Genomic DNA, 43,142 nt, shown 5'->3' on the forward strand with positions numbered 1-43,142 from the left:
CTATACCCGGCGCCACAAAAGACGCAGACTGTTGGCCGTCACCAACACGAGTGCTCCATTGTCCGCCAGCACTGCGGTCCAAAGCCCCGTGTAACCCATGAGGGTGGTGAGGAGGAAAAGCCCCTTGAGCCCCACCGCCACGGCCACGTTCTGGCGGACCACGCCCAGGGTCAGGCGGCTTAGCCGGAAGGCCCGGGGCAAGGCGGCAAGGCTCAGAAGCCCCACGTCTGCACTCTGCAGGGCCGCTTCCGTGCCCTCGGCCACGGCAAGCCCTACCGTGGCCTTGGCCAGGGCTGGGGCGTCGTTCACCCCATCCCCCACCATGGCCACGCCACCCCTACCTGCCAACTCCTCCACCAGGCGGAGCTTGTCCACGGGAGAAAGGCCAGCCCGGATTTCCTCAGGAAAAAGCCCTATGGCCGTGCCCAAAGCCAAAGCAGAGGTCTCCCGGTCGCCGGTAAGCAGGAGGGGCTTAAGGCCCAGTCGGCGCAGTTCGGCCAAGGCTTCCCGGGCCTCGGGGCGGGGGGTATCCTGGAAGGCCAAGAGGGCCAAGGGAACCCCCTCCCTAACCAAGAGGGAAAGGCTGAAGCCTTCCTCCGTCAAGGCCTTCACCTGGGCCTCTACTTCCGGGGACAGGTCCCAGGCCTCGGGCCGCACCAAACCCACCTCCTTCCCCTCCACCCGAGCGAAGGCCCCGAGGCCCGGCACCGCCCGATGCTCCTCCGAGGGCAAGGCCTTGGGGCCCAAAGCCTCCCGCACCGCCCGGGCTAAGGGGTGGGAGGAACCCTCCGCCACCCCCTTCGCCAGGGCCAAGGCCTCCTCCGCCGAAACCCCAAAGGTAACCACCCGCACCAGCGTGGGCTTTCCCAGGGTCAGGGTTCCCGTCTTGTCCAAAGCCACGTAGCGAACCCCAGCCAAGCGCTCCAGGGCCGCCCCGCTCTTAAAGAGCACCCCCGCCCTGGCTCCCCGGGCCACCCCTGCGGCGATGGCCGCAGGCACCGACACCACCAGAGCGCAGGGACAGGCGATGAGGAGAAGGCCCAAGGCCTTGTAGACATGCCCCAGGAAATCCCCCCGGAAAAGGGGAAGGACCAGGGCCACGAAGCCTGCCAGGGCCAGGACCGCCGGGGTGTAGCGGCGGCTAAAGGCATCCACCACCCGCTCCGCCTGGCTCTTCTTAAGCAAGGCCCCCTCCGCCAGGCGTTCCATCTCCGCCAGGAAGCCCTCCTCGGGAAGGCGCTCCACCTTTACCACCAAGCTCCCCTCCTGCACCAGACTGCCCCCGTAAACCCGGTCCCCTATCCCCTTGGGCCTAGGCAAGGGCTCCCCGGTGAAGGCGGCCTCCTCCACGGAAGCCTGTCCAGACACCACCACCCCGTCGGCCGGTACCCGCTCCCCCGGGGGCACCCTCACCAGGTCCCCCACCCTCAAGGCCTTAAGGGGCACCTCCTCCACCCCACCCTCCTTCAGGCGGTAGGCCCGCCTGGGAAGAAGCTCGGAAAGGGCGTAAAGGGACCTGCGGGCCTGGGCCACGCTATAAGCCTCCAGCACCTCCCCCACCAGGAAGAGGAAGACCACCACCGCCGCCTCGGCCTCCGCCCCGATGGCCAAGGCCCCAAGGGTGGCCAGCGTGACCAGACTCTGCATGCTAAAGGGGTTTTGCCGGAACGCAGCCACCGCACGACGAGCCAGGGGGAAAACCCCCACCAAGGCCGCCAGCCGATAGCCCCAAGGGGCTAGGCCGGGGAGGAAGAGCGAAGCCAAAAAGGCCGCCAGGAGAAGCCCTCCGGAAGCCAAGGCCCAGCGCCAGGGTCCCAAAACACCCCTGGTCGTGTCCCCTTCAGGCTTCAAACGGTAGCCCAGGGCGGAAACCACCCTTTCCGCCTCCTTCTCCGCCCCGGGAACCTCGAGGTGCAGATACGCCTTACCGCTGGCAAAGCTGACCTGGGCCTGCACCACTCCAGGCACCCCGGAAAGGGCTTTCTCCACCTTTAAGGCGCAGTCGGCGCAGTCCAAACCCTCCACCCGGAACACGCGAACCCTGTGAGCATCCATGTTCCCAGGGTAGCATCATTTGAGTAGCTAGTCAAGTGTTCTCTTCCGCGTGCTCCAAAGCCTCCTCAAGAAGCCGTTCCACGTGCTCGTCCGCCAAGCGGTAGTAGACCCGCTTTCCCTCTCTCCGGAAGGCCACCAGCCTTGCCTGGCGCAGAAGCCTGAGCTGATGGCTCACCGCAGAAACCGAAACCCCAGCGAGGAGGGCTAGATCGCACACGCAAAGCTCCCCCGCCGTCTTCAAAGCCAGAAGAAGGCGCATCCGGGTGGGGTCGGCCAAAGCCTTAAGGAGGAGGGCGGCTTCCCCCAGCACCGCCTCCTCGGGCAAGGCCGCGCGCGCCTTCTCCACCTGCTCAGGGTGGATCTCGTAAACCCCGCAGACCGCCCGCGACGCCATCTCACCAGCCCCGTTTGGCCAGGCGCTCCTCTTCCTTAAGCTGGTCCAGGTTGATGCCCACCATGGGCTCCCCCAGGTCCTCGGAAACCTCGGCCAGCACCTCAGGATCGTTGTAGTGGGTCACCGCCCGCACGATGGCCCGGGCCCGCTTCTTGGGGTCCCCGGACTTGAAGATGCCGCTACCTACGAAAACCCCGTCCATGCCCAGGTGCATCATGAGGGCCGCGTCCGCTGGGGTAGCGATGCCCCCGGCGGCGAAGTTCACCACGGGAAGGCGGCCGTGGTGGTGGACCCACCGGACCAGCTCCAAGGGGGCCCCGATCTCCTTGGCGTAGGCCACGAGCTCGTCCTCCCTTAGGGACTGGACGTAGCGGATCTGCTTCCACATGGTGCGGGCGTGGCGGACCGCCTCCACCACGTTGCCCGTGCCCGCCTCCCCCTTGGTGCGGATCATGGCCGCTCCCTCAGCGATGCGCCTTAAGGCCTCCCCCAGGTCCCGGGCCCCGTTCACGAAGGGCACCTTGAACTTCCACTTGTCGATGTGGTGCTCCTCATCCGCAGGGGTGAGGACCTCGGACTCGTCGATGAAGTCCACCCCCAGGGCCTCGAGGATCATGGCCTCCACGAAGTGGCCGATCCGCACCTTGGCCATCACGGGAATGGAAACCGCGGCCATGATCTCCTTGATGACCTTGGGGTCGGACATGCGGGCCACCCCACCCTGGGCCCGGATGTCGGCGGGGACCCTCTCCAGGGCCATCACCGCCACTGCCCCCGCCTCCTCGGCGATCACCGCCTGCTCGGGGGTGGTCACATCCATGATCACCCCACCCTTGAACATCTCGGCGAAGCCCGTCTTGATCTGAAAGGTTCCCTTCTCCATCCCGTCCTCCATCCTCCAGCTTACCGCCCACCGGGTCAAGCCAAAAGAAGCCGGGGGCCCAAAGGCCCCCGGGGGGCACTAAAACTTACTCAAGGCAAATAGGCCAAGGGGTTACGGACCACCCCACCCACCCTCACCTCAAAGTGCAGGTGGGGCCCGGTGGACCAGCCGGTGGAGCCCACGTAGCCGATCACCTGCCCGGCCTCCACCCACTGGCCGGCCCGCACAGCGATGCGCGACATGTGGGCGTAAAGGGTTTCCACCCCGCCCCCGTGGTCCAACACCACATGGAAGCCATAGCCCACGGAGCTCCAACCCGCCACCTCCACCTGCCCCGCCTTGGCCGCCACGATGGGGGTGCCGTACGCTGCAGCTAGGTCAATCCCCGTGTGGAAGCGCTGAAAGACTCCCCGTTGGCCGAAATAGGTGGTGATGCGAAAGCCCGAAAGAGGCCAGCGCATGGCCCCTTCCTGGTAGCTCACCCGGCGCACCTGGGGCCGCTGGGTCTGGGCCTGCTGCACCTGCCGGGTACGTTGCTGGGCCAAGGCCTGCTGCCTCCTCCTCTCCTCCGCCAGGCGCCTAAGCTCCTCCTGGCGCCGGCGCTCCGCCTCGAGGCGGGCCCTGCGCTCCTCCTCCTGTTTGGCGAGAAGCCGCTCATAGGTGGTCTTGGCCTGGATACCGGGGAGGAGGACCAGGTCCCCGGGCCTGAGCTCCGCGGGGTCCTGGATGCCGTTGGCCCGGGCCACCGCCACTGGGGAGAGGCCGAAACGAGCCGCCAGGTCCACCAGGGTCTGCCCCTCGGGCAGGGATACCACCAAGCCCTTAGCTTTTCTTGGAATGTACAGGACGCTCCCCGCCACCAGCCGGTCCAAGCTCTCTAAGGAAGGGTTGGCGGAAACCAGTTCCAGAACGCTTACCCCATAACGGCTCGCCACTCCCTGCAGGGTATCCCCCGGGCGCACACGGTACACCTCCACCCCCGGGGGTACCCGGGGGGAACGGTCCTCCACGGCCACCAAGGGGATAAGAAGCCTTTGCCCCACCTGCAAGCGATCGCCTTGCAGGTTGCTGGACCACATGATGTGCCGGGGATCCACCCCGTAACGAGCGGCAATCCCCGCCAGGGTATCCCCGGGCTTCACCTCATAGACCACCCATCCCTTTTTGACCGCCTGGCCCACCTCCACCGTGTTCGCGGGAAGAGGAAGGGGGCTAAGAGCAGGCAGCTTGGCGAAGGCCAAAGAGGAAACCAAGAGCCATAAACTTCCCCATACTCCCCGCAATGCTCACCTCCCAAACCCCACCAAAACCTCGCGGGGATTATACCAGGACCAAGCGGGGAAAAGGCAAGGGGCAAAAGGCCTTGGGGGGCGGGCTTTCCGCCCCCCAAGGGAAAATCCCGCCTAACGGGCGGCCAAGGACGCCAGAAACTCCTTGTTGTTCTTGGTGCGCCCCAGGCGGGCAAGGAGCATCTCCATGGCCTCCGCCGGGTCCATATCCGCCAGGACCTTCCTGAGAAGCCACATCTTGTGCACCACCTCCTCGCCCAAGAGGAGCTCCTCCCGACGGGTCCCGGACTTCAGGATGTCGATGGCCGGGAAGATGCGGCGCTCCTCGAGGCGGCGGGAAAGGTGGAGTTCCATGTTGCCCGTCCCCTTGAACTCCTCAAAGATCACGTCGTCCATGCGGCTTCCCGTTTCCACCAGGGCCGTGGCCAGGATGGTGAGGCTACCCCCACCCCGGATGTTGCGGGCCGCTCCCAGGAAGCGCTTGGGGAAGTAGAGGGCAGCGGAGTCCAAACCACCCGACAGGGTACGGCCCGTGGGCGGGGTTACCAGGTTGTTGGCCCGGGCCAGGCGGGTGATGGAGTCCAGGAGGATCATCACGTGCCCCCCCTCCTCCACGATGCGCTTGGCCCTCTCATGGACGAACTCCGCCACCCGGATATGGTTCTGGGGAGGTTCGTCAAAGGTGCTGGCGATGACCTCAGCTCCCTGGACGCTTTCCCGGAAGTCCGTGACCTCCTCGGGGCGCTCGTCTATGAGCAAAACGATCACCTTGATGTCGGGTTCATTCTTCAGGACCGCATTGGCGATCTTCTTGAGGAGGGTGGTCTTGCCCGCCTTGGGCGGGGCCACGATGAGCCCCCGCTGCCCCCGGCCGATGGGGGCCAGCAGGTCGATCACCCGGGTGGAAAGCTCATCGGGGGTGGTTTCCAGCTTGATCTGCCGGTCGGGGAACTGGGGGATGAGCTCGTCAAAGCGGGGCCGGTTCTTGGCGGCCTCGGGATCCAGGTCGTTGACCGCCTCCACCTTGAGGAGGGTTCCGTAGCGCTCGTTCTCCCGCGGAGGCCGCACCCGGCCCACGATGTAGTCCCCGCTCCTCAAGGCATACTGCCGGATGAGACCCGCAGAGACGATGGCCACCCTGGATTCCAGGTTGTACAGGTTCTCGGTGATGAACCCGTACCCATCCGGGCTGATCTCCAGGTACCCCTTGACCAGCTGCAGGCCCTCCCCTTGGGTCTGCCGCTCCAGGAGGGCCATGATGAGCTGGTCCTTCTTCATGCGCTTGTAGTTCTCGATCCCCGCCTCCTGGGCCAGCAGGTGGAGCTCCGGAAGGATCTTGGCCGAAAGCTCCTGGTAGGTGAGGGGCGCTTCTTGTTGGGTATCCGCTTTTCTCCTCATGGCTTGACCTTCTCCCAGTCCTCCATAAAGCGTCTAAGGCCTATGTCCGTCAAAGGATGCTTAAGAAGCTGCTTGAAGACCGCATAGGGCATGGTGGCGATGTCCGCCCCCAGAAGGGCAGCCTCCGTCACATGGCGGGGGTGGCGGATGGAAGCAGCGATGACCTTGACCGACAGGTTCTGGACCTGGATCAGCTCCACGATCTCCCGCAAAAGCTCTCCCCCATCCCAGGAGATATCGTCCACCCGGCCCAGGAAGGGGGAAACATAGGCTGCCCCTGCCCGGGCTGCCAGAAGAGCCTGGTTGGCGGAAAAGATCAAGGTCATGTTCACCTTCACCCCCTGGGTGGAAAGGCGCTTGCAGGCCTTCAGGCCCTCCTCGGTGGTGGGCAGCTTGACCACAATGTGGGGGTGGATGGCGGCAAGCCGCAGGCCCTCCTCCACCATGGCCTCTGCCGCCAGCGCGGTCACCTCCGCCGACACAGGTCCCTTCGCCACCTCACATATGGCCCGTAGGTGAGCGAACAGAACCTCCTCGGTCAGCTTTGCTCCTCGGCCCGCATACTCCTTAGCCACCAAGGTGGGGTTGGTGGTCACCCCGGAGAGCACCCCCCAGGCAGCGATCTCCCGTATCTCCTCCAAGTTGGCGGTATCCAGGTACAGCTCCATGAGCACTCCTTTTGTCGGGAAGTGGACCGGCTTAGCTCGATTCTAGCAGACCCAGCCCAGGCGTTGTCAAGGAAGGGGAGGGCTGCTAGCATGGGCTTAGCCGCCAACGGGGGATTTTACCCCAGGGGGCATGAGCTGTAAAGGCGAGGATGGGGAGAGTACCCCTTTCCAATAGCCTAGAGCGAGCCGGGGAGGGTGGAAGCCCGGTGGTGAGGAAAGGCGGGAAGATCACCCCGGAGCCGCGGGAGGAAAGGGGCTAAGGGCCTCGAGTAATGCCCGCCGGGTGCGCCCGTGATCGCGCGGAAATGAGGGCCTGGAGGCTATCTCCAGGAAGCGCGGTGGTACCGCGGAAGCCCTTGCGCTTTCGTCCGCGCCCCAAGGGCGCGGGCGTTTCTTTAAGGAGGAGTGTATGTTCAAGGAGGTCAGCGAACCCAACTTTCCCAGGCTGGAAGAGGAGGTTCTGGAGTTCTGGAAGCGGGAGAGAATCTTTGAGAAAAGCGTGGAAAACCGTAAAGGGAGGCCCCGCTACACCATTTACGAAGGCCCTCCCACCGCCAACGGCATGCCCCACGTGGGCCATGCCCAGGCCCGAAGCTACAAGGACCTTTTCCCCCGGTACAAGACCATGCGGGGCTATTACGTACCCCGCCGGGCCGGCTGGGACACCCACGGCCTCCCCGTGGAACTGGAGGTGGAGAAGAAGCTGGGGCTAAAGAGCAAACGGGAGATCGAGGCCTACGGCATCGAGCGTTTCAACCAGGCCTGCCGGGAGTCGGTGTTCACCTACGAGAAGGAGTGGGAGGCCTTCACCGAGCGCATCGCCTACTGGGTGGATCTCAAGAACGCCTACGCCACCCTGCACCCCACCTATGTGGAAAGCATCTGGTGGAGCCTGAAGAACCTCTTCGACCGGGGGCTCCTCTACCGGGACCACAAGGTGGTGCCCTACTGTCCCCGGTGCGGCACGCCCCTTTCCTCCCACGAGCTCTCCTTGGGGTACAAGGAGATCACCGATCCCTCGGTTTATGTACGCCTTCCCCTTAAGGAACCGGAAAAACTGGGCCTGAAGCAGGCTAGCCTCCTCATCTGGACCACCACCCCCTGGACCCTCCCCGGGAACGTGGCCGCGGCGGTGCACCCCGAGTACACCTATGGGGCCTTTGCCGTGGGGGAGGAGGTGGTGATCCTCGAGGAAACCCTGGGCCGCAGGCTTCTCGGCGAGGAAACCCCCATTCTCAGGACCTTTTTCGGGAAGGAACTGGAGGGCCTGGCCTACGACCCCCCCTACCCCCAGGCGCTGGAGAAGGGGTACCTCGTGGTCCTGGCCGAGTACGTGAGCCGGGAGGACGGCACGGGCATCGTCCACCAGGCCCCCGCCTTCGGGGCCGAGGACCTGGACACGGCCAGGGCCTACGGCCTTCCCCTCCTCAAGACGGTGGACGAGGAGGGGAGACTCCTGGTGGAGCCCTTTAAGGGCCTCTTCTTCCGCGAGGCCAACCGGGCCATCCTGAAAGACCTACGTTCCCGGGGGCTTCTTTTCAAGGAGGAAAGCTACCTCCACAGCTACCCCCACTGCTGGCGGTGCTCCACCCCCCTCATGTACTACGCCACGGAAACCTGGTTCATCAAAAACACCCTCTTCAAAGAGGAACTCATCCGCAAAAACCAGGAGATCAACTGGGTCCCGCCCCACATCAAGGAGGGACGCTACGGGGAGTGGCTCCGGAACCTGGTGGACTGGGCCCTAAGCCGCAACCGCTACTGGGGCACGCCCCTTCCCATCTGGGTCTGCGGCTCTTGTGGAAAGGAAGAGGCCATCGGCAGCTTCCAGGAGCTGAAGGAAAGGGCCATTCAACCCCTTCCCGAACCCTTTGATCCCCATCGTCCCTACGTGGACGGGGTGGAACTCCAGTGCACCTGCGGGGGCACCATGCGCCGGGTTCCCTACGTGATCGATGTCTGGTACGACTCCGGGGCCATGCCCTTTGCCTCCTTGCACTACCCCTTCGAGAACGGGGAGGAGTTTAAGCAGGCCTTCCCCGCGGACTTCATTGCGGAAGGCATCGACCAGACCCGGGGCTGGTTCAACTCCCTGCACCAGCTTGGGGTGATGCTCTTCGGCTCCATCGCCTTCAAAAACGTCATCTGCCACGGCCTCATCCTGGACGAAAAGGGCCAGAAGATGAGCAAGTCCAAGGGGAACGTGGTGGACCCCTGGGACATCATCCGGGAGTTTGGCGCGGATGCCCTCAGGTGGTACATCTACATCTCCGCTCCCCCGGAGGCGGACCGCCGCTTCGGGCCCAACCTGGTGCGGGAGACGGTGCGGGACTACTTCCTCACCCTCTGGAACGTGTATAGCTTCTTCGTCACCTACGCCAACCTGGACCGGCCGGACCTTAAGAACCCGCCTCCCGTGGAGAAGCGGCCCGAGCTGGACCGCTGGCTTCTTGCCCGGCTCCAGGATCTGATTCAAAGGGTGACGGAGGCCCTCGAGGCCTACGACCCCACCCAAAGCAGCCGGGCCCTGCGGGACTTCGTGGTGGAGGACCTCTCCCAGTGGTACGTGCGCCGGGGCCGCAGGCGCTACTGGAAAAACGAGGATCCCCTGGACCGGGAGTCCGCCTACGCCACCTTGTACCAGGCCCTGGTCACCATCAGCCAGCTCTCCGCCCCCTTCACCCCCTTCTTAGCCGAGGTCCTTTGGCAGAACCTGGTGCGCTCGGTAAGCCCCGAGGCCCCCCTTTCCGTGCACCTTTCCGACTGGCCCGAGGTGGACCCCCATCTGGTGGACCAGGAGCTGGTGGCCAAGATGCGGGCGGTGCTCAAGGTGGTAGACCTGGCCCGCTCCGCCCGGGCTAGAAGCGGGATCAAGACCCGCATCCCCCTTCCCCTTCTCCTCATCACTGCTCCCACCGCCCTCGAGCGGGAGGGCCTGAGGCACTTCGCCCCCGAGATCGCCGAGGAGCTCAACGTGAAGGAAGTGCGGGTCTTGGAACCAGGGGAAGAGGTGCTCCGCTACCGGGTCCTGCCCAACCTGAAGCTCCTCGGCAAGAAGTACGGCAAGCTGCTTCCCAGCATCCGCGAGGCCCTGGAAAGGGAGGCCTCGAGGGTGGCTGGCCTGGTCCTGAAGGGGGAAAGGGTGCCCCTGCGTTTGGAGGACCAGGAGGTGGTCCTGGAGCCGGAGGAAGTGCTCCTCGAGGCCCAGGCCCCCGAGGGGTACCAGGCCCTGGAAAAGGAGGGGTACGTGGCCGCCCTGGAGGTGCGGGTCACGGAGGAGCTGAGGCTTGAGGGCCTGGCCCGGGACCTGATCCGCCACCTGCAACAGACCCGCAAGGAGATGGGCCTCAAGGTTTCCGACCGCATCCGGGTGGGCTACGAGGCGGAAGGCGCCTACCTGGAAGCCCTGAAACGGCACGGCAGCTGGATCGCCGAGGAGGTCCTGGCCTTAGAGTTTGCTGAAGGCCTCTTCCCCGGCCACACCACCCTCCTGGAGGACGAGGAAGGCCGGGTGCGCTTCAGCTTGGCCAAGCTAGAATAGAGCCATGGGCCAGCCCGCCCGAAAGGCCCTCAGCCTCGAGGCCTACCTCCAGCTGGAGGAGAAAAGCCCCATCCGCCATCACCTGGTGGAGGGAACCCTTTGGGCCATGGCGGGGGCAGGGCGGGCCCATAACCAGATCCTGACCCGGCTTCTCCTAAAGGTGGGCCCCAAGGCCTTGGAGGAAGGATGTGAGGCCTATGCGGTGGACCGCAGGCTGAAGGTTTCGGAGGATACCGTCTTCTACCCCGACCTCATGGTGGTGTGTACCCCTTCCCCTTCCCTATACGAGGAAGCCCCCTGCCTCTTGGTGGAAATCCTCTCGGAAAGCACGGAGGACCTGGACCGGGGGAAAAAGCTGTGGCACTACCTCCGGCTGCCCTCGCTCCGGGCGTACCTCCTGGTGGATAGCCGCCGGGCAAGCCTCGAGGCCTACCTGCGGGAGGAAAACCAGTGGACCTACCTCCGCCTGGGGCCGGGGGAGAAGCTTCCTCTCCCCTGCCCCACCCTGGAGTTGGCCGTGGACGACCTCTACCGGGGCGTGAACCTAGAAGAGGGTTAACGGGTGGTATAGTAGGCCCCGTGCTGGACCCGAAGACCCTCCTCGAGCCCCTAGGGCTGGACGCCCTTTACGTGACCCGTCCCGAGAACGTGCGCTACCTATCGGGCTTTCCTCACCCCGAAGACGCCCAGGTCCTCGTTACCCACGAAGGAGCCTTCCTCCTCACGGATCCCCGCTACCCCGAGGCGGAGCAGGAAAGCCGCATCCCCGCCAGGGTGCTGAAGCGGGAGGAAAAAGAGGAGGTCTTCAAGGGCTTGAAGGGCCGGGTGGGCTTTGAGGCGGAACACCTCCCCTACGCCGCCCTGGAACGCCTGCGGGAGCTTGCCCCCGCGGAGTGGGTGCCCACCAAGGGGGTTATCGAGCGTCTCCGGCTCAAAAAGACACCGGAGGAAGTGGAAAGGATCCGCAAGGCCCAGGCCCTGGCGGAGGAAGCCCTGGCCCACGCCCTTACCCTGCTCAAGCCAGGGGTGTTGGAACGGGATGTCGCCTTGGAAATAGAGTTCTTCCTGAAACGGCGGGGGGCCGAGGTGGCCTTCCCCCCCATCGTGGCCTCGGGGGTGCGGGGAGCCTTGCCCCACGCCAGGGCCTCGGAAAAAGCCCTCGAGGCAGGGGAGCTCGTTACCCTGGACCTGGGGGCCAGGGTGGAGGGGTACCACTCGGACATGACCCGCACCGTGGCCTTGGGAAGGGTGGACGGGGAACTCAAACGGGCCTTTGAGGCCACCCTGGCCGCCCTGGAACGGGTTCTTGAAGTTCTGGGCCCAGGGAAGAGCACCAAGGAGATGGACGCCCTGGCCCGGGAGGAACTTAAGCGCTTTGACCTGGACCGCTACTTCGTCCACTCCCTGGGGCACGGGGTGGGGCTTGCGGTGCACGAGGGGCCGGGGCTTTCCCCCTACACGGAGGAAACCCTCGAGGCGGGCATGGTGGTCACCGTGGAACCCGGGGTCTACCTGCCGGGTATAGGCGGAGTGCGGATTGAGGAGCTCGTCCTCATCCAGGACACAGGGATTGAGCTTCTCTCCCGCTTCCCCCGGGGCTGGCAGGAGGTTTAGGTGCGCACCCTCATCCTGGCCCTTTTCCTCTCCGGCGCCCTGGCCCAGACCTACACGGTAAAGAAGGGGGATACTCTCTTCCGCATCGCCAAAGCCCACGGCATGAGCGTGAGGGAACTGAAGGAGCTCAACGGCCTCACCTCGGACCTGATCCATCCCGGCCAGGTCCTGAGGCTTACGGAAAAGGAGCTCCCAGCCAAAACCCGCTTCCTGCAGGAGGGGCTTGCGGTCTGGTATGGCCCCGGCTTCCACGGCAGGCGCACGGCCAGCGGGGAGCGCTACGACATGCACGCCCTCACCGCCGCCCATCCCTCCCTGCCCTTCGGCACCCGGGTGCGGGTCACCAACCTAAAAAACGGCAAAAGCGTGGTGGTGCGCATCAACGACCGAGGGCCCTTTGGGGGAAGGTATATCATCGACCTCTCCTACGCCGCGGCCAAAACCATCGGGGCCCTTTCCGCCACCCGGGTACGGGTGGAGGTTGTGGAGGAGGAGTAGCATGGCGCGCTACGGCTTCCACCTCTCCATCGCCGGAAAAAAGGGGGTGGCCGGGGCCGTGGAGGAAGCCCAGGCCCTGGGTCTTTCCGCCTTCCAGATCTTCGCCAAAAGCCCGAGAAGCTGGAAAACCCGAGCCCTCTCCCCAAGCGAGGTGGAAACGTTTCGCGCCCTGCGGGAGATGGCCGGGGAGCTTCCCGGGGTTATCCATGCCTCCTACTTGGTAAACCTGGGAGCGGAAGGGGAGCTTTGGGAAAAGAGCGTGATGAGCCTGGCGGACGACCTAGAAAAAGCCCGCCTACTGGGCCTGGAGTACGTGGTGGTCCATCCGGGCTCTGGAGACCCCAAGCGGGTCAAGGAAGGTCTCCTGAAGGCCCTGCACCTGGCCAGGGTCAGGGAGCGCCCCACCCTCCTGGTGGAGAACACCGCTGGTGGCGGGGAAAAGGTGGGGGCTCGCTTTGAGGAGTTGGCCTGGCTCATAGAGGACACGCCCTTAGGGGTCTGCCTGGACACCTGCCACGCCTATGCCGCCGGGTACGACGTGAAGGGGGATCCAAAGGGGGTTTTGAGCGAGCTGGACCGCCTCGTGGGGCTCGAGCGGGTGCCTGTGGTACACCTGAACGATTCCGTGGGGGGCTTGGCTAGCCGCATCGACCACCACGCCCACCTCCTCCAGGGCCAGATCGGGGAGGGGCTTAAGGGCGTGCTCCTTGACCCCCGGCTGAGGGGCCGGGTCTTCATCTTGGAAACCCCAAGGAGCCCGGAGGAGGACGCCTGGAACCTGAGGATCCTGCGCACCTGGCTAGAGGAAGCCTCCCCCTAGGAAAAGGCGCAAGGCGGAAACCACCATCAGCAGAAGCCCGAGCTTAAAGGCCCGCTCCTCTCCCGAAAGCAGGCCGAGCCCTGCGGCCAGAAGGGCCAGGGGCAGGACCACCCAGTTGAGCCAGCCCAAAAGGGGCAGGAGGGCGGGGAGGAGGAGCAGGAGGGCCACCACGGCCAGCACCAGGCTCAGGGTGCGCATGACCCCAGTCTAGCCGAAGAAAAAGCCAAAGAACACCCGCCGGGCCAAGCGCAACACCTCCTGGATAGGCCCCCGCAACACGGTAAGGATCAGAAGAAAGGAAAGCCAGGCGTACTGCTCCAACCGCCACAAAAGGGGTTGCCAAGAAAGGGGAAGAAGGCTCTGCAGGATCTTGGAACCATCCAAGGGGGGGATGGGCAGGAGGTTGAAGACCGCCAGGACCAGGTTAATGGAACTGGCGAAAAAGGCCGCCAGGGCCAGCAGGCCGAGCTCAGTCTGCCCCTCCCCCCGCAGGGTCATCACCACTCCCACGGGATCCAGGGTAAATAGCCCCCGAACCAGGAGGGCAAAGAGCACGGCCAAAACCAGGTTGATGACGATCCCGGCAATGGAAACCACGAAAAGCCCTAGGCGGTAGTGGCGGAAGGCCGGGGGGTAGATGGGCACGGGTTTGGCCCAGCCGAAGCCCACCAGGAGGAGAAGCACCGTCCCCAGGGGATCCAGGTGCCGCAAGGGGTTAAGGGTAAGCCTCCCTTGTCGCTTGGCGGTGGCGTCCCCGAAAAGGTAGGCCGCGTAGGCGTGGCCCAGCTCGTGAAGGACCAGGCTGAACACCAAGATGGCAAAGGTCAAAAGAAAGGCCAGGGGATCCCGCTGCAAAAGAGCGATCATAGCCCGATGACCCGGTATAGCGTGGCCAAGAAGCCCGCAAGCCCTTGGACCACCGCCCCGGTAACCCCGGTATAGGAGAGCACCAGAAAGATCAGGATGAAACCCAGGGGTCCGTAGGCCGCAAGCTGCTCCAGAAAGCGCCGGGCCTCATACCCGCCCACGGCGTAGAGGGCCTTGGCCCCATCCAAGGGAGGCACGGGGAAAAGGTAGATGGCGGCGTGAAGGAGCATGAGCCTTTGGGCCAGCAGAAGTCCTTCGCCAAAGGGATAGGGCAGAAAGCGGGCGAGAAGGCCATAGAGGAAGGCAGCCACAAAAAACCCCAAAGGCCCCATGAGGGCCACCATGGCCCCCTTCCTCCCGGGAAGGTTCGTGGGCACGGTTCTCGGCCATCCGAAACCCAAAAGGAGCAAAAAGACCAGGCCTAAGGGTTCCAGGTGGACCTTTAGGTCCAAGGAGAGGAAACCGAAGCGGCGGGGAGCCGTATCCCCATACCGGTCCGCCAGGTAGGCCTGGAACAGGTTGTGGACCACGAGGCCAAAAACAGCAAAGGCGAAGGCCACCAGGAAGACCGGGGGGTCATTGAGGTACGGAAAAAGACCCATCGCCTATCAGTCTACGGGCTAAGGCCAGTTCCTCCTCGAAGGTCCTTACCTCCCCCCGGGCCCGCGCCTCGGCCACCTGGCGCAGGATCTCCCCCACCCTGGGACCCGGCTTCAGGCCCAGCTGCAAGAGATCCCGCCCCATGAGGACCCGCCTTTTTTCCGTAAGCCAGCCCTCTTTCCCGGGGAAGAGGGCCAGAAAAACCCCGCGCAAGGGCTCCTTCCCCAAAGCCTCCTTGTCCACCTCCTCCCAGGAGCCTTTGAGAAGCAGGGCCAAGGCCTCCTGCAACCGCTTGGGAAGCCCCAGGGCCAAGGCCTTTTCCAGGGGGTTTTCCTGGAAGTAGAGGAGAAGGAGGAGGCGAGCTTCCACCCTAGCCCGCCCAGGCGGAAACCCCTCGTCTTCCAGAGGCCCCCACCTAAGCCGTACAAAGGGGTCCCTGGGTGGAAGCTTTAGCCCGTAGAGGGGACCCAAGGCCCCAAGCTCCTCCAAAAGGGAAAGGGCCTCGAGGAAGGTGTCCTCCTCCAGGGTCAAGAAGAGCTCGTCGCGCAGGCGGCTCTTGCTGGCACCCTTGAGCACCTCGGGAAGGAGGGCTGGGGGCAAGGCCTTTAAGGCCTCCTCGGAAAAACGGAAGGCCAACCGGGCAGCCAGGCGCGCCCCCCGGACGATGCGGCTCGGGTCCTCCACGAAGGAAAGGGGATGCAGGGGACGGAGGAGGCGGTTCCTTAGATCCTCGAGGCCCCCATAGGGATCCAAAAGCTCTAAGGTGGCCAAGGACAGAGCCATGGCGTTCACCGTGTAATCCCGCCTCTCCAGGTCCTTGGCGATGGGGGCTGGACGCACCTGGGGCAAGGCGCCGGGATAGGGGTAGACCTCCTCCCGGCTTTCCGCCAGGTCCACGGTAAGGCCAAAACTCACGCGCACCCGGGCGGTGCCAAAGGCATAGTGGAGGCCAAAGCTGCCCCCGAAGCGCTCCACCAGAAAGCGGGCCACCTCCCCCACCCTGACCCCTGGTTCCAGAACCAGGTCCAGGTCGGGGCCCGACCGGTCCAAAAGGGCATCCCGCACCGCCCCCCCCACCAGGTAGATCCCTTGCGGAAACGCCTTCCTAAGGGCCAGGACCACCCGCCTGGCCCCTTCGGGTAAGGCTTCCAGGATCCGCTCCCCCAGAGGCTTCTCCAAAGCGGGCTTCTTGCGGTAGAGGTCGGTACGGGTGAAGATCCCAAGAAGCTTAACGCCCTCCCCCAACCTCTCCCCCACCAGAACCCTTCCCCCTCCCGCCTTCAAGTGGGGCTCCACCTCGGAAAGGGGGGTCTCCGGGGGAAGGACAAGGGCCCGGGCCAAAAAGCCGTCCACGGGATACTCCGCCAGGCCAAGTCTTTCCGCCTTCCTAAGATCCCTTCTCCGGGCCAGGCCCAAGACCCGCACCCTTCCTCCCTCCAGGGGCTCCACCACCGGCATGGCCCCGTACCCCCGCTCCTCCAGGATCCGCAGGGCTTCCCGCACGGTGGTGGGGCGCAGGGTTTCCACAGGCGCGGACATGACCTCGGCTAGGGTGGACTCGGGCTCCAGGTACTGGGGAAGGCTTTCCAGAAGGCGCCGCACCGCATTGCGTACCCCCCGCACCCGGGCAAAGGCCGCCCGGGGGTGCCCCCCACCTCCCACCTGGGAAAGCCAGCGGCCCACATCCAACCGCTCCCGGCTCCGGGCGATGAGGAGGACCTCCCGGGCAAGCCGAAGCACCAGCAACACCCCATGGGCCTCGTGCAGGTCCAAAAGAGCATGGGCGAGGGGGGCCAAGGCCGGCACATAGCCCTCCTCCTGAGCCCGGGCGAGGAGGAGCCGGAACCCCTGCCGTTCCACCACCTTGGCGGTGCGGATAAGGCTCTTCAGGACCTCCCGGGCCTCCTCCCCCAGCTGGGGCCGTACCCACTCCCGCACCCGGGGGATCTCCGCTCCTTGCTGGGCTAAAAAGTAAGCGGCCTCGAGGTCCTGGGGCGTGGTGGAGGGAAAGCTGAACCCCCCGGTATCCTCCCAGATCCCCGCATAGGCCAAGGTGGCCTCCAAGGGGGTGAGGGTCAGGCCCCGCTCCCGGATCAGGGGAACCAGGAGGCTCACCGTGGCCCCCACCTGGGCCACCCTCCCCCCCACCGCAGGCACATCCCCCGGTGCCCGGGGGTGGTGGTCGAAGACCAAAAAGGGCACCCGCCCCACCAGGGCTTTAAAGGGACCGATGCGCTCAGGCCGGGCATTGTCCACCAGGACCACTTCGGTCACCCTTTCCACGGGGATCTCCGCAGCCGGAACCAGATCCAGGCGATCCTCCAAAAGGGGGGCGATCTCCTTCAAGGGCCCCTCGAGGCCCCCAATCAAGGCCAGACCGCTTCCCGGGAAGAGCCTTCCCGCCAGGACCATGGAACCCAGGGCGTCAAAGTCCAGGTTCTCGTGGGCCACCACCACCCGCACACCTTCAGCTTACTTGACGATAAAAACGGGCCTTGTTAAACTCAGGCTTGGCACTTGGAGAGGTGCCCGAGTGGCTGAAGGGACACGACTGGAAATCGTGTAGGCGGGCTTAAACCTGCCTCGCGGGTTCGAATCCCGCCCTCTCCGCCAAACGCCCCCGGCCTCAGGGCCGGGGGCTTTCCACTGCCACCACCCTGCCCGTCCGCCTGGCCTCCTCCGCCAAGAAGGTGAGCCGGTGGGCGTACACCGCCTCGGCAAAAGGCTCCAGCAACCCCTCCTCCCCCAGGGCCACCGCCCGCAAAAAGGCCTCCACCAGCCCCCCGTCCCCGCCCCCGTGCCCCCCACGCACCGAGGCCTCCCCAAACCGTCCTACCTCCACCACCCGCTCCCCCCGCAGGAAGTGGTGCACCCAGATGCGCTCCCCGTCCCCAAAGAGCTCCCCCTCCGTGCCAAACACCCGGGTCTCCCGAAAGCGCATGCGCGACAGGCCCTCCACGTGTAGGCTGGCCGTCTGTCCCTCCCGGTATTCCAGCACCACCACCTGGTGGTCCGCCACGTCGTTTTTCCCCAGGTACACGCACTCCCCGTAGGGGCCCCCCCGCAGGGCCTCCACCAGTCCCTCCCACGTCACGGGGTAGGCCACCACGTCCAGGGGCCAGCCCCTCTCCCCCTTCTCGTAGGCTTCCAGGTAGATGCGCCTGGCGGAGAAGGGGCAGTTCCTCTCCACCTGCTCCGGGCATTCCAGGCATCGGGAGGCCGCCTTATTAGGTCGGTTCTCCGGGCGGAAGTGGAAAAGCCCCCCGAAGGAAGCCACCCGGTTTACCTCCCCCGGCATCACGAAAAGCAGCCAGTCCAGGTCGTGCACGCTCTTGGCCAGGAGAAAGGGGCTGGACTCCTCTTCCTTCCGCCAGTTTCCCCGCACAAAGCTGTGGGCGTAGTGCCAGTGGCCCACGGGTTCCAGGTGCTGGACCGACACCACCTCCCCCACGGCCCCTTCCCTTAAGAGCCCCTTCAGGGCCTGGGCGTAAGGGGTGTAGCGGAGCACGTGGGCCACGGCCACCAGGCGTCCAGCGCGTTCCTTGGCCTGGGCCACCCGTTCCACCTCGGCCCAGGTAGGGGCGATGGGCTTCTCCAGGAGGAGGTGGTAACCCTTCTCCATCAGGGCCACCGCCGCCTCCGCGTGGAGCCGGTCGGGCAGGGCGATGACCGCCGCCTCCCCCAGAAGGGGAGCCTCCAGAACCTCCCGCCAGTCGGCAAAGGTCCGCTCCACGGAGAAGGCTTCCCGGAAGGCCTGGAAGCGTTCGGGGCGGGGGTCCGCCACCCCGGCGATGCGGGCGCCCAGGGCGTGGGCGTGGTGGGCATAGGCCATGCCGCGGTTGCCCGCTCCCAGGAACACTAGGCTGGGGGCCATGGCTCCATCCTGGCATGGCCCGCCCCCTTTGGAAAAGGCTCGAAGAGCGATTCCAAGGCCCTTTCACCCAACAGCCGCCCGATCACGCCTGAAGGCCCAAACCCGAGGGCGCCAGCCTGCCGGGGATACGAGCCAAAAACTAACCCAATCCATAGGCAGTAGATAAGCAGTAAAAACCACCCCCCGGCCATGCTACCGGGGGGTAAAGCTTTGTGTCCTGGAGCTGGTGGAGCGGAGGGGATTTGAACCCCTGACCTCCCGCTTGCAAGGCGGGTGCTCTCCCTCTGAGCTACCGCCCCAAGTCTAGGGGAGTATAGCCCAAAAGGGGGGGTTACGCAAAGCCCCTTTTCCCCCTATAATCGGGAAGGTGTGCCGGGCCAGCCCGTAGGCAGGGGAAGGTCCTGCGGGAAAGAGGACGGCACACAGGAAACGCCAAGCCCAACCTTCCCCGAATGGGAGGAATATGCCTGTAAACATCAGCATCAAGGAGCTTTTGGAAGCAGGGGTACACTTTGGCCACGAGCGCAAGCGCTGGAACCCCAAGTTCAGCCGCTTCATCTATGCGGAGCGCAACGGCATCCACATCATTGACCTGCAGAAGACCATGGTGGAGCTGGAGCGCACCTTCCGCTTCCTCGAGGACCTGGCCATGCGGGGAGGCACCATCCTCTTCGTGGGCACCAAGAAGCAGGCCCAGGACATCATCCGCATGGAAGCAGAGCGGGCGGGGATGCCCTACGTGAACCAGCGCTGGCTGGGTGGCATGCTCACCAACTTCAAGACCATCTCCCAGCGGGTGAACCGCCTGGAGGAGCTGGAGAACCTCTTCGCCTCCCCGGAGATCCAGGACCGGCCCAAGAAGGAGCAGGTGCGCTTGAAGCACGAGCTGGACCGCCTGCAGAAATACCTTTCGGGCTTCCGCCGTCTGAAGCGCCTTCCTGACGCCATCTTCGTGGTGGACCCCACCAAGGAGGCCATCGCCGTGCGGGAGGCCCGCAAGCTCTTCATCCCCGTGGTGGCCCTGGCGGACACCGACTCCGACCCCGAACTGGTGGACTACATCATCCCCGGCAACGACGACGCCATCCGCTCCATCCAGCTCATCGTCTCCCGGGCCGTGGACCTCATCATCCAGGCCCGGGGCGGGGTGGTGGAGCCCTCTCCCTCCTACGCCCTGGTGGAGGAGGCCGAGAAGGCGGAAGCCCAGGTCCAGGGGGAATCCGACTTCGGCGAGGACGAGGTGGAAGCATGAGCCAGATGGAACTCATCAAGAAACTGCGCGAGGCCACGGGGGCCGGCATGATGGATGTGAAGAAGGCCCTCGAGGACGCCGGCTGGAACGAGGAAAAGGCCGTCCAGCTCCTCCGGGAGCGGGGGGCCATGAAGGCGGCCAAGAAGGCGGAGCGAGAGGCTCGGGAAGGGGTCATCGGCCACTACATCCACCACAACCAGCGGGTAGGGGTTCTGGTGGAGCTCAACTGCGAGACCGACTTCGTAGCCAGGAACGAGATCTTCCAGAACCTGGCCCGGGACCTGGCCATGCACATCGCCATGATGAACCCCCGCTACGTCTCCGCCGAGGAGATCCCCGCTGAGGAGCTGGAGAAGGAGCGGCAGATCTACATCCAGGCCGCCCTCAACGAGGGCAAACCCGCCCAGATTGCGGAGAAGATCGCCGAGGGCCGCCTGAAGAAGTACCTGGAGGAGGTAGCCCTTCTGGAACAGCCCTTCGTCAAGGACGACAAGATCCGGGTGAAGGAGCTGATCCAGGAGGCCATCGCCAAGACCGGGGAGAACATCGTGGTACGGCGCTTCTGCCGCTTTGAGCTGGGGGCATAGACCATGCGGCAAACCGGGGCCCTTACCCAAAGGGGCCCCGGTTTTGTTAAATCAGGTTGTGGGGCCAGATAAGCCATGAAGTACAAAAGGGTTCTCCTTAAACTCTCCGGCGAGTTTCTGACCGCAAATGGCTTCGGCATTGAACCCGAGGCCACCAAGGCCCTGGCCAAGGAGATCAAGGCCGCCTACGACACGGGAGTCCAGCTGGCCATCGTGATCGGGGCGGGGAACCTCTGGCGGGGAGCAAGGCAGGGGGTGGGTATGGACCGGGCCACCGCCGACTATATCGGCATGCTGGCCACCATCATGAACGCCCTAGCCCTGCAAGACGCCCTGGAGTCCCTGGGGATCCCCACCCGGGTCCAGACCGCCCTCACCATCACCCAGGTGGCCGAGCCCTACATCCGCAGGCGGGCCCTGCGCCACCTGGAGAAGGAACGCATCGTCATCTTCGGCGGGGGGACGGGCAACCCCTTCTTCTCCACGGACACCGCCGCCGCCCTAAGGGCCCTGGAGGTGGGGGCCGAGGTGGTCCTCATGGCCAAGAACAAGGTGGACGGGGTTTATTCCGATGACCCCCGGAAGAATCCCAACGCGGTACGCTTTGACGAGCTCACCTACCTGGAGGTCTTGAACCGGGGCCTGCAGGTCATGGACACCACCGCCATCACCCTGTGCATGGAAGCGGGGCTTCCCATCGTGGTCTTTGACATCTTCAAACCCGGCGCCCTGGTGGGTATTATCCAGGGGGAAAAGGTGGGTACCCTGATCCACACCTGAAGGAGGTGCCATGAGCCTGAAAGAGCTTTACGCGGAAACAAGGGCGCACATGCAAAAGAGCCTCGAGGCCCTGGAGCACAACCTGGCGGGCCTTCGTACCGGGCGGGCCAACCCCGCCCTTCTCCTCCACCTCAAGGTGGAGTATTACGGCACCCATGTGCCCCTGAACCAGATCGCCACCGTAACCGCCCCCGACGCCAAGACCCTGGTGGTGCAGTCCTGGGACCAAAACGCCCTGAAGGCCATAGAGAAGGCCATCCGCGACTCGGACCTGGGCCTGAACCCTGCCAACAAGGGGGATGCCCTGTACATCAACATTCCCCCCCTCACCGAGGAGCGGCGCAAGGAGCTGGTGAAAACCGCCCGCCACTACGCCGAGGAGGGGCGGATCGCCATCCGCAACATCCGGCGCGAGGCCCTGGAAAAACTCAAGAAGCTTTCCAAGGAACTCCACCTCTCGGAGGACGATACCAAGCGGGCGGAGGCCGAAATCCAGAAGATCACCGACGAGTTCATCGCCAAAGCCGACGAGCTTCTGGAGAAGAAGGAGCAGGAGATCCTAGGCTAGGAAGCCCCTTAGGACCCACCTTTTGTCTGCTGTGGACGGCTTGCCCAAATCTTATGGGCCCCTTACCCGGGGGCCCACGGGAAAGGAGGAGTGATGGAGGGCAGGGACGACCTGCCCACCCGGGTCCTCTCCGCCCTGGTAGGGGTTCTTTTGCTCCTATGGGTGCTGTGGGGGGGACTCGCCCTAATTCTGCCCACCTTGGTTTTCGTCCTGTGGCTGGGGAGCCTGGAGCTTAGGGACATGCTGGCCAAAAGGGGCATCCGCTTGAACCTGCCCTTCCTGGTGGGCGGGGGGGTACTCCTCTTCCTCTTCTCCTTGCCCCAGCTCTACTGGCACTTCCCCCAGGTACCCTGGCGGGAGGTGGCCCTGGGGCTTTTCCTATTGGGAAGTTTCAGCTATGAGCTGCTCAGGGGAGCCGACCTCACCCGCTTCGCCTTCACCCTCATGGCCTTTTTGTACCTGCCCTGGAGCCTGGGGTATGTCCTCCTCCTGAGGGAGATCCCGGACAGCACCCTGGGCCTTTGGACCCTTTCCCTGCCCCTGGTGGCCAGCTTCGCCACCGACATCGGCGCCTACTTCGTGGGCCGGACCCTGGGCCGGCAAAAGCTGGCCCCGGAAATCTCCCCTGGCAAGACGGTGGAGGGCTCCTTGGGGGGGATTGCGGTAAGCTTCCTGGCCCTGGCCCTCTACACCGGGCTGGTGCGGGAGGTCTTCCCCTTCGGCCTATTGGAACTTTGGCTTTTCAGCCTCCTCCTTTCCCTGGCCGCCCAGCTTGGGGACCTGGTGGAGTCCATGCTGAAGCGGTACTGTGGGGTGAAGGACTCGGGGCACTTCCTTCCCGGCCACGGCGGCCTTCTGGATAGGATCGACAGCCTTCTCTTCACCTTCCCCCTCACCTACTTTTTGGTGGTGCTCTTCACATGAAACGGGTGGTGATCCTAGGCTCCACGGGTTCCATAGGGCGGCAGGCCCTCGAGGTGTGCCGCTGGCGGGGCTACCGGGTGGTGGGGCTTGCCGCCGGGCAAAACCTGGAGGAGCTCTCCCGCCAGATCCAGGAGTGGAGGCCCCTCCTGGTGGCCGCCCACGAAAGCCTCCACGAGGAGCTAAAGGCTCGCTTCCCCGGGCTAAGGCTTGGCACCCCGGAGGAGGTGGCCTCCTTGGAAGCGGAGGTGGCCGTGGCCGCCATTCCGGGCCTTGCGGGGCTTGCTCCCACCTGGGCTGCGGCCAGAACAGGAAAGCGCCTGGCCCTGGCCAACAAGGAGGCCATGGTGGCGGCAGGGCCCCTCCTCTGGCAGGAGGTGGAAGCCCAGGGAGCTGAGATCCTCCCCGTGGACTCCGAGCACTCGGCGCTTTTCCAGGCCCTCCTGGGGGAAAGGCGCGAGGATGTGGCCGAGCTCATCCTCACGGCAAGCGGAGGACCTTTCCTTTGGGAGCCCGAGGATCTCTCCCAGGTTACCCCAGCCATGGCCTTAAACCATCCCCGCTGGCGCATGGGCCCCAAGGTGACGATAGACTCCGCCACCCTCTTCAACAAGGGCCTCGAGGTCCTCGAGGCCAAGGAGCTTTTCCGCTTTCCCCTGGAGAAGATCAAGGTCCTGGTTCACCCCCAGGCCTATGTCCACGGCCTGGTCCGCTTCGTGGACGGTAGCCTCAAGGCCCAACTGGGCCCCACGGACATGCGCCTTCCCATCCAGTACGCCCTCACCTACCCCGAAAGGGCGGAAACCCCTTTGCAGAACCTCCCCTTCCCTGGGGTGCTGGAGTTCTTCGAGCCGGACCTCAACCGCTTCCCCGCCCTGGCGGTGGCCTACGAGGCGGGAAGGCGGGGCGGGGTGGCCCAGGTGGCGGTTTCCGCCGCCGATGAGGTGGCGGTGGAGGCCTTTCTTTCCGGAAAGATTCCGTTTACCGAAATTCCAAAGATCCTGGCCCGGGTCCTGGAAAACACCCCTTCCCTTCCCCTAACATGGGAGAACCTCTTCGCCGTGGATGCCTGGGCCCGGGAAGAGGCCAAGAGGTGGGCATGAGCCTGTTCTGGTTTTTGATCATCATCGGCGTGAGCATCTTCGTGCACGAGCTGGGGCACTACCTGGCAGCACGGGTTCAAGGGGTGCGGGTCAAGGCCTTCAGCCTGGGCTTCGGCCCCGTCCTTCTCAGGCGGCAGGCCTGGGGAACGGAGTGGCGGCTTTCCGCCATTCCCCTGGGGGGGTACGCGGACATCGAAGGCCTCCTCCCGGAGGAGCGGGGCCGGGGATACGATGCCCTTCCCTTCCCGGGGAAGCTTTTGGTCCTGGTGGCCGGGGTCGTCATGAACGTCCTCCTGGCCTGGGGACTCCTTGCCTACCTCTTCAGCGCCCAAGGGGTGCCGGAGGCCACGGGAAGGGCGGTGATCCTGGAAGTCCTCCCGGGGAGCGTGGCGGAAGAAGCGGGGCTACGGGCCGGCGACATCCTGGTGGCCGTGGACGGGACACCCCTCGCCCAAGCCCAGGGGATTGAACGGGTGAAGACTCCAGGCAACCACACCCTCACCGTGCGCCGTCAAGGCCAGGAGCTCACCCTCTCCCTCACCTGGCAGGAAGGCATGGAGCGGCTTGGGGTGGTGTACCAGCCCGAGGTAGCCTTCCGCCGGGTGGGGTTCTCGGAAGGACTGGGGCTAGCCGTGGGCCGTACCCTGGCCTTCGGACCCCAGATGGTGAAGGCATTGGTGGGAGGGCTTTTGAGCGTGCTGGCGGGAAATCCCGACAACGGGGTCATGGGACCGGTGGGGATCGTGGCGGAAACAGGCCGGGCAGCCCAGGAAGGCCTTTTCCGGTTGCTGGAGCTTACCGTGGCCATCAACCTCTCCCTGGCCCTCTTCAACCTTTTACCCATTCCTGCCCTGGATGGCGGGCGTATTCTCCTCCTCTTCCTCTCCCGTTTCCTCCGCATCCGCCCCGAGCAAGAGGCCATGGTCCACTACCTGGGCTTCGTCTTTCTCATCCTCCTGGTCATCCTGGTCACCTTCCAGGACCTAAGGCGGCTTCTCGGGGGCTAAATGGAGGCCACGGTCCTCATCCCTGCCTACAACGAGGAGGCCTCCATCGCAGGGGTGGTGCGGGTGGCCAAGGAGGCAGGTTTCCCCGTGGTGGTGGCCGATGACGGCTCAGAGGACCGCACCGCCCAGGAGGCCGCCAGGGCTGGAGCCCAGGTGGTGCGCCTGCCCCACAACCGGGGTAAGGGCGGGGCCATCGCCGAGGGGCTCAAACGGGTGAACACCCCCTTGGTCCTCCTCCTGGATGCGGATCTTCTGGGTCTTGCCCCGCACCATCTGGAGTCCCTGCTGGACCCTGTGGCAAAGGGGAAGGCGGAGATGACGGTGGGCGTCTTCCAAGGGGGAAGGCTTTCCACGGATCTCGCCATGCGCCTTACCCCCTTTCTCTCCGGACAGCGGGCCCTGAAGACGGAGGATTTGCGAAGGGTGCCGGGCCTCGAGAACGCCCGATACGACTTGGAGCTCCTCCTCACCCGCTACGCTAAAAAGGCGGGCTGGCGGGTCCTCTACCTGCCCCTTCCTGGGGTGAGCCAGGTGATGAAGGAGGAAAAGCGGGGGCTTCTACCGGGATTGTTCCACCGCCTGCGCATGTACCGGGAAATCCTGCGCTACTACCTCAAGGCCAAGGCTTAAGGCCCCTGCCTGGGCGTAAGGGCCTGTGGGAGCCTTAAAAGCTCCACCCAGTCCTCCCCGGTGCGGTAGGCCACCACCCCGAGGCCCGGAACCAGGAAGATCTCCTTTAGGTCCGTGCCTCCCTTTTCCGTGGTGTAGGCCACCCGCACCCGGTAGGCGTTGAAGGCCCCGGCCTTTACCCTTACCCCTTCGATTCCCTCCACCCGGGCGGAAAGGGCCACCCGCTGCCCGCGAAACCGGGCGCTTCCCCCCCAGGAAAGCCCCAGGTCCAGCCTCGAGGGATAGAGAAGAAGGGGGGGCGTAAAGGGAAAGTACCCCTCGGGCAGGCCCACCCCCAGGAGAAAAAGCCCCTCGGCACCCCCTTTGAGCCGGTCCTCCCGGAACACGCGCCCCTCCTTCCAGTAGCGGAGGCGATACCCCTCCTGGGTGGGAAGAAGCTCCTGCTGGGTGCCATCGGAGTACAGGTACCGTCCCCCTCCCTGGGGAAAGACCTGGCCCAGGGCCAGGGAAAGGAAAACCGACACCGCCCAGAGGAACCGCCAAAGCCCCCTGCCCTTAGCGCTTTCCATACCCTTACTCCGCCTCTCCCAGCTCGTGCCCGCGCCGGGTGGCGGCCTCCACCGCCTCGTAGAAGGCAGCTCTCAAGGAGCGGGCCTCGAGGGCATGGAGGCCGTGGATGGTGGTTCCCCCGGGGCTGGCCACCTCGTCCTTGAGCTGGGCGGGATGGCGGCTTTTCAAGAGCTCCCCCGTGGCCGCCAGGGCCTCCGCCGCCAGGCGCAGGGCCAGGGCCCGGGGCATACCCATCTTCACCCCAGCATCGGCCAAAGCCTCCGCCACCACCGCCAGATAGGCGGGGGCGGAGGCGGACATGGCGGTGAAGGGGTCAAAGAGGTGCTCGGGGATCTCGTACACATCCCCCACGGTGGCGAAAAGGGACCGGGCAAACTCCAGGTCCCCTGCCTCCCGGGCCTCCCTCAAGGCGGTAAGGGCGGTGGAGCTCTCCCCGATCACCGCCGCCAGGTTGGGCATGGCCCGCACCACCCGCCGGGTGTCCAGCCTGCGGGAAAGCACCGCCGTGGATACCCCGGCCATGATGGAGATGTATCCCACCCCGGGGTGGGCGATCTCCGGGGCCAGATGGGGAAAATCCCGGGGCTGGACCGCCAAAAGCACCCGCTCCGCCTGGGCGAGTTCCTTAAGGGCCAAAGGACGAAGCCCAAAGGCCTCGGCCAGCTCCCGGGTGCGCTCCGGGGTGCGGCCCACCACCCCCACCTCCCCGGGCCTGAGGAAACCCCGGTCCAAGGCTCCCTTCAGGATGCTTTTCCCCATCTTGCCCAGGCCCACAAACACCAGCTTCATGATCTAGAGTTTACCTTCCGCAGGCGCAGGTAATAAAACCCATCTAGGCCTCCCTCCGGGGCCACATAGACACCCAGGCCCGACCGAAGCGCGGGAAAGGGGCAGGCTATGGGCTCCGGCACAAACTCCGGGTGCCGGGCAAGAAAGGCCCGGGCCACCCCCTCCCCTTCCTCCTCCGTCAGGGTGCAGACGCTATACACCAGCACCCCCCCTTCCTCCGTAGCCCGGGCAGCGGTCTCCAGAAGCTTAAGCTGCAACTCCGCCATGCGCCTCGGATCTTCTGGAGCCAGGCGGTAGCGGAGCTCGGGATGGCTCCGGAAAGTCCCGGTTCCGGTGCAAGGAGCATCCAGAAGAACCTTTTTGGCCTTCTCGGAAAGAGGTTCCCTCAGGTCCTGGGTGAGGTAGATGACCCTCAGGCCCAGCTTCCTCGCCGTCTTCTCCCCTGCCTCCTGGCGTCTGGGGTTCAGGTCGTAGGACACCACCTCCGCCCCCTTGGCGGCCAGGTAAAAGGCCTTAAGCCCCGCACCCCCGCACAGGTCCAGCACCTTTTCCCCGGGGACAGGGCTAAGAAGCCGGGCGGCAAAGAGGGAAGCGGGGTTTTGGGGCTGGAGGCCTAAAGCAGAAAAGTCGGTTTTCCCTCCCTCCCAGAGGTAGCTATCAGGGATGGGCCCTGGCTTCAATCCCTCCACGGAGCGGTACGCGGTGACGAAGAGGGGAGCGGGCTCGTTGAACCCCTCGGCGAAGGCCACCTGGCCGAAGAATCCTTGCCAGGCTTGGCAAAGCCAGTCGGGCAGGCTGAGGCGTACGCACTCCGGGGCCTCCCGCAGGCTCAAACGACGGAGCACGGCGTTGACCAGGCCGGCGAGGCGCGGGGAAACCTTCTTGGCCTCCTCCACCCAGGGGCTCACCCGGGCATGGTCCGCCTTGCCCGCAAGCCACTCCCAGGCCCCCAGGCGCAGGATGCAGCGCACCTGGGGAGGAAGCCTCTCCGGCTTCCTGAGGTGGGGCTCCAAGAGAAAGTCCAAATACCTCAGGCGGCGCAGGACCCCGTACACCAGGTGGGTGGCGTAGGCCCTGTCCCGCTCGGGCCAGGACAGGCGGTCCAGAGCCCGGTCCAAAAGCAGCTGGGTCCTGCCGCCCCGCTCCACCTCGAGGAGGATGCGAACGGCCAGGGCCCTGGGGCTTCCCGGCCTCAAGACTCCAGGGGATGGGCCTTGATGCTGAACTTAAGGGCGGTCCGCTCCTCGTTCTCCAGGTCCAGCTTGACGAAGGCCGGCTTGACCACCAGGTCCAGGTTGTCTGGGGCGATGTACCCCCGGGCGATGGCGATGGCCTTCACCGCCTGGTTCACCGCCTGGGGCCCGATGGCCTGCACCTCCACCTCCCCCTTGGTGCGCAAGAGCGCCGCAATGGCGCCGGCCACGGAGTTGGGGCGGGACTTGGAAGACACGCGCAACGTTTCCACTTTGACCTCCTGAAAGCTCTTGGGCCACCCCGCTTTGGAAGGACATGGGCGGCTTCAGGCCCATGGTAGAGCAAAAGGGCCCCATGTGCAACTAGGAAGCCAGAACCCGTTCCTCCAGGCCCTTAAGAAGGCTTTCTATGTTCTCCTGCATGAGCTTTTGCACCAGCTTCTGCAAAAGCCCCCCGAAGATGGGGATGGTGAGCTCATAGGTCAGGCTCAGGACCACCCGGGTCCCCTCCCCCTCCGGCAGGAAGACCCAGGTGCCCTCGTACCGGTCAAAATCCCCTTCCGGGGAGTAAAAGCGGTTCCTTAGGTTCTGGTCGTCCCACTCCTCCTCCTCCAGCCAGCGCACCTTCTTGCCCATGGCCACCGCCACCCATTCGCTTCGGGTGCGGTTTCCCTCCTGGGAGTGCACCTTGAGGCTTTCCACCTCCTTGAGGTAGGGCTTCAAGCCCTCCAGGTCCTTGGCCAGGGCATACACCTTTTCCGCTGGCGCCTTGATCAAGCGTTCCGCGCGCACCTCGGGCATGGGCTCTTTTTACCCGCTTTCCTCCTCCTTGACAAGCCGGTAGGCCTCTAGGGCCACGGAAAGGGGGAAACCCCGGCCCCGAAGGAAGCGCACCGCCTTGGCCTTGTCCTGGCGGCGGGGGTAGCGGCGGAGGACCTTAAGCGCCGCCTCCAGGCTCTCCTCCTCCCCATAGGCGGCAAGGACTTCCTCCACCACCTCCTCCGGCACCCCCTGGGCTTTCAGGAGAAACCGGAGCTTATGGGGGCCGTACTTCCGCCTGCTGGCCACGAAGGCTTCCGCAAAGGCCCGGTCGTCCAGATAGCCCAGCTCCTCGAGGCGGGCCAGGGCTCCTTCCACCTCCCCCTCGGGAAAGCGGCCGAGAAGCTTCTCCCGCAGGCGGGCCCGGCTCATGGCCCTTTGGGAGAGGAGCCTTAAGGCATAGGCCAGGGCCTCAGCCTTTTCCATACCCATAGGGTACGCTAAAGCCCATGCGGGTCTTCGCCATCGCCGACCCCCACCTCTCCCGCCTGCACTCCAAGCCCATGACCATCTTCGGCCCCAACTGGCAGGGCCACCCGGAGGCCTTCTTCCGGGGCTGGCGGGAGGTGGTGGCGGAGGGGGACCTGGTGATTGTGCCTGGAGACATCTCCTGGGCCATGCGCCTGGGGGAGGCCCTGCCGGACCTCCTGGACCTGGCCGCCTTGCCCGGCAAAAAGGTGCTCCTGAAGGGGAACCACGACTACTGGTGGCCCTCCATAACCCGCCTGAGGGCCGTTTTGCCCGAGGGCATGTACGCCCTGCAAAACGACGCCCTGGTCTTGGATGGGGTGGCGGTGGCGGGAAGTAGGGGCTGGCAGTATCCCCCCGCCACCCCAGAGGACGAGCGGATCTTCGCCCGGGAGGTGGAGCGGCTCAAGCTCTCCCTACAGGACCTCAAGGGCAAACCCTACCGCCACCTGGTGGTGGCCTTCCACTTTCCCCCCTTCGGCCCCAAGGGGGAAGCCACCTCCCTTCTGGAGCTGGCCGCGGAGGCCAAGCCCCAGGCCATCGTCTACGGCCACCTGCACGGGGCCGACCCGGAAAAGCTTCCCAAAGAGTACCGGGGCATTCCCCTCCACCTGGTGGCCGCCGACGCCCTGGCCTTCCGGCCCAAGCTGATCCTGGAGGTAGGATAAAGGGGTGATCACCGCCTTCGTACTCATCCGTGCCCGCGGGGACCGGATCGCCACCCTGGGCGAGGCCATCGCCGAACTCCCCCAGGTGGCCGAGGTCTACTCGGTTACAGGCCCCTTTGACCTGGTGGCCCTTTTGCGCCTGAAGGACCTCGAGGAACTGGACGATGCTGTCACCCAGGGGATCCTGGCCCTGGAAGGAGTGGAGCGCACGGAAACCCTCCTGGCCTTCCGCGCTTACCCCAAGAAGCTCCTGGACCAGGGCTTCGCCCTGGGCGGGGAGTAGGTTGGTTCCTCCACCCCTGGGCTTCCTCCTGGCCCTCCAAGGGGGGCTACTCCTCCTTGGGGCTTCGGGCATGCTCCTCTTGGGCCTTCCCTTCGGCCAGGCGGGTCCCAAGGAGCTCTTCTATGCCCTGGGCCTCTTCCTGGCCTTGGCCGCTTTGGAGGAAGCCTTCCGGCACCTTTTCCCCGCTTCCTTCCAGGAGGCGGAAAACCTCCACCGGGCCTTGGGAGAAGCCCTGCGCCGGGCTGGGGTAGGACCCGCGGTCCTCCTTCTCCTCGCCCTCCTTTCGGGGGTGGCCGAGGAAGTCTTCTTCCGGGGCCTTCTGCAAAGCCTCCTCATGGCCTGGCTGGGGCCCTCGGGGCTCTTCCTCCAGGCCCTGGCCTTCGCCCTCCTTCACCCCGCCCCTAGGCGGGCCCTCGCCTACCCCGTATACACCGGGCTTGCCGGGCTCCTTTTCGGGCTCACCTACCTTCTCACCGGAAGCCTTCTCCCCGGCATCCTGGCCCACTTCCTCCACAACGCCCGGGGGTTCTACGAGATCTCAAGAAGCTAGGAAAGCTTAGCGCAAATCCCCTTCCCCGGCTAGAACCAGGGCCACATTCGCCGCCCAGAACCTGCTACAATAAAGGCAAAGCTATCAAAACCCGTCCCTGGCCGGTATGAAGGAGGGCGTCCATGAACGAACTGGAGCGCATCCGTCGCCGTCAAGACCTCGAGGCCTACCGGGCCCTGAGCTGGGAAGGCTCCTTCGCCGACTATCTAGGCCTTCTCAAGAAGGACCCCAGGCCCTTGAGGACCAGCTTCCAGCGGGTCCACGACATGATTATCTCCTACGGGGTGGAGGAGTATACCCTCTTCAGGGAAAAGCTCCTCCATTACCGCTTCTTCGAGGACCCCTTCGAAGGGGGAAAGGACGCCATCTTCGGCCTGGACAAGCCCCTCATGCGCCTGGTGGCCACCTTAAAGGCCGCCGCCCACCGCCTGGGGCCCGAACGGCGGATCCTCCTCCTCCACGGTCCTGTGGGCTCGGCCAAGAGCACCATCGCCCGGCTTCTCAAGAAGGGCCTCGAGGCCTACAGCCGCACGGAAGAGGGAAAGCTCTTCACCTTCTATTGGAAGACCAAGGAAGGCCCCCTTCCCTGCCCCATGCAGGAGGAGCCCCTCCTCCTCCTGCCCAAGGAGATCCGAAACGAGTTTCTCGAGGAGCTTAGGCACCTCCATCCCGAGTACCCCTACCCCCTCGAGCTGGAGGGGGATCTCTGCCCGGTATGCCGCTTCCAGATGCGGGAGGCCTTGGCCCGCCACGGGGGGGATCTGGCCAAGGTGCTGGAGGAGGAGATCGTGGTGAAGCGCCTGGTCCTTTCGGAAAAGGACCGCATCGGCATCGGCACCTTCCAGCCCAAGGACGAAAAGAACCAGGACTCCACCGAGCTCACCGGGGACATCAACTACCGCAAGGTGGCCATCTACGGCTCCGACTCCGACCCCAGGGCCTTTAACTTCGACGGGGAACTCAACATCGCCAACCGGGGCCTGGTGGAGTTCATCGAGATCCTCAAGCTGGACGTGGCCTTCCTCTACGACCTCTTAACCGCCAGCCAGGAGCACAAGATCAAGTCCAAGAAGTTCGCCCAGACGGACATAGACGAGATCATCCTGGGCCACAGCGTGGCGGGCTGGACCCCTATCCTCTACCGGCACCGGGGTAAGCCGGGCTGGACCACGCTGGAGGGGCTTTACGAGCACTTCGGCGAGCGGCCCAAAGGGCTCGAGGTGTTGGCCTACGACCCTGAACGCAAGGAGGCTCGCTGGACCCGGGTCTTGGGCCTCTACCGGCACCCCTTCTTCGGGGAGCTTCTCACCTCTGCCCAGAAATGGGGCGTGGTGGAGACCACGCCCAACCACTCCCTTTACGACCGGGAAGGCCGGGTCTTCTACCCCGAGGAGGGGCGGGAGATGCTGGGCCTCCGTAAACTGCCACCCCTCGCCCCCCCGCCCCAGACGGTGAACGTGGTGGGGGGCGTACCGGGCTTCGCCATGGAAGAGGAACTGGCCCCAGCCATCGCCGCCCGGCGCCTCACCCGCCCTGCCCCACCGGGGTTTGCGCGGCTCGCCCTGCCCCGCCACGCCACCCTCCTCAAGGCCCTCTACCGCCTGCCCCAGGAAGAAGAGGACCTAAAGGCCCTCCTCACCGTCCTCATCTGGTACGCCACGGAGGGGCACGGAAACGCCCGCAACGGGGGCATCGTCATCTCCTCGGCCAACCGGGAGGAGCTGGAGCGGGTCAAGGCCGCCTATGAGCGGATCTCCGACGGCAAGGGCTATATCCACGTGGGCTCCAAGCGGGACTCTGCCTGGCGGCTTTACCTGGGGGCCGAGGCCGTCCGGGTTCTGGCCGAGCACCACTGCGGCAAAGGCGCGGCGCAAAAGCGCCTCCCCGACTTCCTCTTCACCCTTCCCCGCCCCTACCTGGAGTACGCTTGGGAAGAGCTCCTCAAGACCGACGGGTCCCGGCGGCTGAGCCGAGAGCAGGCCAAAGGCTCCGAGGCCTACCAGCGGCTTTATGGGGAGTTCAAGACCATCTCCCCCATACTGGCTGCCCAAGTAGGGGTGCTCCTAAGCCTCCTGGGGCACGATTACAGCGTCTACCTCTACCCGAGACCCGGGAAAGCCCCCGCCTACCGGGTCCGCTACGTCTCCGGGGAGGGCAAACCCGGGGGAAGGCACAAGCGGTACACCCACCGTCTCTTCCGCCGCCCCGCCCAGGGAGAGTGGGTCTACGACATTGCCTGCGAGGGCCTCCACAACTTCGTCTGCGGGGTGGGCAGCGTGGTCTGCCACAACACCAACGAGCCCGAGTACCGCAAGCTCCAGGCCAACGAGTACATGGAGGCCCTGCGGGACCGCACCATCAAGATCGACGTCCCCTACATCCTTCGGGTTTCCGACGAGGTGAAGATCTACCAGCGGGACTTCAGCAAGGTCAGGGCCAAGCACATCGCCCCCCACACCCTGGAGATGGCCGCCACCTGGGCGGTCCTCACCCGGCTGGAGCCTCCCAAGCGGGCGGGGCTCACCCTCATGCAGAAGCTCAAGCTCTACGACGGCAAGCTCCTTCCTGGCTGGACGGAGGAGGCGGTGCGGGAGCTCATGGCCGAGGCCAAGCGGGAGGGCCTCGAGGGCATCAGCCCCCGCTACATCCAGGACAAGATCTCCAACGTCCTGGTCACCTCGGAGGAACCCTGCATCAACCCCTTCATGGTGATGAACGAGCTGGAAGAGGGCCTCAAGCACCACTCCCTGATCTCCGACGAGAAAACCCGGGAACGCTACAAGGCCCTTCTGCAGGAGGTCAAGGCCGAGTACGCGGAAATCGTGAAGAACGAGGTGCAAAGGGCCATCGCCGCCGACGAGGAGGCCCTAAACCGCCTCTTCCACAACTACATCGACCACGTAAAGGCCTACGTCCTGGGGGAGAAGGTGAAAAACCCCTACACCGGTGCCCCCGAGCCCCCCAACGAAAGGCTCATGCGCTCCATAGAGGAACGCATAGAGATCCCCGAATCCCGAAAGGACGACTTCCGCCGGGAGATCATGAACTATATCGGCGCCCTGGCCCTGGAAGGGAGGCAGTTCACCTACAAGGACAACGAAAGGCTCCGCCGGGCCCTGGAGCTCAAGCTCTTCGACGACCAGAAGGACACCATTCGCCTCTCCGCCCTGGTCTCGGGGGTGGTGGACCCGGAGACCCAGGCCAAGATCGACGTGGTCAAGGCCCGCCTCATCCGCGACCATGGCTACTGCGAGCACTGCGCCAGCGGGGTTTTGGAGTTCGCCGCCTCCATCTTCGCCCGGGGTGAGCGATGAGGCCCATTGAGCGCGACCTTCTGCGCTTTAAGGAGATCGTTCGCGGGGAGGTGAAAAAACGGGCCCGGGAGTTTTTAACCCGGGAGGAGCTCTTCGGCCAGGTGGAAGGCCGCCTGGTCTCCATACCCCTGCCCCAGCTGGAGCTTCCCAAGATCGTCTACGGGGAACCCCTGGGGGAAGACCTGGGCCTTGGGGGTCCGGGGACGGAAAGCCTGGGCCCTGCGGGCCACGTGCCCGTGGCCGAGCTAGAGCTGGAGGAGTTTTTGGACCTGGTGGGCGAGGCCCTGCGCCTTCCCCGGCTCAGGCCCAAGGGGGAAGGGGAGGTTACGGAGGAGGCCTTCCGCTACACCACCATCGCCCGCAAGGGGCCAAGGGGCCTGCGCCACGTGCGCCGCACCCTTAAGGAAAGCCTCAAGCGGGCCCTCATCACCGGGGAGTACCGCCCGGAGGAGCCCCTTTTGGTCCCCGAGCGGGAGGACCTCCGCTACAAGGCCCCGAGGAGTAAGCCCAGGCCCCACGCCCAGGCGGTGGTCCTCTTCGCCCTGGACGTTTCGGGGAGCATGCGGGAGGAGGAGCTTAGGCTGGTGAAGACCCTCTCCTTCTGGATCACCCTCTGGATCAAGCGCCACTTCCCCCGCCTGGAAAGGCGCTACCTCCTGCACGACGCCGAGGCCTGGGAGGTAACGGAGGAGGAGTTCTTCCGGGCCCGGGAAGGCGGGGGTACCCGGCTTTCCAGCGCCCTCCTCCTGGCGGAGGAGATCCTGAAGCGTTACCCGGAGGCCTTTTACAACCGCTACCTCTACCACTTCTCCGACGGGGAGAACTGGCAGGGGGACACCCCCGTGGCCCTCGAGGCCCTAAGGCGCCTCCTCCCCACCCTGGCCCTCTACGGGTACGCCCAGGTGCAGGGGCCCTACGGCCAGGGGCGGTTCCTTGAGGACCTGAAGGAAGCCCTGGGCAAGGAGGAAGGGCTCGCCGCCATGGAGGTACACGGCAAGGAGGATCTGCCCCTGGCCCTTAGGCGGCTTTTGGGAGGCTGAAGGATGCGCAAGGAACTGAGGCGCTGGACCGAGATCCTCAGGGAAAGAGCCCTGGCGGAAGGGCTTTCCTTTCCCCCGGTGCTCTTTGAGGAGGTGGGTCCGGAGGAGATGGCCATGCTGGCCGCCTACGGGGGCTTTCCCCGGCGCTATTCCCACTGGCGCTTCGGCAGCGAGTACCTGCGCTACCGGGAAACCTACCGCTACGGCCTCGGGCGCATCTACGAACTGGTGGCCAACACCTACCCCGTGCACGCCTACCTCCTTAAGGGCAACACCCTCCTCGCCCAGAAGCTGGTCATGGCCCACGTCTACGCCCACGCCGACTTCTTTCACAACAACCTGGCCTTCAAACCCATCCCCAAGGACATGGAAGCGGAGATGGCCCACCATGCGGCCTTTGTGGAAAAGGCCATGGAGCGGCATGGGGCGAGAAGCGTGGAGGAGTTTCTGGACCTAGCCCTTTCCCTGGAAAACCTCATCGATCCCCACGCCCTCTACATCCAAAGGCAGGCGGGGGAGGATAAGGAGGAAAGACCCCCTGACCGCCTCCAGGTACGCCCCTACCTGGATCCCTACGTGAACCCTCCTCCAGCGCCTCCCAAGGAAGCCGAGGAGGGGGCAAGCCCCATCCCCCTCCCCCCCAGACCCACCCGGGACATCCTGGGCTTTCTGGCCCGGCACGCCCCCTTGGCCCCCTGGCAGAAGGGCATCCTGGAGATCATCCGGGAGGAGAGCCTGTACTATGTCCCCCAGGCAGCCACCAAGATCCTCAACGAGGGCTGGGCCACCTACTGGCACACCCGCCTCCTCCTCCCCCTCCTCTCCCCGGAGGAGGCTCTGGAGTTCGCCGAGCTCCAGGCCGGGCTTCTCGCCCCACACGGCTTTAACCCTTACCGCCTGGGCTACCTGCTCCTAAAGGAGGTGGAGGAACGCTGGGATAAGGGGCGGTTCGGCCCCGAGTACGAGGCCCTGCCCCTAGGGGAGCGGCTCACCTACGAGAGGCCCACCGGCCTGGGGCTCAAGCAGCTTTTCCAGGTGCGCACCGTCCACACGGACCTGAGCTTCCTGGATAGCTTCCTGACCCCCGAGTTCGCCCTCAGGCAGAGGCTCCTCAACCCCGAGGACCTTCCCCGCTTCGCCGAGGCCAAGAAGGCCCTCCTCTTCCGCCTCACCAACGGGGGCTACCCCATCGTGGAGCTGGTGGACGCCAACTACGGGAACCGGGGAGAGCTCCTTCTGGAACACGCCTACGAGGGCGTGGAGCTGGACCTGAAAAAGACCCAGGCGGTGCTGGAGAACCTCTACCGCCTGTGGGGCCGGCCGGTGCACCTGAAGACAGTGGTGGGGGAAAAGGAAACCCTGCTTTCCGCGGGAAGCTAGCGCAAAACCCGGAGGTAGCCCAAAAGGAGGGCCTCGGAAAGCTCCCCCAGGTGCCGGGCCACCAGGCGCCCCTCCCGGTCAAAGAAAAAGGTGGTGGGAAGGCCCTGGGTCTTCAGGACCTGGGAAAGCTGGGTTTCCGGATCCAGGAGAACCCACTCGGGGGCCAGCTTCTCTTCCTCTAAAAAGCTCCGCACCACCGCCGGTCCCTCCCCCTGGCTGGCGAAGGCGAAGCGCACCTCGGGGTGCTCCTGGCTCAGGCGCACCATCATGGGTAGTTCCCGCTGGCAAGGAGGGCACCAGGTAGCCCAGAGGTTCAGGACCAAAGGCTTCCCCCGGAAGTCCTGGAGGTTCACCGGGGTACCCCCCAGGGTGGCGAGGGTGACCGAGGGCAGCCGCACCTCCTCCCCCCCTCGCCTCTGCACCTGGAAGACCCCGAAGACCAAACCGGCTGCCAACGCAGAGAACAGGGCATACCGCCAAAGGTTCCTGGGCAAAGCCATCAGCGTGTACCCTCCCGCAGCCAGGATACCCCAAAGGGGAGTAAAACCTCCTTGCCAAACGTAAAGGACGGAAAGGGGATCCCTGGCGAACACCGAAGCGTTTTCCAGCACAAAGCCAAGCCGCGCCCCCACAAAGCCCAGCAAAATAGCGTTGTACACCCAGAGGGCCAGCCGGCGATCCACCCGACGTGCCGCCACCTCGGCCACCGCCACCAGGGCCAAAAGGGCCAGGAACACCTGGAACCTGACCCAGGGGATGGCGAAGGGTCCGATCTGGATAGCATCCATCAGCGAACCAGAGGAAAACCCGCCCTTTCAATGGCCAAAACCCCGCCCTCCAGGTTGTAGAGGTTGGTGTACCCCTTTTTCTTCAGGTACTCCGCCGCTTGGCGGCTGCGGTTGCCGCTACGGCAGTAGAGGTAGACGGGCTTGTCCTTGGGGAGCTTGTCGGCCCAGGCGGCGATCTCCTGAAGGGGCAGGTTTACCGCGCCCGGCACGTGGCCCTGGGCGAACTCCTGGGGGGTGCGCACGTCCACCACCCAGGCCCCGGACTCGAGGGCCCGGTAAAGCTCTCCTGGATCCACATCCTGGTAGCTCCCCTTGGGCCCACAGGCGGCGAGGACTAGGGGAAGGGCGAAAAGGCCAAGGAGGGCGCGGCGATTCACCTTAGGCCCTCACCCCCACGGCCCTTTGTATGGCCTGGAGGAACTGGGAAAGGGGTTGGGCGCCCAAAATCCGCTCCTTTCCGTGGTTGATGACGGTGTCGGGTACGCCGTGGATGTGGTAGCGCTCGGAAAGGGCAGGGAACTCGTTGGCCTCGATCATCTCGCCCCAGACCTTAGGGGAAGCGTAAGCCATGCGGTGGGCGGTGCGCACCGCCTGCGGGCAGTAGGGGCAGGTGGGGGTGACGAAGACCTGGAGCACCACCTCCTCGGGGAGGTTGTTGAGCTCCTCCACCACGTTTTCCGGCAGGCCGTGGCCATCCCGGCCCAGCATCTCTATGTCCTCGAGGAGGCTTGCGAACTCGTACCCCGCCGGGATACCCCGGTAGCGCAGGTTAATGGCCTCGGAGCCCTTCTCCCGCAGGATCAGGGTGGGGGGATCCTCCACCCTGTACTCCTTGGCCTTCTCCTTGCCCTCGGGGGTGGCCAGGTCGTAGACCACCAGGTGAAGCCTATCCGAAAGGGCGGCCAGCTCCTCCAAAAGCTGCTTGGTTTCCTTGCAGTACAGGCAGGGCTCCTTACCCGGGGCGATCAGGGTGGAGGTGTCGGTGAAAAGCACCAGCTCCACATCCCGCACCAGGTTGGAAAGCCGCTCGCGTACCATCTCCTGCTCCTTAGGTCCCAGTAGCGCCATCGTATCCTCCCGGATACCCCCGTAGGGGTACATCCTTTGTTGAATATAGCAGATGTGTCCCGTAAAGAATAGACCTCCGTGCACGCTGTCCCGGTTGACACCTAGTACCCCCATAGGGTATCGTAGCGGCGTGGGGACAATAGTCCCATACCGGAGGTGAAGCCATGGTTTTCAGGCAGATTTACGAGGAAGGCTTGGCCCAAATGAGCTACCTCCTGGGATGCGCCGCCACCGGGGAGGCCCTGGTGGTGGACCCCAAGCGGGACGTGGACACCTATCTGGAGCTGGCGGAAAGCCTGGGCCTGCGCATCACCGCCATCGCCGAAACCCACATCCACGCCGATTACCTCTCGGGAGCCCGGGAGCTGGCCAAGGCCACCGGGGCCACCCTGTACCTCTCGGACGAAGGGGACGAGAACTGGAAGTACAAAGGACTGGAGGGCTTCTCCCATGTCCTCCTCAGGGATGGGGATGAGTTTAGGGTGGGGAATATCCGGGTGAAGGCCGTGCACACCCCGGGCCACACCCCGGAGCACCTTTCCTTCCTGGTGGCGGACGGGGCGGTAACGGACGAACCCCTCCTCTTCCTCACGGGCGACTTCGTCTTCGTGGGGGACATCGGCCGGCCGGACCTTCTGGAGGAGGCTGCCGGCATCAAGGGCACCGCCCTGCCCGGGGCCCGGCGCATGTTCCGAAGCCTCAAGGAGAAGTTCCTCACCCTTCCCGACCACGTGCAGGTCTGGCCAGGCCACGGGGCAGGTTCCGCCTGCGGCAAAGCCCTGGGGGCCCTTCCCGCCACCACCGTGGGCTACGAGAGGCGGCACGCCTGGTGGGCGGAGTACCTGGAAAAAGACGATGAGGAGGGCTTCGTAAAAGCGCTTCTCGCCGGTCAGCCGGAAGCCCCCACCTACTTCAAGGAGATGAAGCGGCTCAACCGGGACGGCATGCCCATCCTGGGAGGCATCCCCCACCCGGGCCGCCTCACCAAGGCCCAGTTTGACCGGTACCTGAGGGAGGGGGCCATCCTGGTGGACACCCGGGACAAGTTCGCCTTCGCCGGGGGGCACATCCGGGGGGCCATCAACATCCCTGCCGGAAAGAACTTCTCCACCTGGGCGGGCTGGCTTCTTCCCTACGACCGGCCCCTGATCCTCCTGGCCCATCCCTCCGAGGTGGAGGCCCTGACCCGGGCCCTGATCCGCATTGGCCTGGACGAGGTGGTGGGGTATATCCCGGGCCTCCAGGGGTATGCGGACGGGGAGCTGGAAACCGTACCCCAGATCACGGCCCGGGAGGCCAAGGCCCTCTGGGAGCGGGGCGAGGCGGTGATCCTGGACGTGCGGGGCCGGGACGAGTACCTGGCCGGGCACATCCCTGGGGCCCTCAACATCCATGCCGGCCGCGTCCTCGCCCACCTGGACAAGCTCCCCAAGGAGAGGCCCCTCATCGTGCACTGCGTGGGCGGGGACCGCTCCAGCACCGCCATCAGCGCCCTCTTGTCCCATGGCTTCAGGAATGCCCTGAACCTCACCGGGGGGATTAGGGCCTGGCAGGAAGCCAGCTTCCCGGTGGAGAAGGGCGAGGAGCTGGTAAGCGCCTGAGTGTAGCGCCGGGGAACTGGGGTTCTGCCCCAGTCCCCCAAACATCCCAAGGAGGTAAACATGTACGAAGCCGAGGTCAAGGACCTGAGCCCAGAGGAAGCCAAAGAGCTCTACGACCAGGGCGTGGCGTTCATCGATGTGCGGGAGGTGGAGGAGTACGCCCAGGCCCGGATTCCCGGGGCAGGCCTAGTGCCCCTTTCCGAGTTCATGGCCCGCTACGGGGAGATCCCCAAGGACCGGCCCGTGGTCCTCTACTGCCGCACGGGAAACCGCTCCTGGCAGGCGGCCGCCTGGCTCACCGCCCAGGGCTACGGGAACATCTACAACCTCGAGGGGGGCATCGTCCGCTGGTACAGGGCAGGCCTCCCCGTGGACACCAGCCCGGTGGAGGTGGGCTACACCGCCACCCCGTACCAGGAGGTGGGCCCCCACGAGGCGGAAAAGCTTTTGCAGGAAGCCTTGGTGGTGGACGTGCGGGAGCCCTGGGAGTACGCCGATGGACACGTGCCCGGAGCGGTGAACATCCCCCTCTCCTCCCTGCCGCAAAGGCTTAAGGACCTGCCCAAGGACCGGCCCATCCTCCTGGTCTGCAACTCCGGCAACCGCTCGGGGGTGGCGGCGGACTTCCTGGTGGGCCAGGGCTTCCCCGGGGAACGGGTGTACAACCTAGAGGGGGGCACCTACGCCTGGATGGGCGCGGGCTTGCCGATCGAGCGATGAGTCTGGCCCTTCTTGGCGCTCTTCTCATCGGGGTTTCCCTGGGGCTACTGGGCTCAGGGGGGTCTATTCTTACCGTGCCCGTGCTGGTCTACCTCCTGGGGGAGCCTCCCAAGCAGGCCATCGCCGAAAGCCTACTCATCGTGGGAGGGATCGCCCTTCTGGGAGCCCTGCCCTACGCCCTAAGGGGCCTGGTGGACTGGCGCAACGTGCTCTTCTTCGGCCTTCCGGGCATGGCGGGCACCTACCTGGGGGCCTGGCTTTCCCGCTTCGTTTCCGGGGAGGTGCAGCTTCTCACCTTCGCCCTGGTGATGCTTCTTGCCGCCTACTTCATGGCCCGGCCAAGCCCCCTAAGGGCCGAGGGCAAAGGGTGCCGCAAGCCCTGGAAGATCGTCCTGGACGGGCTAGTGGTAGGGGCCCTCACCGGCTTCGTGGGGGTGGGTGGGGGCTTTCTCATAGTGCCCGCCCTGGTCCTTTTGGGACGGCTTCCCATGCACCTGGCCATCGGAACCAGCCTCTTCATCATCGCCCTCAAGTCCTTCGCCGGCTTCTACAAGTACCTGCACCTTCTGCCCGAGCTGGGCCTGGCCGTCAACTACGGGGTGGCCCTCCTCTTCGTTGGGGTGGGAACCCTGGGAAGCTTCCTGGGTAGCCGGCTGGCGGTGCGGCTACCCCAGGGGGACCTGCGGCGGGGGTTTGCCCTTTTCCTGGTGGCCATGGGGGCCTTCATCGTGGCCCAGAGCCTGGCCCAGGGGCATTAGACTGAAGGGGTGCGCTTCCGCACCCTCTTGGCCATCCAGGCGGAGGTCAAGCCGGACTTTTACCGCACGGAGGAGGCCTTCCGGGAGCGGGTCTTCTCCTTGCTGGAAAGCCTCGAGGGCACTTCCTCTCCCCGCCTGGTTGCCTTCCCGGAGCTCTTTGGGCTTCCCCTCCTCCTCCACCTGGAGGGGGATTTTCATCCCAGGGACCTCCTGAAAAACCCCCTTCTCCCCTGGAGGCGGGCCCGGCGGGCCTACGGGGTTTTCCAGCAGGTAATGGCGGAGGCCGCCCGGGCCTTCGGCACCTATCTTCTGGCGGGCACCCTGCTCTCCCCGCCCTACGAGGAGGAGCTGGCCCGGGGGCGGTTCGCCCGCACGCCCCTTTTTCAGAACCTCGCCCTTTTCCTCAACCCCGAAGGCCGCTTGTTGGCCCAGGTGCCCAAGATGGAACTCACACCCCCTGAGCGCTGGCTCAGGCGGGGCACCTTCGGCCCCCACCTGGTGGAAACCCCGGCGGGCAGGGTGGGCATCCTCATCTGTCTGGACGGCTTTTTCGAGCGGTACCTGGCCCGGCTGGACGCCCTGGGGGCGGAGGTTCTCCTGCAACCCTCCGCCAACCCCGCCCCCTGGGACCGCCCCTGGCCCTGGGATGGATCCCGAAGGGAAGGGGAGGTCTGGAGGGCTTCCGCCCAGGAGAGGCTTGTGGGCCGGGAACACCTCCGGCTCCTCCTGAACCCCATGCTGAACGGCCAGATTCTGGGCCTCACCTTTGAGGGGCAAAGCGGCATCTACGCCCCCGGGGAGGCCCTGGCCTTGGCCCCTGCCCCAAGGGGGGATGCGGCCCTCCTCCTAACCCTATAGGCGCTCGGGGAAAAGGGTGATGGGATAGGGGCGGATCAGGAACTTGACCAGCCTTTCCCAGGCCTTGTCCTTCACCCCCTGGGCCAGCTCCTCCGCCACCTCCTCCAAGGGGTAGCGGCCCGGGGGTACCAGCCTTTCCAGGAGGATCACGTGGAAGCCAAACTCCGTCCCCAGGGGAGGGGAAACCTCCCCGGGCTTCAGGGCCAGCAGGGCCTTTTCAAAGGCGGGGATGTAGGTGCCTTCCGGCTCGCAGCCGAGATCCCCCCCGGCTTCCTTGGAGCCCGGGTCCTGGGAAACCTCCTTGGCCACCTGGGCGAAGGCCTCCCCCTTGGCCAGGCGGGCCAGGACCTCCTTGGCCGCCTCGAGGGTGGGCACCAGGATGTGCCGGGCGCAGTAGAGGGCGGGGTGGCGGTACTCCGGGGAAAGGAGCCAAAGGGCCTTCAGGGCCGCTGGGGAAACCTTAAGCTCCATGCGGTAATGGGCTTCCAGAGCCTCGAGGGCCATGGCCTCGGCCAGGAGGGTGCGGTAGGTGGCCAGGTCGGGCACCCCTGCCCCTTCCAGGGCCTTCCGCAGGGCCTCCTCCTCGGGAAAGGCCTTCACGAGCTCCGCCACCTGGGCCTCCACGCTGTCGGGTAGGGGCCAGAACCCCTGGCGCCTGGCCAGCAAAAGAAGCGCCCGCTCCTCCGCCAGGGCCTCCAGGTATGGAGCCCGGTACTGCGCCAGGAGGGCGCGGGTTTCCTCCGAGTCGGGGAGGCCAAGCTGCCGGAGTGCGCTTTTGGCGAAGAGGCCAAAGCGGAGCTCAAACTGGCTTTTGGTGATGTGTTCGGGCCCCACCTGGGCCACCACGGGGTCTTCCTGGGCCCGGGCAAAGGGGGATAAGCTTAGGCTTAAGGTTAGGAGAAAAAAAGGAAGCGCATGCCCCATGC

General features: G+C 65.3%; 44 protein-coding genes, 2 tRNA genes and 1 other annotated feature. Of the genes, 24 read left to right on the forward strand and 22 right to left on the reverse strand.

From position 1 onward, the window contains the following. The 6 genes from TNMX_RS03515 to fsa form a co-directional block, all read right to left on the reverse strand. A complete protein-coding gene (locus TNMX_RS03515) occupies nucleotides 1-2,055 on the reverse strand; it encodes a cation-translocating P-type ATPase (protein ID WP_038029579.1) in 2,055 nt (684 codons plus the stop codon). Nucleotides 2,056-2,086: 31 nt separating this feature from the next. After that, on the reverse strand, nucleotides 2,087-2,449 hold the full coding sequence (locus TNMX_RS03520) for a metalloregulator ArsR/SmtB family transcription factor (protein WP_038029581.1): 363 nt from the start codon (nucleotides 2,447-2,449) through the stop codon (nucleotides 2,087-2,089). A 1-nt stretch (nucleotide 2,450) separates the two neighbouring features. Then, entirely contained in the window at nucleotides 2,451-3,332 is an 882-nt protein-coding gene (gene pdxS, locus TNMX_RS03525; protein ID WP_026328982.1) for a pyridoxal 5'-phosphate synthase lyase subunit PdxS, read from the reverse strand. A gap of 89 nt (nucleotides 3,333-3,421) precedes the next feature. After that, a complete protein-coding gene (locus tag TNMX_RS03530) occupies nucleotides 3,422-4,615 on the reverse strand; it encodes a M23 family metallopeptidase (RefSeq protein ID WP_038029583.1) in 1,194 nt (397 codons plus the stop codon). Between the two features lie 120 nt (nucleotides 4,616-4,735). After that, nucleotides 4,736-6,019: a transcription termination factor Rho gene (gene rho, locus TNMX_RS03535; RefSeq protein ID WP_015717442.1), complete on the reverse strand. Its 1,284-nt coding sequence runs from the start codon at nucleotides 6,017-6,019 to the stop codon at nucleotides 4,736-4,738. Then, the gene (gene fsa, locus TNMX_RS03540) at nucleotides 6,016-6,687 is read right to left on the reverse strand and encodes a fructose-6-phosphate aldolase (RefSeq protein WP_038029585.1); all 672 of its coding nucleotides are present in this window, start codon (nucleotides 6,685-6,687) and stop codon (nucleotides 6,016-6,018) included. Before fsa ends, rho begins: the two co-directional genes overlap by 4 nt. 137 nt (nucleotides 6,688-6,824) lie before the next feature. Further along, nucleotides 6,825-7,062 (forward strand) — a binding site (T-box leader). Between the two features lie 34 nt (nucleotides 7,063-7,096). Between fsa and ileS the strand changes: the two genes are divergently transcribed. Genes ileS through nfo form a run of 5 tightly spaced genes read left to right on the forward strand, consistent with a single transcriptional unit; the run spans nucleotide 7,097 to nucleotide 13,160 of the window. Then, entirely contained in the window at nucleotides 7,097-10,228 is a 3,132-nt protein-coding gene (ileS, locus tag TNMX_RS03545; protein WP_038029587.1) for an isoleucine--tRNA ligase, read from the forward strand. A gap of 4 nt (nucleotides 10,229-10,232) precedes the next feature. Further along, on the forward strand, nucleotides 10,233-10,787 hold the full coding sequence (locus TNMX_RS03550; RefSeq protein WP_038029589.1) for a Uma2 family endonuclease: 555 nt from the start codon (nucleotides 10,233-10,235) through the stop codon (nucleotides 10,785-10,787). A 23-nt stretch (nucleotides 10,788-10,810) separates the two neighbouring features. Beyond that, nucleotides 10,811-11,842, forward strand: a complete 1,032-nt coding sequence (locus tag TNMX_RS03555) for a Xaa-Pro peptidase family protein (RefSeq protein ID WP_156919418.1) — start codon at nucleotides 10,811-10,813, stop codon at nucleotides 11,840-11,842. Further along, nucleotides 11,843-12,340, forward strand: coding sequence for a septal ring lytic transglycosylase RlpA family protein (locus TNMX_RS03560; RefSeq protein WP_015717447.1), 498 nt, complete (start codon nucleotides 11,843-11,845; stop codon nucleotides 12,338-12,340). A 1-nt stretch (nucleotide 12,341) separates the two neighbouring features. Then, the gene (gene nfo / locus TNMX_RS03565; protein ID WP_038029593.1) at nucleotides 12,342-13,160 is read left to right on the forward strand and encodes an endonuclease IV; all 819 of its coding nucleotides are present in this window, start codon (nucleotides 12,342-12,344) and stop codon (nucleotides 13,158-13,160) included. On the opposite strand, the gene TNMX_RS03570 is transcribed toward nfo, so the two are convergent. Genes TNMX_RS03570 through TNMX_RS03585 form a run of 4 tightly spaced genes read right to left on the reverse strand, consistent with a single transcriptional unit; the run spans nucleotide 13,140 to nucleotide 17,090 of the window. Then, nucleotides 13,140-13,358 carry a hypothetical protein gene (locus TNMX_RS03570; RefSeq protein ID WP_019550678.1) on the reverse strand — a complete coding sequence of 73 codons (219 nt, stop codon included), beginning with the start codon at nucleotides 13,356-13,358 and terminating at the stop codon, nucleotides 13,140-13,142. The two genes, nfo and TNMX_RS03570, sit on opposite strands and share 21 nt — an antisense overlap. Nucleotides 13,359-13,367: 9 nt before the next feature. Continuing rightward, nucleotides 13,368-14,027 (reverse strand): site-2 protease family protein, encoded by a 660-nt coding sequence (locus tag TNMX_RS03575; protein WP_038029595.1) that lies wholly within the window; start codon nucleotides 14,025-14,027, stop codon nucleotides 13,368-13,370. Further along, nucleotides 14,024-14,629, reverse strand: a complete 606-nt coding sequence (locus TNMX_RS03580) for a membrane protein (RefSeq protein WP_038029597.1) — start codon at nucleotides 14,627-14,629, stop codon at nucleotides 14,024-14,026. Before TNMX_RS03580 ends, TNMX_RS03575 begins: the two co-directional genes overlap by 4 nt. Then, nucleotides 14,604-17,090 (reverse strand): CBS domain-containing protein, encoded by a 2,487-nt coding sequence (locus TNMX_RS03585; RefSeq protein WP_038029599.1) that lies wholly within the window; start codon nucleotides 17,088-17,090, stop codon nucleotides 14,604-14,606. The genes TNMX_RS03580 and TNMX_RS03585 overlap by 26 nt, the downstream gene beginning before the upstream one ends. Before the next feature lie 56 nt (nucleotides 17,091-17,146). On the opposite strand from TNMX_RS03585, the gene TNMX_RS03590 reads away from it, so the two are divergent. After that, a tRNA-Ser gene (locus TNMX_RS03590) sits at nucleotides 17,147-17,240 on the forward strand. 13 nt (nucleotides 17,241-17,253) lie between these two features. Here TNMX_RS03590 and TNMX_RS03595 read toward each other — a convergent pair. Both TNMX_RS03595 and TNMX_RS03600 read right to left on the reverse strand, forming a co-directional pair. Then, the gene (locus TNMX_RS03595) at nucleotides 17,254-18,501 is read right to left on the reverse strand and encodes a Gfo/Idh/MocA family protein (protein WP_038029601.1); all 1,248 of its coding nucleotides are present in this window, start codon (nucleotides 18,499-18,501) and stop codon (nucleotides 17,254-17,256) included. A 224-nt stretch (nucleotides 18,502-18,725) separates the two neighbouring features. Next, nucleotides 18,726-18,800, reverse strand: a tRNA-Ala gene (locus TNMX_RS03600). A 164-nt stretch (nucleotides 18,801-18,964) separates the two neighbouring features. Between TNMX_RS03600 and rpsB the strand changes: the two genes are divergently transcribed. The 8 genes from rpsB to TNMX_RS03640 all read left to right on the forward strand — a co-directional run bounded on the left by rpsB (nucleotide 18,965) and on the right by TNMX_RS03640 (nucleotide 25,349). Next, nucleotides 18,965-19,753 (forward strand): 30S ribosomal protein S2, encoded by a 789-nt coding sequence (rpsB, locus tag TNMX_RS03605; RefSeq protein ID WP_038029602.1) that lies wholly within the window; start codon nucleotides 18,965-18,967, stop codon nucleotides 19,751-19,753. Continuing rightward, a complete protein-coding gene (gene tsf, locus TNMX_RS03610; RefSeq protein ID WP_019550673.1) occupies nucleotides 19,750-20,340 on the forward strand; it encodes a translation elongation factor Ts in 591 nt (196 codons plus the stop codon). Before rpsB ends, tsf begins: the two co-directional genes overlap by 4 nt. 75 nt (nucleotides 20,341-20,415) lie before the next feature. After that, a complete protein-coding gene (gene pyrH / locus TNMX_RS03615) occupies nucleotides 20,416-21,120 on the forward strand; it encodes a UMP kinase (protein ID WP_038029605.1) in 705 nt (234 codons plus the stop codon). A gap of 10 nt (nucleotides 21,121-21,130) precedes the next feature. Next, a complete protein-coding gene (frr, locus tag TNMX_RS03620; RefSeq protein ID WP_015717578.1) occupies nucleotides 21,131-21,688 on the forward strand; it encodes a ribosome recycling factor in 558 nt (185 codons plus the stop codon). Nucleotides 21,689-21,781: 93 nt separating this feature from the next. Continuing rightward, nucleotides 21,782-22,612, forward strand: coding sequence for a phosphatidate cytidylyltransferase (locus TNMX_RS03625; protein WP_019550671.1), 831 nt, complete (start codon nucleotides 21,782-21,784; stop codon nucleotides 22,610-22,612). Further along, a complete protein-coding gene (gene dxr / locus TNMX_RS03630) occupies nucleotides 22,609-23,712 on the forward strand; it encodes a 1-deoxy-D-xylulose-5-phosphate reductoisomerase (protein WP_038029608.1) in 1,104 nt (367 codons plus the stop codon). Before TNMX_RS03625 ends, dxr begins: the two co-directional genes overlap by 4 nt. Then, nucleotides 23,709-24,719 (forward strand): RIP metalloprotease, encoded by a 1,011-nt coding sequence (locus TNMX_RS03635; protein WP_038029610.1) that lies wholly within the window; start codon nucleotides 23,709-23,711, stop codon nucleotides 24,717-24,719. The genes dxr and TNMX_RS03635 overlap by 4 nt, the downstream gene beginning before the upstream one ends. After that, nucleotides 24,720-25,349 carry a glycosyltransferase gene (locus TNMX_RS03640; RefSeq protein WP_019550668.1) on the forward strand — a complete coding sequence of 210 codons (630 nt, stop codon included), beginning with the start codon at nucleotides 24,720-24,722 and terminating at the stop codon, nucleotides 25,347-25,349. Here TNMX_RS03640 and TNMX_RS03645 read toward each other — a convergent pair. The 6 genes from TNMX_RS03645 to TNMX_RS03670 form a co-directional block, all read right to left on the reverse strand. Then, nucleotides 25,346-25,918, reverse strand: a complete 573-nt coding sequence (locus TNMX_RS03645; RefSeq protein WP_052037927.1) for a hypothetical protein — start codon at nucleotides 25,916-25,918, stop codon at nucleotides 25,346-25,348. The two genes, TNMX_RS03640 and TNMX_RS03645, sit on opposite strands and share 4 nt — an antisense overlap. A 4-nt stretch (nucleotides 25,919-25,922) precedes the next feature. Beyond that, the gene (gene proC, locus TNMX_RS03650) at nucleotides 25,923-26,708 is read right to left on the reverse strand and encodes a pyrroline-5-carboxylate reductase (protein WP_015717584.1); all 786 of its coding nucleotides are present in this window, start codon (nucleotides 26,706-26,708) and stop codon (nucleotides 25,923-25,925) included. Then, nucleotides 26,705-27,904, reverse strand: coding sequence for an RsmB/NOP family class I SAM-dependent RNA methyltransferase (locus tag TNMX_RS03655; protein ID WP_019550666.1), 1,200 nt, complete (start codon nucleotides 27,902-27,904; stop codon nucleotides 26,705-26,707). The genes proC and TNMX_RS03655 overlap by 4 nt, the downstream gene beginning before the upstream one ends. Beyond that, entirely contained in the window at nucleotides 27,901-28,173 is a 273-nt protein-coding gene (locus TNMX_RS03660; protein WP_014515944.1) for a stage V sporulation protein S, read from the reverse strand. The genes TNMX_RS03655 and TNMX_RS03660 overlap by 4 nt, the downstream gene beginning before the upstream one ends. 91 nt (nucleotides 28,174-28,264) lie before the next feature. Continuing rightward, nucleotides 28,265-28,702, reverse strand: a complete 438-nt coding sequence (locus TNMX_RS03665) for a type II toxin-antitoxin system RatA family toxin (RefSeq protein ID WP_038029612.1) — start codon at nucleotides 28,700-28,702, stop codon at nucleotides 28,265-28,267. Nucleotides 28,703-28,711: 9 nt separating this feature from the next. Then, complete coding sequence (locus TNMX_RS03670; protein WP_019550664.1) at nucleotides 28,712-29,152, reverse strand: regulatory protein RecX; 441 nt, start codon at nucleotides 29,150-29,152, stop codon at nucleotides 28,712-28,714. A 17-nt stretch (nucleotides 29,153-29,169) separates the two neighbouring features. Here TNMX_RS03670 and TNMX_RS03675 point away from each other — a divergent pair, with 17 nt between their 5' ends. The 6 genes from TNMX_RS03675 to TNMX_RS03700 all read left to right on the forward strand — a co-directional run bounded on the left by TNMX_RS03675 (nucleotide 29,170) and on the right by TNMX_RS03700 (nucleotide 36,423). Continuing rightward, a complete protein-coding gene (locus TNMX_RS03675) occupies nucleotides 29,170-29,856 on the forward strand; it encodes a metallophosphoesterase (RefSeq protein ID WP_038029614.1) in 687 nt (228 codons plus the stop codon). Nucleotides 29,857-29,860: 4 nt separating this feature from the next. Further along, entirely contained in the window at nucleotides 29,861-30,139 is a 279-nt protein-coding gene (locus TNMX_RS03680; protein ID WP_019550662.1) for an Lrp/AsnC family transcriptional regulator, read from the forward strand. A gap of 1 nt (nucleotide 30,140) precedes the next feature. Beyond that, nucleotides 30,141-30,689 (forward strand): CPBP family intramembrane glutamic endopeptidase, encoded by a 549-nt coding sequence (locus tag TNMX_RS03685; protein WP_038029616.1) that lies wholly within the window; start codon nucleotides 30,141-30,143, stop codon nucleotides 30,687-30,689. 122 nt (nucleotides 30,690-30,811) lie between these two features. Then, nucleotides 30,812-34,003: a serine/threonine protein kinase gene (locus TNMX_RS03690; protein WP_038029618.1), complete on the forward strand. Its 3,192-nt coding sequence runs from the start codon at nucleotides 30,812-30,814 to the stop codon at nucleotides 34,001-34,003. Next, nucleotides 34,000-35,043 (forward strand): DUF444 family protein, encoded by a 1,044-nt coding sequence (locus tag TNMX_RS03695; RefSeq protein ID WP_038029620.1) that lies wholly within the window; start codon nucleotides 34,000-34,002, stop codon nucleotides 35,041-35,043. The genes TNMX_RS03690 and TNMX_RS03695 overlap by 4 nt, the downstream gene beginning before the upstream one ends. A gap of 3 nt (nucleotides 35,044-35,046) precedes the next feature. Continuing rightward, entirely contained in the window at nucleotides 35,047-36,423 is a 1,377-nt protein-coding gene (locus tag TNMX_RS03700) for a SpoVR family protein (RefSeq protein ID WP_038029623.1), read from the forward strand. Here TNMX_RS03700 and TNMX_RS03705 read toward each other — a convergent pair. The 3 genes from TNMX_RS03705 to TNMX_RS03715 are packed head-to-tail and all read right to left on the reverse strand — an operon-like array spanning nucleotide 36,420 to nucleotide 38,279. After that, nucleotides 36,420-37,211, reverse strand: a complete 792-nt coding sequence (locus tag TNMX_RS03705) for a TlpA disulfide reductase family protein (RefSeq protein ID WP_038029625.1) — start codon at nucleotides 37,209-37,211, stop codon at nucleotides 36,420-36,422. The two genes, TNMX_RS03700 and TNMX_RS03705, sit on opposite strands and share 4 nt — an antisense overlap. Then, nucleotides 37,211-37,588 carry a rhodanese-like domain-containing protein gene (locus tag TNMX_RS03710; RefSeq protein WP_019550658.1) on the reverse strand — a complete coding sequence of 126 codons (378 nt, stop codon included), beginning with the start codon at nucleotides 37,586-37,588 and terminating at the stop codon, nucleotides 37,211-37,213. Before TNMX_RS03710 ends, TNMX_RS03705 begins: the two co-directional genes overlap by 1 nt. Before the next feature lies 1 nt (nucleotide 37,589). Further along, nucleotides 37,590-38,279, reverse strand: coding sequence for a thioredoxin family protein (locus TNMX_RS03715; RefSeq protein ID WP_084221127.1), 690 nt, complete (start codon nucleotides 38,277-38,279; stop codon nucleotides 37,590-37,592). A gap of 164 nt (nucleotides 38,280-38,443) precedes the next feature. On the opposite strand from TNMX_RS03715, the gene TNMX_RS03720 reads away from it, so the two are divergent. The 4 genes from TNMX_RS03720 to TNMX_RS03735 are packed head-to-tail and all read left to right on the forward strand — an operon-like array spanning nucleotide 38,444 to nucleotide 42,216. Continuing rightward, nucleotides 38,444-39,880: a rhodanese-like domain-containing protein gene (locus tag TNMX_RS03720; RefSeq protein WP_038029629.1), complete on the forward strand. Its 1,437-nt coding sequence runs from the start codon at nucleotides 38,444-38,446 to the stop codon at nucleotides 39,878-39,880. A gap of 60 nt (nucleotides 39,881-39,940) precedes the next feature. Further along, entirely contained in the window at nucleotides 39,941-40,600 is a 660-nt protein-coding gene (locus TNMX_RS03725; RefSeq protein WP_038029631.1) for a rhodanese-like domain-containing protein, read from the forward strand. Further along, a complete protein-coding gene (locus TNMX_RS03730; protein ID WP_038029633.1) occupies nucleotides 40,597-41,358 on the forward strand; it encodes a sulfite exporter TauE/SafE family protein in 762 nt (253 codons plus the stop codon). The genes TNMX_RS03725 and TNMX_RS03730 overlap by 4 nt, the downstream gene beginning before the upstream one ends. 9 nt (nucleotides 41,359-41,367) lie before the next feature. Next, a complete protein-coding gene (locus TNMX_RS03735) occupies nucleotides 41,368-42,216 on the forward strand; it encodes a carbon-nitrogen hydrolase family protein (protein WP_038029636.1) in 849 nt (282 codons plus the stop codon). Here TNMX_RS03735 and TNMX_RS03740 read toward each other — a convergent pair. After that, nucleotides 42,211-43,140, reverse strand: coding sequence for a peptidylprolyl isomerase (locus TNMX_RS03740; protein WP_038029638.1), 930 nt, complete (start codon nucleotides 43,138-43,140; stop codon nucleotides 42,211-42,213). The two genes, TNMX_RS03735 and TNMX_RS03740, sit on opposite strands and share 6 nt — an antisense overlap. Nucleotides 43,141-43,142 lie beyond the last annotated feature (2 nt).

The sequence above is a fragment of the Thermus sp. NMX2.A1 genome, assembly GCF_000511705.1.
Classification (GTDB): domain Bacteria; phylum Deinococcota; class Deinococci; order Deinococcales; family Thermaceae; genus Thermus; species Thermus scotoductus.

Coding starts and splice junctions, on each gene's coding strand:
- TNMX_RS03635 (WP_038029610.1), top strand. CDS start 23,709: ATGAGCCTGTTCTGGTTTTTGATCATCATCGGCGTGAGCATCTTCGTG.
- frr (WP_015717578.1), top strand. CDS start 21,131: ATGAGCCTGAAAGAGCTTTACGCGGAAACAAGGGCGCACATGCAAAAG.
- TNMX_RS03725 (WP_038029631.1), top strand. CDS start 39,941: ATGTACGAAGCCGAGGTCAAGGACCTGAGCCCAGAGGAAGCCAAAGAG.
- TNMX_RS03580 (WP_038029597.1), bottom strand. CDS start 14,629: ATGGGTCTTTTTCCGTACCTCAATGACCCCCCGGTCTTCCTGGTGGCC.
- TNMX_RS03700 (WP_038029623.1), top strand. CDS start 35,047: ATGCGCAAGGAACTGAGGCGCTGGACCGAGATCCTCAGGGAAAGAGCC.
- TNMX_RS03670 (WP_019550664.1), bottom strand. CDS start 29,152: ATGGGTATGGAAAAGGCTGAGGCCCTGGCCTATGCCTTAAGGCTCCTC.
- ileS (WP_038029587.1), top strand. CDS start 7,097: ATGTTCAAGGAGGTCAGCGAACCCAACTTTCCCAGGCTGGAAGAGGAG.
- TNMX_RS03675 (WP_038029614.1), top strand. CDS start 29,170: ATGCGGGTCTTCGCCATCGCCGACCCCCACCTCTCCCGCCTGCACTCC.
- fsa (WP_038029585.1), bottom strand. CDS start 6,687: ATGGAGCTGTACCTGGATACCGCCAACTTGGAGGAGATACGGGAGATC.
- dxr (WP_038029608.1), top strand. CDS start 22,609: ATGAAACGGGTGGTGATCCTAGGCTCCACGGGTTCCATAGGGCGGCAG.
- TNMX_RS03645 (WP_052037927.1), bottom strand. CDS start 25,918: ATGGAAAGCGCTAAGGGCAGGGGGCTTTGGCGGTTCCTCTGGGCGGTG.
- TNMX_RS03570 (WP_019550678.1), bottom strand. CDS start 13,358: ATGCGCACCCTGAGCCTGGTGCTGGCCGTGGTGGCCCTCCTGCTCCTC.
- tsf (WP_019550673.1), top strand. CDS start 19,750: ATGAGCCAGATGGAACTCATCAAGAAACTGCGCGAGGCCACGGGGGCC.
- TNMX_RS03705 (WP_038029625.1), bottom strand. CDS start 37,211: ATGGATGCTATCCAGATCGGACCCTTCGCCATCCCCTGGGTCAGGTTC.
- TNMX_RS03515 (WP_038029579.1), bottom strand. CDS start 2,055: ATGGATGCTCACAGGGTTCGCGTGTTCCGGGTGGAGGGTTTGGACTGC.
- TNMX_RS03715 (WP_084221127.1), bottom strand. CDS start 38,279: ATGGCGCTACTGGGACCTAAGGAGCAGGAGATGGTACGCGAGCGGCTT.
- rho (WP_015717442.1), bottom strand. CDS start 6,019: ATGAGGAGAAAAGCGGATACCCAACAAGAAGCGCCCCTCACCTACCAG.
- TNMX_RS03595 (WP_038029601.1), bottom strand. CDS start 18,501: ATGGCCCCCAGCCTAGTGTTCCTGGGAGCGGGCAACCGCGGCATGGCC.
- TNMX_RS03625 (WP_019550671.1), top strand. CDS start 21,782: ATGGAGGGCAGGGACGACCTGCCCACCCGGGTCCTCTCCGCCCTGGTA.
- TNMX_RS03695 (WP_038029620.1), top strand. CDS start 34,000: ATGAGGCCCATTGAGCGCGACCTTCTGCGCTTTAAGGAGATCGTTCGC.
- rpsB (WP_038029602.1), top strand. CDS start 18,965: ATGCCTGTAAACATCAGCATCAAGGAGCTTTTGGAAGCAGGGGTACAC.
- TNMX_RS03575 (WP_038029595.1), bottom strand. CDS start 14,027: ATGATCGCTCTTTTGCAGCGGGATCCCCTGGCCTTTCTTTTGACCTTT.
- pyrH (WP_038029605.1), top strand. CDS start 20,416: ATGAAGTACAAAAGGGTTCTCCTTAAACTCTCCGGCGAGTTTCTGACC.
- TNMX_RS03640 (WP_019550668.1), top strand. CDS start 24,720: ATGGAGGCCACGGTCCTCATCCCTGCCTACAACGAGGAGGCCTCCATC.
- TNMX_RS03520 (WP_038029581.1), bottom strand. CDS start 2,449: ATGGCGTCGCGGGCGGTCTGCGGGGTTTACGAGATCCACCCTGAGCAG.
- TNMX_RS03740 (WP_038029638.1), bottom strand. CDS start 43,140: ATGGGGCATGCGCTTCCTTTTTTTCTCCTAACCTTAAGCCTAAGCTTA.
- TNMX_RS03720 (WP_038029629.1), top strand. CDS start 38,444: ATGGTTTTCAGGCAGATTTACGAGGAAGGCTTGGCCCAAATGAGCTAC.
- TNMX_RS03690 (WP_038029618.1), top strand. CDS start 30,812: ATGAACGAACTGGAGCGCATCCGTCGCCGTCAAGACCTCGAGGCCTAC.
- proC (WP_015717584.1), bottom strand. CDS start 26,708: ATGAAGCTGGTGTTTGTGGGCCTGGGCAAGATGGGGAAAAGCATCCTG.
- nfo (WP_038029593.1), top strand. CDS start 12,342: ATGGCGCGCTACGGCTTCCACCTCTCCATCGCCGGAAAAAAGGGGGTG.
- TNMX_RS03665 (WP_038029612.1), bottom strand. CDS start 28,702: ATGCCCGAGGTGCGCGCGGAACGCTTGATCAAGGCGCCAGCGGAAAAG.
- TNMX_RS03730 (WP_038029633.1), top strand. CDS start 40,597: ATGAGTCTGGCCCTTCTTGGCGCTCTTCTCATCGGGGTTTCCCTGGGG.
- pdxS (WP_026328982.1), bottom strand. CDS start 3,332: ATGGAGAAGGGAACCTTTCAGATCAAGACGGGCTTCGCCGAGATGTTC.
- TNMX_RS03550 (WP_038029589.1), top strand. CDS start 10,233: ATGGGCCAGCCCGCCCGAAAGGCCCTCAGCCTCGAGGCCTACCTCCAG.